Annotated in this window: 41 protein-coding genes and 1 other RNA gene; 16 read left to right on the top strand and 26 right to left on the bottom strand. The window is 59.9% G+C overall.

The features are described from left to right. The coding region (locus tag VGG64_11515) for a bifunctional ornithine acetyltransferase/N-acetylglutamate synthase (GenBank protein ID HEY1600225.1) at positions 1-154 on the top strand (154 nt) is incomplete at its 5' end. Between the two features lie 22 nt (positions 155-176). Here VGG64_11515 and VGG64_11510 read toward each other — a convergent pair. Continuing rightward, positions 177-1052, bottom strand: coding sequence for a hypothetical protein (locus VGG64_11510; GenBank protein ID HEY1600224.1), 876 nt, complete (start codon positions 1050-1052; stop codon positions 177-179). 519 nt (positions 1053-1571) lie between these two features. Here VGG64_11510 and VGG64_11505 point away from each other — a divergent pair. Further along, positions 1572-1856: a hypothetical protein gene (locus tag VGG64_11505; GenBank protein HEY1600223.1), complete on the top strand. Its 285-nt coding sequence runs from the start codon at positions 1572-1574 to the stop codon at positions 1854-1856. Beyond that, positions 1813-2187 carry a hypothetical protein gene (locus tag VGG64_11500; protein HEY1600222.1) on the top strand — a complete coding sequence of 125 codons (375 nt, stop codon included), beginning with the start codon at positions 1813-1815 and terminating at the stop codon, positions 2185-2187. The genes VGG64_11505 and VGG64_11500 overlap by 44 nt, the downstream gene beginning before the upstream one ends. Before the next feature lie 225 nt (positions 2188-2412). Here the strand turns inward: VGG64_11500 and VGG64_11495 are convergent, their stop codons facing one another. The 6 genes from VGG64_11495 to VGG64_11470 all read right to left on the bottom strand — a co-directional run bounded on the left by VGG64_11495 (position 2413) and on the right by VGG64_11470 (position 7892). After that, positions 2413-4479, bottom strand: coding sequence for a tetratricopeptide repeat protein (locus VGG64_11495; protein HEY1600221.1), 2067 nt, complete (start codon positions 4477-4479; stop codon positions 2413-2415). 489 nt (positions 4480-4968) lie between these two features. Continuing rightward, entirely contained in the window at positions 4969-5304 is a 336-nt protein-coding gene (locus tag VGG64_11490; protein ID HEY1600220.1) for a hypothetical protein, read from the bottom strand. Between the two features lie 89 nt (positions 5305-5393). Beyond that, a complete protein-coding gene (locus tag VGG64_11485) occupies positions 5394-5657 on the bottom strand; it encodes a hypothetical protein (GenBank protein HEY1600219.1) in 264 nt (87 codons plus the stop codon). Between the two features lie 10 nt (positions 5658-5667). After that, the gene (locus tag VGG64_11480; GenBank protein HEY1600218.1) at positions 5668-6462 is read right to left on the bottom strand and encodes a Bax inhibitor-1/YccA family protein; all 795 of its coding nucleotides are present in this window, start codon (positions 6460-6462) and stop codon (positions 5668-5670) included. 266 nt (positions 6463-6728) lie between these two features. Continuing rightward, positions 6729-6995: a hypothetical protein gene (locus tag VGG64_11475; GenBank protein HEY1600217.1), complete on the bottom strand. Its 267-nt coding sequence runs from the start codon at positions 6993-6995 to the stop codon at positions 6729-6731. Beyond that, positions 6996-7892, bottom strand: coding sequence for a DUF1559 domain-containing protein (locus VGG64_11470; GenBank protein ID HEY1600216.1), 897 nt, complete (start codon positions 7890-7892; stop codon positions 6996-6998). A gap of 201 nt (positions 7893-8093) precedes the next feature. Between VGG64_11470 and VGG64_11465 the strand changes: the two genes are divergently transcribed. The 3 genes from VGG64_11465 (at position 8094) to VGG64_11455 (ending at position 11241) form a co-directional block, all read left to right on the top strand. Next, positions 8094-8384 carry a hypothetical protein gene (locus VGG64_11465; GenBank protein ID HEY1600215.1) on the top strand — a complete coding sequence of 97 codons (291 nt, stop codon included), beginning with the start codon at positions 8094-8096 and terminating at the stop codon, positions 8382-8384. 1076 nt (positions 8385-9460) lie between these two features. Beyond that, complete coding sequence (locus tag VGG64_11460) at positions 9461-9862, top strand: cupin domain-containing protein (protein HEY1600214.1); 402 nt, start codon at positions 9461-9463, stop codon at positions 9860-9862. A 209-nt stretch (positions 9863-10071) separates the two neighbouring features. Then, positions 10072-11241, top strand: coding sequence for a TIM barrel protein (locus tag VGG64_11455; protein ID HEY1600213.1), 1170 nt, complete (start codon positions 10072-10074; stop codon positions 11239-11241). A 99-nt stretch (positions 11242-11340) separates the two neighbouring features. Here VGG64_11455 and VGG64_11450 read toward each other — a convergent pair whose 3' ends face one another. Continuing rightward, on the bottom strand, positions 11341-12621 hold the full coding sequence (locus VGG64_11450) for a hypothetical protein (protein HEY1600212.1): 1281 nt from the start codon (positions 12619-12621) through the stop codon (positions 11341-11343). Between the two features lie 504 nt (positions 12622-13125). Between VGG64_11450 and VGG64_11445 the strand changes: the two genes are divergently transcribed. Continuing rightward, positions 13126-13350, top strand: a complete 225-nt coding sequence (locus VGG64_11445; protein ID HEY1600211.1) for a hypothetical protein — start codon at positions 13126-13128, stop codon at positions 13348-13350. Between the two features lie 347 nt (positions 13351-13697). Beyond that, positions 13698-15047 (top strand): aspartate aminotransferase family protein, encoded by a 1350-nt coding sequence (locus VGG64_11440; GenBank protein HEY1600210.1) that lies wholly within the window; start codon positions 13698-13700, stop codon positions 15045-15047. A gap of 12 nt (positions 15048-15059) precedes the next feature. Here the strand turns inward: VGG64_11440 and VGG64_11435 are convergent, their stop codons facing one another. Both VGG64_11435 and VGG64_11430 read right to left on the bottom strand, forming a co-directional pair. Next, positions 15060-17282, bottom strand: a complete 2223-nt coding sequence (locus VGG64_11435) for a DUF2092 domain-containing protein (protein HEY1600209.1) — start codon at positions 17280-17282, stop codon at positions 15060-15062. Positions 17283-17440: 158 nt separating this feature from the next. Continuing rightward, entirely contained in the window at positions 17441-17674 is a 234-nt protein-coding gene (locus tag VGG64_11430) for a hypothetical protein (protein HEY1600208.1), read from the bottom strand. Between the two features lie 275 nt (positions 17675-17949). Between VGG64_11430 and VGG64_11425 the strand changes: the two genes are divergently transcribed. From VGG64_11425 to VGG64_11415, 3 genes are all read left to right on the top strand, one after another. Further along, positions 17950-20085: a redoxin family protein gene (locus VGG64_11425; protein ID HEY1600207.1), complete on the top strand. Its 2136-nt coding sequence runs from the start codon at positions 17950-17952 to the stop codon at positions 20083-20085. A gap of 623 nt (positions 20086-20708) precedes the next feature. Next, the gene (locus VGG64_11420) at positions 20709-20996 is read left to right on the top strand and encodes an acylphosphatase (protein ID HEY1600206.1); all 288 of its coding nucleotides are present in this window, start codon (positions 20709-20711) and stop codon (positions 20994-20996) included. Positions 20997-21146: 150 nt separating this feature from the next. Further along, positions 21147-22082, top strand: coding sequence for a hypothetical protein (locus VGG64_11415; GenBank protein ID HEY1600205.1), 936 nt, complete (start codon positions 21147-21149; stop codon positions 22080-22082). Between the two features lie 89 nt (positions 22083-22171). Here the strand turns inward: VGG64_11415 and VGG64_11410 are convergent, their stop codons facing one another. From VGG64_11410 to VGG64_11370, 9 genes are all read right to left on the bottom strand, one after another. Then, entirely contained in the window at positions 22172-23290 is a 1119-nt protein-coding gene (locus VGG64_11410) for a Gfo/Idh/MocA family oxidoreductase (protein ID HEY1600204.1), read from the bottom strand. After that, entirely contained in the window at positions 23287-24093 is an 807-nt protein-coding gene (gene lpxA / locus VGG64_11405) for an acyl-ACP--UDP-N-acetylglucosamine O-acyltransferase (protein HEY1600203.1), read from the bottom strand. The genes VGG64_11410 and lpxA overlap by 4 nt, the downstream gene beginning before the upstream one ends. Before the next feature lie 121 nt (positions 24094-24214). Then, positions 24215-25090 carry a UDP-3-O-acyl-N-acetylglucosamine deacetylase gene (gene lpxC / locus VGG64_11400; GenBank protein ID HEY1600202.1) on the bottom strand — a complete coding sequence of 292 codons (876 nt, stop codon included), beginning with the start codon at positions 25088-25090 and terminating at the stop codon, positions 24215-24217. Positions 25091-25170: 80 nt separating this feature from the next. Beyond that, a complete protein-coding gene (locus VGG64_11395) occupies positions 25171-25932 on the bottom strand; it encodes an OmpH family outer membrane protein (protein ID HEY1600201.1) in 762 nt (253 codons plus the stop codon). Between the two features lie 317 nt (positions 25933-26249). Then, positions 26250-27743, bottom strand: a complete 1494-nt coding sequence (locus VGG64_11390) for a hypothetical protein (GenBank protein ID HEY1600200.1) — start codon at positions 27741-27743, stop codon at positions 26250-26252. A 61-nt stretch (positions 27744-27804) separates the two neighbouring features. Continuing rightward, entirely contained in the window at positions 27805-28371 is a 567-nt protein-coding gene (locus VGG64_11385; GenBank protein ID HEY1600199.1) for a hypothetical protein, read from the bottom strand. 288 nt (positions 28372-28659) lie between these two features. Continuing rightward, complete coding sequence (locus VGG64_11380; protein HEY1600198.1) at positions 28660-29418, bottom strand: DUF4339 domain-containing protein; 759 nt, start codon at positions 29416-29418, stop codon at positions 28660-28662. 136 nt (positions 29419-29554) lie between these two features. Then, the gene (gene mtaB, locus VGG64_11375) at positions 29555-30859 is read right to left on the bottom strand and encodes a tRNA (N(6)-L-threonylcarbamoyladenosine(37)-C(2))-methylthiotransferase MtaB (protein HEY1600197.1); all 1305 of its coding nucleotides are present in this window, start codon (positions 30857-30859) and stop codon (positions 29555-29557) included. Positions 30860-31050: 191 nt separating this feature from the next. Beyond that, the gene (locus VGG64_11370) at positions 31051-31407 is read right to left on the bottom strand and encodes an ATP-dependent Clp protease adaptor ClpS (GenBank protein HEY1600196.1); all 357 of its coding nucleotides are present in this window, start codon (positions 31405-31407) and stop codon (positions 31051-31053) included. A gap of 364 nt (positions 31408-31771) precedes the next feature. Between VGG64_11370 and VGG64_11365 the strand changes: the two genes are divergently transcribed. Continuing rightward, entirely contained in the window at positions 31772-33142 is a 1371-nt protein-coding gene (locus VGG64_11365; GenBank protein ID HEY1600195.1) for a dipeptidase, read from the top strand. A gap of 102 nt (positions 33143-33244) precedes the next feature. Then, positions 33245-34531, top strand: a complete 1287-nt coding sequence (serS, locus tag VGG64_11360; GenBank protein ID HEY1600194.1) for a serine--tRNA ligase — start codon at positions 33245-33247, stop codon at positions 34529-34531. 51 nt (positions 34532-34582) lie between these two features. Here the strand turns inward: serS and VGG64_11355 are convergent, their stop codons facing one another. Further along, on the bottom strand, positions 34583-36406 hold the full coding sequence (locus VGG64_11355; protein HEY1600193.1) for a phospho-sugar mutase: 1824 nt from the start codon (positions 36404-36406) through the stop codon (positions 34583-34585). A 198-nt stretch (positions 36407-36604) separates the two neighbouring features. Between VGG64_11355 and glmM the strand changes: the two genes are divergently transcribed. Continuing rightward, a complete protein-coding gene (glmM, locus tag VGG64_11350; GenBank protein HEY1600192.1) occupies positions 36605-37957 on the top strand; it encodes a phosphoglucosamine mutase in 1353 nt (450 codons plus the stop codon). A 27-nt stretch (positions 37958-37984) separates the two neighbouring features. On the opposite strand, the gene VGG64_11345 is transcribed toward glmM, so the two are convergent. The 5 genes from VGG64_11345 to VGG64_11325 all read right to left on the bottom strand — a co-directional run bounded on the left by VGG64_11345 (position 37985) and on the right by VGG64_11325 (position 43938). Beyond that, positions 37985-39436 carry a Gfo/Idh/MocA family oxidoreductase gene (locus tag VGG64_11345; GenBank protein ID HEY1600191.1) on the bottom strand — a complete coding sequence of 484 codons (1452 nt, stop codon included), beginning with the start codon at positions 39434-39436 and terminating at the stop codon, positions 37985-37987. A gap of 201 nt (positions 39437-39637) precedes the next feature. Further along, positions 39638-40423 carry an SDR family NAD(P)-dependent oxidoreductase gene (locus VGG64_11340; GenBank protein ID HEY1600190.1) on the bottom strand — a complete coding sequence of 262 codons (786 nt, stop codon included), beginning with the start codon at positions 40421-40423 and terminating at the stop codon, positions 39638-39640. A gap of 119 nt (positions 40424-40542) precedes the next feature. Continuing rightward, a complete protein-coding gene (gene hflX, locus VGG64_11335; GenBank protein HEY1600189.1) occupies positions 40543-41877 on the bottom strand; it encodes a GTPase HflX in 1335 nt (444 codons plus the stop codon). 288 nt (positions 41878-42165) lie between these two features. Further along, the gene (gene rsgA / locus VGG64_11330; protein ID HEY1600188.1) at positions 42166-43302 is read right to left on the bottom strand and encodes a ribosome small subunit-dependent GTPase A; all 1137 of its coding nucleotides are present in this window, start codon (positions 43300-43302) and stop codon (positions 42166-42168) included. Between the two features lie 174 nt (positions 43303-43476). After that, positions 43477-43938 (bottom strand): FHA domain-containing protein, encoded by a 462-nt coding sequence (locus VGG64_11325; protein ID HEY1600187.1) that lies wholly within the window; start codon positions 43936-43938, stop codon positions 43477-43479. 98 nt (positions 43939-44036) lie between these two features. On the opposite strand from VGG64_11325, the gene VGG64_11320 reads away from it, so the two are divergent. Next, positions 44037-45053, top strand: a complete 1017-nt coding sequence (locus VGG64_11320) for a TIGR01212 family radical SAM protein (GenBank protein HEY1600186.1) — start codon at positions 44037-44039, stop codon at positions 45051-45053. Positions 45054-45064: 11 nt separating this feature from the next. Further along, an RNA gene (gene rnpB, locus VGG64_11315) (RNase P RNA component class A) lies at positions 45065-45521 on the top strand. An 88-nt stretch (positions 45522-45609) separates the two neighbouring features. Here rnpB and VGG64_11310 read toward each other — a convergent pair. Continuing rightward, the gene (locus tag VGG64_11310; GenBank protein HEY1600185.1) at positions 45610-45990 is read right to left on the bottom strand and encodes a toxin-antitoxin system HicB family antitoxin; all 381 of its coding nucleotides are present in this window, start codon (positions 45988-45990) and stop codon (positions 45610-45612) included. Positions 45991-46119: the final 129 nt, after the last annotated feature.

The raw sequence follows: 46119 nt of genomic DNA, 5'->3' as shown, positions 1-46119 counted from the left end.
CGAGTTCGATCGCGCGGCCGTGTCGCGTTCGATTCGCGAAAACCGCGACACACTTGTGCAATTGACCTTTGGCGAAGGGACGGCCCAGACCCGATTTTGGACGACCGACCTGACCGCCGAATATGTCAGACTCAATGCCGACTACACCACCTGACGCATAGAACCGCCACGCCAATCTATCGCCCACCGGAGGTGGTGGGCTTCATGACGGTCTTGCGTTGACTATTCGGCGTCGCCATGGCCCGCTCTGTGTCGCCGTTGCGTTCCACGGCCGTGAGTGTCAATTGGTTGGCGATGTCAGCGAATTCGTCGCGATCCTCGTCCGAGATCTTGGTCAATTGCGCCGTAAGCTGCTGCAGCGCCCGCGGCCTGCTTTCGGCACTGCGAGATACCATGGCCATGAACGAGGCGGTCTCGCGGAAGTTGTGATCCGCGGTTTTGCCTACCAGCGGCTGGAATGTCCGGGCAACGATTTCCAGCCCCACGTTCTTCAATTGTATAAACGTGTCGAGCCGGCAGGTGATGTAATACCTGTTATTCGGTTCGCGGACGTAGCCGGTTTTCAATATCAACAGGCATTTGCCGTGTACCGGGTTCACGAACATCGGCCCTGTGTAGGCCCCCTCGGCATACATAATGTGCGTGTCGAAGCTGCGATATAGATACTCGACATGCCCCTCTGTGCCGACGCCATCGTTGGCGCGATACGTGTCGGGGCCAGTCTTTTCCAGTCGCATATCGCTGACGTCCATCACCTCCCACATATTGACGACCAAATCCGGATGCTCGACCAGAAACAAATACATGTTCGGGTCGCATTCGATGACCTGAGTAGGCAGCCGGCGAAAAATCGACACCTGCTGCAGTACAGAGGCAACTTTTTGTTGCCCATCGGGTGTCAGCTTGTCTTGCGGAATGATCCGCGTCGCGTCGTCGCGTGCCGAGCGTGACGTGCTGGCGCCATTGTCCGGCTTGGCAGCCTGCGCAACCGTCCCGATGCCCATCACCACGCAAAAAAAAGCCAGCCGAGCTGTCAGTGTCGGCACATGCATGTGCCACCAACCATGCCACCGTCGCGTGAGCCGGTGAATATCTCGTGCAATGTCTACGGCCCAGAGCCACTCGCTACGAGCCGTCCGTCTGCCCACGGCGCGAGGTTTGCGCGGCCTGCGGATCCGTGCATGCGCGCGGTCCTGCATCGCCATCATCCGATGTTCGTCCACAGAGTCCCCCCCTTCAGGAACTGCACGGAGCCCGAGCCAGCGCCGCAAGCGTGATGAGCGCCGTGGCCGCTGAACCGGAATCATCCGAGCCAGGACTTGCCCGGCCTTGATGATTATTCGGCTTTTGACTGTCGCGGAGGCCAGAGAATTTGGCGGTGCTGTGCGGGGGGCCGCTGGCAGCCGGTGCTGGCGGCAATGAAACAGCCACAACTTTGGCTACACGGCCCCGAGCGGCAGCCCATGCGCAGCCGCGAATTAGTGGCCCGTGCCACTGGTCGAAGTACCATAGCCGCCATGCTAGCACGGGCTATGGCATTTCATGTTGTTCATTGGATCAGAGGCGCGATGATGAAGTGGGGCAATCAACACGTGGTCGTCATCGCCGCACGTCTCGCATCGTTCATGTTGCTGGCCGTCGTCGATCGTTCCGCTGCGCAGGAGTCGGCGAAGTTACCGATTCCCTCGGCCAGCGCCCAGCAAAAGGCGCGGCACACGGTACTCGAAATCCACGATGGCGAGTATCGGCAGGCGAAAAGCGCGACGCAAAAGGCGGACCTTGCCAAGAAGAGACGACCCCGCATGACGATTCATGCTTTTTTCCATCGCCAGAGATATCGCCGTCGGCCTGGGTGACACCGCGTTGGCCATTACCGCGATTGACGAAATCGACGGCTTCTATAGGGCGGACATCCCAGTGATAAAGGCCGACATATTCGCGGCCATTGCGAAGTCGGCCTCGTCGACAACTCAGAATCTCGGATTAGCCGAAGCTGCGTTGAACGCCGTCGAAGGCGCCGTTGCCGCCGGCGACTTCGACAATGCCCGGCAAATGGTCCAGACAGGGCAAGCCGCTGCCCGCAAAGCAAAGAATTCGGATCTCGCCAAACGTTTAGATATGAGAAGCAATGATAAAAAACGACTCTCTTCACGCAGAGGCACGGACAACACCACGCACCGAAACTAGGGAGGCGGTGCTGCCCCGTACAATCGGCGACGGACCGGCCAGCGTTGCCGCGACTGATCGCAAGCTCGGCCACGCCGAAAGCGCCACGGTGCGTGCTACGAACGGGCCGCAATGAGGACGAAACATTGACAAGAAAACAAATTACAAGCCTTACAAAACTGCAAGGTGTCGCGGTCAGCCTAGTACGCGCAGCCGAGGCGAGCGAATGAGGGCGGATGAGCGCAGTCAGTTCCGCTGGCGGTATTCCGTTAACCACCGTTCGATCTGCTGCACCTGCGCCGTGAGTCCTGCGGACCGGGCCAGGGCCAAAGCCCGTTCGGCCATGGCAATGGCATCCGAGGATCGGCCGGTTTCGGCGTAGAGCATGGTCAGCTTCGTGCGCGCCTCGAGATAATCGGGTCTCAGCCGGACGGCCTGCTCGAACTCGGTGATGGCCTCCGACAGCCGGCCGGTGCTGGTTAGCGCACTCGCCAGATTGTTGCGAAGCAGCGCCGAATCAGTCCCCAAGTTGAGCGCAAGCAGGAAATGTTCGATGGCCTCTTGTGCCCGTCCCGCGCCCTGCAGCGCCCTTGCCAGATTGTTTTGCACGTCGCCGGAGTTTGGTTTTCCTTTCGCGACCAGAGCCAAGTGCTCGACCGCTTCCGGCGACCGGCCCACGTTGATGAGGGCAATGCCCAGGGCGTAGTGAGTCTCGATCGCGTCTGGCCCGTGCAGCGCTTTTTCCAAATGCTCGATGGCATCTTGCGAGCGATTGAGATTGACGAGCGCGACGGCAAGCCCGTAATGGGCCTCGGCCGAGTCGGGGTCAAGCCGCAGCAATTGCGCCATGCATTCGACGGCCTCTCCGTAACGTCCGGCAGCGTTCAGCGCGCCACCCAAATTGATGTAAGCGATGGCATCATTGGGGCTGTGTCGCACCGTATCCTCCCACAGCGTGACGGGATCGCCATAGGCCTCGAGCCGGTGCGCGCTCGCTACACTCAGGACGATGGCCCACACGACGGTGGCTGCGATCGTAACTGTGACAGGTCCGCGGTCGAGTGCAGGATCATACGATGCGGGAGCGAACGCCCGTAGCGTTTTCTGCAGCAGCGCATATCCTCCGATGATTACGAGTGCGAGAATCGCGGCCAGCGGAAGGTACATGCGACGTTCCGCGGCGACTTCCGTAATGATCGGAACCACGATCGTCGGCGACAGGATCAAAAATACGCAACCGCACACGAAGCCCGCTGCCGTGCGGCGCGCGAGAAGCACGAGCGTCCCTATGCCCGATAGCCCCACGAACACGAGCCAGGGCCAAGCCGTAGCGAGCGTACCCAGATAAGGGACATCGTAATGGATCACCAGGGGCCAGGGCCAGACGACCAGCTGCAAATACATCGCCAGCACTTTGGCTTGCGTGAACCACCAAACATAGGCCGGGATCTCCAGATCGAATCCGGCCGATGCGGAGCGAGGCCCGCCGTGGTTCAGAATCAGCAACGCCGACCAGCCGAGTGCCAGGAGCATGTAGAGCGGCCACGATTGTCGCAAGGCGCGCTGAAACGATCCGGTAACGAACGTGCGTTCGAAGAGCAGTACCACCAGCGGCGCCGAGACCATTACTTCCTTGCAGGCCATTCCCAGCAAACAGGCGACGCCCGCGACCGTCGGCCAGACCATGCGCCCACGGGACGATGTGGCGCCGAAGTACCGCAGGCTAGCGTAGAGTGTGGACAGGTAGAAAAACCCCATCATCAGCTCGGTGCGCTGGGTGATGTATTCGACGGCTTCGGTCTGTAACGGGTGAACAAGCCAAACGATCGCGACCAGCAGGGCCAGGAGCCCTGCCATACGGTCGAATCGCCCACCGAAGTAGGGCAATCGCGACGTGCGACGAACGATCGCACATAACAGCGTCGCGGACAGCACGTGCATCACCAAATTGAAGACGTGATAACCAAACGGGTCGACCTGACCGAAGTGGTAGTTGATCGCCAGCGATAGGTTTACCAGCGGTCTACCCGCGGTGGACGACCCCCAGGGCGCGACCAGTGGGCCACTGTCTCCAGAGGCACCAACGAGAGGCCAAAGCCTGGTGATCGAACGATTTTTGAGAACCGACAAGAAGTCGTCGAAGATGAACGAGCAGTGTAGGGCTCGGCCATAGACGGCGAATGCCACGGCACTCAGAACGGCTAGTGCTGCCAATCCTTGCCTAAAGCCCTCGGGCAGCCGCGGGCGCGTCAGCGATGTGCCAGTGTCCTGCCGGGCCGCGGCCTCTCGCCGGCGCTTCTTACGAGTGGACATGTAAGGATGGTCCGAGAGATTCGATGCGGCGCGCCTTCATCAGCGAGCTTGGCTCATTAAAGTGCAATGCTTCGCAATTCGGCGATTGCGTTATTTAATCCGGAACCCGTACAGATCCGCGTCCAGCAACTCGATGAAGAGCGCCACGCTGCGGCCCCGCAGATCATTGAGGCTCGACCCGTACTTTCTCGGACCGGCGATCATTGCCGCTATCAGTACAGTCGCTGACGCCTCTCAAGTGTTGCAAACTTTTTTTCAAAGTTGCTAAAGCAACAAATGGTGTGGCAGCATTGTAGCCGATTGACGGCCAAGCGGCGAGCAGCGCTGCTGGTACCGAGTAGCCTTGAAAACCAATCGAATTGAAGACGAGCAATGCTATTCGTGATTGAGCAATAACCCCTGAAGGGCACACCCAGGCAATGTGTAGAAGTCCTCGTTCCTGGGGTTAATTCGCTACGAACGAAACCGCGTGTCCTGACAAGAAAGCGGTCAAACGATCGCGGGATAGTGGGTTTTGAACCAGTCCTCGACATCGGGGGCAAATTGCCTCACTGCCTTGAGCAATGCAGCGGCGTTGGTCTCGGTTATACCGCCAGCGAAGTTGTATTCCGTCGTATTGCGCGACCAGCACCCGTCGAAATACACCGCCTGGTTTTTGAAGGCTGGCTCCGCCGTCTCCAGGGCCATGAAGGTGTTGTAGTGGTGACCGCCGGTGGATTTAGGCCGGTAGCCCCTCGCACGCACGACGATCAGCGACAAGGTGCGGGCAGCATCATTGGTGAGTACGAAGCGGGGCATCGGCCGACGAGCCGGTCGATGCGACATCGTTGAGGCTGCGGGTGACGATCGAGCACAGGTTACCCAACAGGTTACCCAGCTCCGCCTTGCTCGGCGGTTCCTTGTCCACGCGGTTGTCAGCCAGCAGCTTTGCCCAGGTCATCGCTGCGCCGAGGCTTGTCCAACTCGCGCGTCAGGAAATGATCCTTGGCCTTGCGCTTCTTGTTGAACTCCTGCGCCTCGACGCGACCCTGCAACCGCTCGTAAAGACGGCAATGCCGGTCCACGCCGCCGGAACCGCACGTCACTTTGTCGCACACGCGATCGCGGTGCAACAAAAAGCCCACGCCGCGCTCGAGCGACGTGGGCCTGAATTCTTTGCCACACAGAGTAACAGCCAATGCCGGCAACTCAGTCGCGTCCGCGGAGCTTGACGAGCAAACGCAGGATCTCCATATACAGCCAGACCAGCGTCACCAGCAGGCCGAAGCCGCCGTACCATTCCATGTACTTGGGCGCGCCCTGCGCACAGCCGGTCTCGATGAAATCGAAATCGAGCACCAGATTCAGCGCCGCGATGACGACCACGAATGCCGAGAAGCCAATGCCGACCCAGCCCGCTTGATAGATCGCGGGAATGCCGACGCCGAAAAAGCCCAGCACCATCGTGGCCAGATAGAACAAGCAAATGCCCCCGGTGGCCGCCACGATTCCCAACTTGAATTTCTCGGTCGGACGAATGATGCGCGTCGCATATGCGGTCAACAAAGCCGCGAACGTGCCAAAGGTCAGCGCCACCGCCTCGGGCACGATGCCGGGATAAATGTACTGAAACATCGCCGAGAAGCCACCAAGAAACACTCCCTCGGCCAGTGCATACACAGGCGCGGTATAGGGCGAGACAGCCGGCTTGAACACAGTGATCAAAGCCAGAATCATGCCGACGATCGCTCCGCCGGCGATATAGCCCATGATCCCTGGCGGAACTTGCGACAGCTGCACCGAACCGGGCCGGACGTTGGCGACATTTGCAACGTCGTATCCCTGCATCGCCTGATGCCACGTGAAGGCGGCCCCGACCATGAGGATGCCCAACAGGATGGCCGTCTTGGCGACCGTCCCTTGCAACGTCATCACGGTGGAACAGCTCGTGTCCCGAACGCTAAATACCGCTGCGTTCAACGCAGGATTACTTGTACGCATCATGGCTCACTCCGTGCATGGAGGGTGATCGGACTGCGGAGAATACGACGCCGGTCAATACGCCAATATAGGTTATTTCTGGCACACGGTGCAGGGCGAGACGCGAACGGCGAAGCCGATCGATCGCTATTCCACCGCGGCAGAGCGAAATATCACGGCCAGTAAGCGTATTACAAGCTTGTGCACATTAACCGCCAAGGTCCAAGACAGCGTGGTTTCGTTACAGCAGATGTGTGGAGTGATGGGACTGCGATGGGCGGTGTCTTAGCCTACTCGATTTCCGTGATGTCGCCGTCCGGCTTGACTTCCACGTCGTGGACCTTCCCGTTCTTGGTCCTGCCCGTGATTTCGTATACACCACTGCGTTTGATGGTAACCGTCTCGAACTTGATGTCGGGGAAATTCTTCTTGGCCGCCGCGTTGGCCGCTTTCATCACGACCTCAGGGACATCAGCGAGCGTTATCGGCTTGTCTTGCTTCACTGGCGTTTTGTTGCATCCAACGACCACGATCAACAGGCAGAGGAAAAAACGCATTTAGTAGGCTCCCGAAACGACTTCACCGGTACCACGTGTGGACATCGCGCAGTAGGTGTTGTAGTCGATGCTCATTGGTATGAAGCTACAATGTCCATCGGCGAATAGAAAATTAGCCCCGCTACCGTGAAAACTAAAAAACTGGTTCACGTCACTGTGCGGGTCACCCGGTGTAGCGTTCTCACCGGCATGGCCTAAGACCATCCCGGTACCATTCTCGGGATGAGCATTTCCTACGTCGTCTCCATCATCGTCGAATAGAATCGCACCTGTCACTGCCCCAGCCCAGGTTGCCACACCAAGGAAATGCGATCGCTCTCCTACCGCCAAGGTCTGCGCCGTGCCGTCGGTTATGTCTGCAATGCGCACTTGGCTGTTGCGGTAAAAAAGGCCGTCACCATCAACGCCGGGCTCTGTTGAGCCATACACTCCCACGTAGTTGGACGGGGCAACCTCGCATATCAAAGCAACCGGGTTACCGAGGGTATCGCGGCTCATGGCAGGCCACGACAGGCTGACGGTATCCGATGGGCAGAGGTACGAAGGCACGTTCGCCACGCGAACGCCGTTGAGTGGACTTTCGATAGCCAGATTGAAATGGATCACATTGTAAATCGGGGTCTGTTCCATGTGCGGCAGAATGGCCGCGGCCCATCCCCACCCCGGCCCTAAATCGTTTCCACTACTGTCAAATTTGGAAATATAGCCGGCTGGCAAGACACCGTTGGTGTCGTGATAGTTGATGAGGGCAATGCCAATTTGCTTTAGATTGTTCGTGCATTGAGTGCAACGAGCCGATTCCCGCGCCGCCTGAACGGCGGGCAGCAAGATAGCTATCAAAATGCCGATGATAGCAACGACAACCAAGACTTCGACTAGCGTGAAGGCACGACGCATGCATAGACTCCTTTGTTGCCGCGAGAATACCACACAGGCGGTCGAAGCCACAATGAGGTCCATGCTGCGTCCCACCCGCAGTCGGCTCCGGTACACTCTACGCACACTGTTCGTGGCGGTAACGGCGCGGCGTGCCTACTCGGTTGGGTGTCCTACAGCAGGCATTGGATTCGACAGCGGCATGCCTTTTTGAAACATCAAATGGCCATCGCCCTGGAGCATGACTTCACGCGGGAAAGCCTTGAATACATTGAACCCGTGAACGCGCCAAGGTTGCTGTGGCTTTTCGGCGAGAAAGGACAATACAGCATTCGGCTTGTAGTTTTGAATGAATTGACCATCGCCAACGAATATCACAGGGTTCAGCGACTATTTCCGGAGGCGATGATAAAACTCGTCTCCCCGCAGTTCTGGCCGGATGAATCACCTACTTCGCCAATGGGTGGCACGTCTTGGCGCACTTCCGGCACTCCTCTGCGCACTTCGCCATAATCTTGTCGTCTTTATGCTTTTCGCAGTCGGCGGCACATCGCTCGCAAGCCGCAGCACAGGCCGCCGCGATGATGGCAGTCGATGGCCCTTTACGCGCCGAGACTTTTGAACAGGCGGCACAGATGTCGGCGCAATCGAGGCAGGCCTTAAGGCAGTCTTTGACCGGCATGCTGTCGGCCAGAAGATCAATACAATGATTGACGCAGGCCGAACAAGCATCTGCGCACTCGTCACACGACTCGTCGCATTCTTCCGCCGGCGACTCGGCCAAAGCCATATTCGGTAGCGCCAGCATCCCTAGCGCGGATAGACTCGATAGCCATTTTCTACGATTCATACGAACCTCCGGGCGGCGCGCCGTTTGTCTGCCTCTTCCAAGAGACAAAGACCACGATCCAACAGGATTAATACGCATTGATCGACAATTCGATAGTAGATGCTGTTCCCCTCGCGGCGGCTCGCGACGATGCCCCGTAGCCGTTGACGCTGGTTCGATACGGCTTGTGGGGTCATTTCAAGTTCGCCCGCTAAGTCGCCAACACAAATCTCGCGATGTTTGGCGATAGCATGCAGCAATCGCAGGCGGGTATCGTTCGCTAAAACCTTGAACAAGTCTTCCAACGCGGAAGCCTGTGGGGCAGTTAAAGTCGGACGATCACGGAGCGAGGGTTTCGGCGTGCATCTCACAGTATTACACTATCTAGTGTAATAGTAAAAGTCAAGCCACAAACAAAGTGATTGCTGACAATAAAGAGTTGCCTTCGGTACTTTCATCGATCAGTGACGAACGTTTTCGATCACCCGCCGTCGAAATAGTACGCAACCCACAAATCGACGATGAGAAACAGAATCTAAAACGTGACTGCTCTCACAGATGTGTCGACGTGCTGACCCAAGAAACAATGGCCCACAGGGCTGGAGCTGTGCCGGCTGGTTCACAACATTGCACCCCTTTCCCTCGCGTAGGTGTAGAATGTCCGACACATGGCCCGCGAGTTGCGGTGCGAAGGGCCTGCATCGGCACCAGCGTCAAGTCGTCGTCGACCGTCGGCTAAATTAGAAAGGTACGAATTGATATGTCGTTCAATCACATCCAACCCGGCGAGTTAGTGTCATTGGTCCTCGGCGAGAACATCACGGGCGCGAAAACGTCCACATTGGTGAAGACCAATCAACTGGAAGTGATTCGATTGGTGCTGCCCGCCGGCAAGGAAATCCCTACACACAAGGTGACCGGCCCGATCACGGTGCAATGTTTGGAGGGGCGCATCGCATTCACCGGCACAAAGCGACAGGAGTTGGCCGCGGGCGATTTCTTGTACCTCGCAGAAAACGAGCCGCACGCGCTACGGGGCCTGACCGATGCGACGGTGCTGGTCACGATCTTGCTCACGCCCCAAATCACGGCCGAGCCTTTCGACGTGGTGCAAGAAGCCTCGGAAGAGTCGTTCCCGGCCAGCGACTCGCCGGCGTATTAAACGGCTGTAGAGTTTGCTCGATTTGCTGGGTTCACGACTCGACTCGACAGAGGCAGTTGCGCCCGCCACCCGACAACAGACTACTGCCCGACACGATCGGCTCCCCTGCCCTGCCCCTTTTGCAAACTCGCGCCGCGGACCGTAAGATGCTCCGCTTGGAGCGTGGGCGCCTCGCGCCGCATGTCGCAACGAACTCGGAGAAACGTGTCGTGGGCCATCATCAAACGAAAGAGCATCGCTGGGGACGTTCGTCATACCATCAAATCGGCCTGGTGCGTGGGCAGTTTGGCAACGTGCCCGAGCAGCGCTGGCTGGATTGGCTGGCCGAGACTGGCTTCGACGGTTGGGAGGAAGCCAGTTGGGAGCTGGCGCTCGATCGTTGCGGTGACGATGCCGGAGCGCAGAAGTACGCCGAAGAGCGGGTTGCGCTCGCGCGTAAGCGTGGGCTGGAGATCTTTTCGATCGCCGGCCACTTGCAAGGCCAGGCTCTGGGAGACGAGCCCACGGCGAAAACGTTGCAGTTCCTCGGCGGCGAAGCGGTCGAAGCTTATGGCCGCTGGCGCAGCGCTGGCAATAATCCACCACGCACCGATCCGTTCTTTGTGCCGGACGATGTCGGCCAGATCGCGCACAAACAGGCCACCCAATCGCTAGTCAATATGGTGCGTCTGGCGCACTTCATGGGCAAGCTGCAAGATCGCGTGGTGCCGGTCTCGGGTTTTGTCGGCTCGCCGGCCCATTGCTGGTCACACTGGTTCCTGTTCCCTCCGCTTCCTTCGTCGTTAGGGGGTCACCCGATTCCCGACGTTTATAAAATCAGCCTGGAACTGTTGGTGGAACGCTTCGCCCCAGTATTCCAAGCCTGTCTGAAGTACGGCACCACCTACGATCTGGAATGCCACCCCAGCGAACGTGCGATGGGAGATATTTCGAGCGCCGGGGACTATCTGCGCGCGGTCGACGCAGCCGGTTTTGCCAAGGCGGCCGGCTTCAACTTCGACTGTTCGCACATGGAATGGCAAGGCGTGTCGGGCGTACACTTCATCCGCGAGTATGGCGACCGTATCCATTGCGCCCACATCAAAGGGGTGCAAGTAATCGATGGCTACACCCGTAGCGGACGTTTGGGAGGGCATCACCCAATGGGTGACAAGGAGAATGGCTGGAACTTTGTCACAGCCGGCACCGTCCGCGACGCCACCAAGATCGAAGAGTTATTTGTCGAGCTGAACCGCGCCGGATTTAGCGGTGGGGTATCGATCGAGTGGGAGGACAACGACGTCGAGCAGCACGCCGGCGCGAAACAAGCCCTGGCCAACGTACATCGCGCCGATCAGCCGCCAAGCCTGATGCGTCATGACGAGCAACTGAAAGCCTGAGCGGAAATGTGCATACGGAATGAGAAATGGTGAACGGAAAAGATGCCGCCCGCTGCAGCAAACGTTCCGCCCGAGTTATCATTCATCATGTTGCGTTCATTATTCCGTACTCTCGCCGTCGGCCGCCGTGACGGCGGGCAGGTGGATCAGTTCGCGTCGCACCAGCGACATGATCGCGCCAGAGCCACTGAAATAATCCCAGCCGTGGCGGCGGTGTAGCTGCGGCTGCACGTTGATTTGCGTAATCTTGGCCCGTTCGGACCCGAGCCGACGCGGCGCAGCAAGCCCCGTGGCTCCCAAGGCCTCGGGTCCGTGGCCGCCCCACAGGCGTGGATAGAAGTGCAGGACGAAGTCCGTCGGATTGAACAAGATCACCATCCGTTCGACCTGCGACAGAGCATGCTGATGACGCATGCCGGGCAGAAGCCAGTTGTTGGCGATGGCAGCGCCCAGCAAGATCACGTTCGCAGGATCGCGATCCGGATGTTGCCGCTCTACCAGCTGGCGTCCGTCGAGCGTGCCGCCCCCCAGATAGTGCAACCCGCTGGTGACCACGCCGGCGCCGTAGCTGTAGCCCCCTAGGCTGACGGGAGTCTGCGGCCCAAGATGGTCGATAAACTGGGCTAGGTAATATCCTTCGACGGTCGTGCGGCAGGCTTTCAGCTGAGCGTCCTTGCGATAGCGCGGAATGACGCGCTCGCTTGGCCACGACCAAATCACGAGCCGCGTGGGGGGCATATCGCAGCGGCTGGTCAGCAACGAGCGATACAGCGATCGCCCGCGCGACTCGGCCTCGGAGGCGTCGGTGTCATTGCCATGAATAAAGATGGCCGTGGTCCGCGCGTTGTCGTCGGTGGATAAAAACTCGGCCAGCGACGATTTGATCCAGCCTCGGCCGCAGATGAATTGTTCGACCGTGGGATTGAAGTCGGCCACGCATTGGCCGCAACTTGCTCCGCGCAGTCCACGCGTGCTGACCACCCATAGCTCGTGTCCGTGTTGTTCGCCCGCGGCGAAACCCGCCAGATCAGCGTCCTCGCAAGCAGAATTGCCGGACGTGGATTCAACAACCGAAGCGTTATCAGCAGGCGAAGCATCGCTGCCCGCCACGATCGCTTCGACGGGCGACGAATTCTCTTTGCCGACGAACACGCTGAGGTTCGCCGCACTGTCAGCAAGTCCAATGAATCGAATCAGGCTGCCGCCAGAGAACGACGTCAGGGCAGCCGCCGCGACTTCGTCGTCGGCATGGCAATCGCGATCGACGGCAGCGAGATCTCCCGGTTCGACTTCCGAAACCGATGACGTCGCTAGCGTGGGGCCGGCATCGTCAGCGCGAACGGTCAAGACCAGCCAGCCGGCAAGCAGCGCGTGACACACGACAGCGCACGCCATTAGGCGGGCGGCCGTTCGTCGTGGGCCGAACGAGGTGAAGGTAAGCACGGTCTGGTGCATTTGATGCTGTCAGATTCGATCGATGCAGGTGGGACGCCTGCCGTGTGATTTCTACTGCCTTCAAGGACCGCTCGTGCAATCATCCCGTTTGCACTTGTTGTACTGCCTGTACCGCAAAACGCCAGCATCGAGTTGGCCGGACCTGTGCCGGCGAGGCACGGCCTGACGACTGTGGGGGTGATGCCAAGTGTTGCGGTCATCCACCGGCGGCACGTGCATGTGCCGATGGACCGCTTTCGCGCACGGTATGCGTTGGCAGCTATCTACAGTTCGTAATTCTGCGCGCGCCTTCTGCACATGCGTAGGAAATCTGCAACGTTTATCGCGCAAAAAATCATCGCGTTGCGTTTGCACATCACAGGGCGTGGGGTAGAGTTGTTCGACCCGCAGCCTCGCCGTGATCCGCAGTTTTTACCGGAGGTGCGATTCATGAAGTTGCTACTTGTTTTGACGGCCGCAGCGGCCGTGATGGCCAGTTCGACTGGTTGTTTCCACTGGTTCAACCGCGGCGGCTCCTGCCAAAGCGCCCCCACGTACAGTGCGCCCGCTTGCGGTGCGCCGGCAGCGACCTACTCTGCCGATCCGTACATGGGTGCTCCGGCCGCCGCCACGATTCCGCCAGGAGCAACCTACGTTCCAGGCCCCCAGGGCTAAGCAGCTCGCTCGCCGCGAGCGCGCCGTGGCCCGCTGTACGAACAGCATCGCGACGATCCGTCGTCGAGATGCCGACCAGAGCTCGGGCAATGCGGCGCAGCGCGGGCGACAATCTCGTCTGCGTCAAACGTGCCCTGTCACCGCATACAACCCGCGAGGCTGCCGCCGCAATCCTGAAAGCGGCGCCTCGCGGGTATGTGTCCGGTTTGTTAGCGAGTTTTGCCGTGCGGTGTGCAAGCGGTAGAATGGCGGCTTCGTCATTTCATCCCCTGCACGCCGCGCGCGACCTTGCGCCGCGTCGTGCCACTGGCTGCCCCAGTGACATCTCGAGACGTACGAGCGCACACATGCCAGACGACCTCTCGCGCGATCAAGCGCACCTGATCCATCCCCTGCACCGCCCCGCCGCGCAAAAGCACGCGCACGAGTGGGTGGCAGGACGCGGCCCCATCCTCATCGACCAGTCGGGCCGCGAGTTCTTCGATGGCCTGGCCGGGCTGTGGAATGTGGTCGTCGGGCACGGGCGCACCGAATTAGCCGAAGCCGCTGCGCATCAGATGCAAAAGCTGGCCTTTGCGACCGGCTATGCCGGCAGCACCAATCATCCGGCCATTGCGTTGGCCGAACGTCTGGCCACGCTCACCTATCCGTCGATCAATCGCTTCTTCTTCACATGTGGCGGCGCCGAGTCGAACGAATCTGCTTTCAAGACCGCGCGCTATTTTTGGTACATGAACGGCAAGCCCGGCAAAACGAAGATCATCGGCCGCCAATGGGGCTATCACGGCACGACTTTGGCGGCCATGTCGGCGACGGGCATCGCCTCTTACTGGCCGATGTTCGAACCGCGCGTGCCCGGCTTCTTGCATATCGCGAGTCCCTATCCCTATCGCTTCCAACCTGCTGCCGGCACCGCCGCCAACGACCCGCGTACACCCGGTGTAATGGCGGCCGACCTGTTGGAAGAAGCCATTCTGCGCGAAGGCCCAGACACCGTGGCGGCCTTTCTGGGCGAGCCCGTGCAAGGCGCCGGCGGCGTGATCGTACCCCCGGACGACTACTGGCCGCGCATCCGCGCCATTTGCGACCGGTACGATGTGCTTCTACTGGCCGACGAGGTGATCACCGGTTTCGGCCGCACCGGCGCTTGGTTTGGCCTGTCGCGTTACAAAATCGAGCCCGATATTGTGGCGTTCGCCAAAGCCATCACCAGCGGTTACTTTCCGCTAGGTGGAATCGGGATCAATGACCGCGTTGCGGCCACGATCGATAATGCACCCGATGATAAAACCTGGATGCACGCCTTTACGTACTCGGCGCACCCGGTTGGCTGCGCCGTGGCGCTGGCGAATCTGGACATCATCGAGCGCGAAGGACTCGTCCAGCGTGCCGGCGAGCTAGGCCAACGGCTGTTGGCGGGCCTCAAGACACTCGCATCGCATCCGCACGTAGGTGATGTACGTGGCCTGGGACTTATGGCAGCAGTGGAGTTCGTCGCCGACAAGAGCACCAAGGCCGAATTTCCCGCCACGGAGAAAGTCGGCCCGCGCGTCCATGCCGCCACGCAAGAGCGGGGCCTGTTCTCGCGCCTGCGCGGAGACGTCTACAACCTGGCCCCGCCGTTTATTACGACGGATGCCCAAATCGATCGCATGGTCGAAATCCTTGGCGAATCGATCCGGGCCGTGCTGGGCTAAAGGATGTGAGATTTATTTATCGGCGAGCTTGTACGCCCTCAGCGCACTTCCCGTCGCTACGATTAATAGCGGCGAGACGTCCCTAGCCGAGAGCCAGGCCACGTCGCTTCGTGCGCCTTGTCCTGGGGCCTGGCCGATCTGTTGGCCGTTGAGTACGTTAACGACGCGTACCGACCGATCGGCCAGCGCGATGGCCAGCCAGGGCTTCTCTAGCGCGGTCATCGCGCTCTCGACCCGCGCCGGGATGTCGAGCTTCCACTGCCTGTCCCCCTTTTCATTCAATCCCACGACCATTTCTTTGGGCTGCCCCGTTCCGGCCACGATGATTAGGTCCAGGGACTTTTTGTCCTTGGCGTTGTGCCACGTGCGGACCATGTGACCATAAAGTCCCGGATCCAAGTCGTAGCGATGCTTTCCGTCGGCGCCGAAAATATGCACCTTGCCAACGGCCGACGTGGTGAGAACCTCCGGCGCCCCGTCACCAACGACGTTGCCGGCTGTGACGTGCCAGACGTTTCCGATCGAGTTGTTCGACCAGAGTAGGTTTCCCGTATTGTCGAGCACGTGCAACCCGGTCGCGCCGTTGTAACCAATGACCACTTCGTCGAGCCCGTCACCATTGAGATCGACAGTCCAGACGTCGTCGACGCCTTGTCCCTTGGCGTATGACCAAAGCAGTTCGCCGGCGATCGTGTGCGCCTTGACCGCCGGTCCCCACGTTGTGAACGTCACCAACTCGCGGACTTTATCCCCTGCCAGATTCGCCGCGCGGATAAACGTTGGGTTGTCCAGGATTTTGTTGTTGGCGACTTCTTCTCCTTGCGCATTGAATGTGGCCACTTGCCCACCCGGGCCGACGGCGTACACCAGATCGTCGTTCGCCAGCGAGACGCCGGTCCATGCTCCATCGCGCGACCAGGCGAGCTCCATACCTTCGGCCGCCTGGCCAGACGCTTTTGCCGCGGCCGCTTCGCGCGTTTGTTGGGCGAGATCCTTGCCCGCCACCAGGTCGTCTAATTCTTTGCTCAAGCGCGTTTCCAAATCGGGCAGCAAACCCACGTGTACGACTTGCACAGTGCCGTCTTTGCCAACCAGGACGGTTTGCGGAATCCCCTCAGCACGATACAGCTTGCCGATCTCGCCGTCGCGATCGAGGATAACTGGTAGATCGAGCTTTTGATCGGCCAGGAATTTACGCACATCGTTGGGCTCTTCTTCGAGGTCCACGGCGTAGAAGACGACCCCCTTGTCGCGATATTTCTTGGCCACTTTTGCGATCGTCGGCAAAGCCTTGCGGCACGGTCCGCACCAGGTTGCCCAGAAATCGAGAATGACGACGTCCTTATCGCGATGCCGCGCGAGGTCGGTCTGGCCACCGGTCAGTCGCTCGAGCGTAAAGGCAGGCGCCACCATTCCCAGCAACGGATGAATGGTCTCTTCTCCCCCCTCGCCAAACAAATGGTCGACCTTTTCCCAGTCGACTGCTGGCGTGAACACAAATTCGTCATTGGTCCACTTGGGCTGCAGATTCCAATCGCGAAATGCAAAGCTGACAAAAACCTTGATGTCGGTTCCTGCGGCGTTGCCAGCGGCAAAAGTCTTGGCTGGATCGCAGGTCAGTTTGCGTACCAGCGGCCGATCCCCCGAGTCGATCCAAATCTCCCAATCGTATTCCTGCTGCTCGAAATGAAATCGAAGACAATCGTGTCCGTCGATCTTCTCGCTCTTCGCAGTACGGGCCAGGGTAACGCCCGCGAGCAATCCTTCGTAAGCGTCCTCGGAAAACAGTGCGTGAAAAAATGGCTCCGCCATTCCCAAGCCGATCATCGCCACGGCCGGGTCGGCGAAGACTTCGTCGATCTCGCCTGGCGCGGCGCCGATCGCGTACTTCTTCAGCGCGTCAACTCCGCGGGCGAATTGTTTGCCATCAGAAACGAGAGTGACGCCCGAATCGCCCTCGATCAGCCGTACCGCCACGCGCTGGGGGCGCGCGACCGATACGCCGTATTTGCTCGTCATGGATTCCTTGACCCCTTTGGATTCCACGCGGGCGTCGGCTTCGATCACCAGCCGGAACTTTTTCTGCTGTTGCAGAAACTCGGCGGATTTACGCAGCGCCTGCTCGATCTGGGCATCGAGTTGTAGAGGCTTGTCGTCGGCATCCAGCCGACCTGCAATAACCAGGGTCAACGCCACGCTCAAGGCAAATACCAAGGGGCGATCGAACCGGATCATGGTCGGCTCCTATTTCTGCTAAGTACTGGCCCGAGAGGACGCCCGTTAGCCTACTGCGGCGCCGAAACGGCCACAATTGCCGCAACCGATCGGTTGAATCGAGCGATCTTGCCAAAAAAGCGCGCGACACGCTGCCAGGATGGCGCGACAACGGACGTTCAACCGAACGCCACCACAACCACGAGCGCAAGTAGCGAAACGGAAAACGCCGCAATAGCGGGCCCATAGCGCCAGCGGCGTAACAAATATGCCGTCGTGCCCATGCCCCCCAGCAACAGGACGAACGCCAGCGGAAAGGTCTTGTTGGGCCCCTCGCGGCGCGCGTCGGGCAGCGCCGCGATCCGCGAGATTATAAAAACCCACACCGCGACCATCGCGGTCCAAAGCAACATGCGACGGGTCGTGAATTGATATCGCGCGGCTAGCATTCCGCGATCATACCGCGCCCAAAAACCAGACAAAAGCGTCTGCCGCGCGGCCGACTGCAATACCTCTTATCCACATGGCAAGGATGCCACCGGCGGCAATCCCATTTCAAATCGATAGAATGAAGGTACCGCCACGCTCTCTTGACTGCTGGCCGTGTTAGAATGGCAGGCGTCGGCCAAATCCTTCGCCGCGATTCTTGCAACGCACCTTGGAAAATGAGGGCACCACGATGCAATCGATGGCAGACGTTCGTCTCGCGGCCACCGTAGTCTTACTGTGTTTGTTCGGCTGCCATGATTGGACGACGCACGCTGCATTGGCTGCTCCCGCGGCAGAGTTGGGTCGAGTCGTGATTCACGCGCTCGACGAGCAAGGCCAGCCGCTCGCCGGTGTAACCGTGACCCAGTTCCGGTTTGACCAGAACGTACGAAGATGGAAAAGCAACAACCGCGCGGTCACCACGGATGAGCAGGGCGTCGCGCGGTTCGATGCGTTACGCCCGGGCCAGTCGTATGTTTTCCGGGTCGCGGGCAAGGACGGTCTACTGGGATTCAAGGATTGTGGAGTTCTCGACAAGAATGCCAACTTGGATCTTGATGCAATTCTATCACCGTCGCAAACAGCGACGATTCAGGTGCGCGACGCGCAAGGACGTCCGATTGCCGGCGCGACAACCTGGTCGATCAAACACAGTGGACAGAACGGTTCGATTACACTTACGGCGGCGACGCTGGACATGCTCGATGTCCCACTGCCAGTCAGCGTTGCCAATGGCCAGTTGCTGCTGCCTGGCTTGCCCGCCGGAAAGATCGACGTCCATTTAATCCATGCCGAATATGCTCCGGCCAAGATTGCGGCATTTACCGTAGGACCGCAGGCGGCGGTCGAGGCGGTCTTGGAACCCGGCGTCAAATTGACGCTGGAAATCGACGCCGACGCCGCGACGCCCACTCCCCATGCCATGTCGATTGACCTGCGCCACGAGCCCTTTGACAGTCCCTCGACGCTTATTGGAGACCTGCCTAGCTGGCGGGGCGAGAAGACGGCGCAACTCACCGTGGCAGTCGGCAAGTACAGCTGGCTACGGCTGACGCATCCAGACTTTTTGGTGCTTCCATCCTATTCGAGCATCTATGGTACTTCAGTCGCTGATAACGCCGAGCCGATGGAGTTCGCGGCTGGCAATGACCTATTCACGTTCAAAATCGTCCCCAAGGTCACGCTCAGCGGTCGCGTGGTCGACGAAACCACGGGTAAGCCCCTAGCCGATCAGAGCATTCGAGGCCAGGTTGCTGCGCAGGCCACGGGCCCTATGGCGCGCTTCGCCACTCGGTGGACGCACGCGGATTGGGCCGAAACCCACCCCAGCGGCCGGTATCACTTGAAGGTTGCTCCCGGCCCGGTGCAGATCTCTTTCAACGGGCAGGGCTTTATTTCCCAATCCGAGAAATACCTGGTGGACGTTGCCGCGGATGGATCAACCGAAGCTCCTGATATTTTGGTTCGGCCAGTGCCAAAAGTACACGGCACCGTGCTCGACGAAGCGGGCCAGCCCTTAGCTCGCGCAGTGGTGCGCTTTCGTGGTTCGATGTTGGCCTACTATGTCATGCCGGTGGCTACCGACGACGAAGGACATTTTGATTTGTCGCCTCCGTGGATCCCCGTCAACTTGAAAACGCATGATCGGGAACCTGCTCAAACCATTGTGGCGTTCGATCCCTATCGGCCGTTAGCGGCCGAGGCGCAAGTGCGGCTCGATGATGCCGCGTCAACCGCCAACGTTGTGTTGCGCATGCGATCGCAAGATTACGGCTCGACGATCACCGCATACCCGGCCGATCTCAACGAGTGGCAGCGCGGCATTATGCCGGCCGATCAGAAGGAGCACCTATCGGCCATTTCTCTCGGCGGCAAACCAGCGCCCGAACTGGACGGCATGTTGTGGTTGAACAGCGACAAGCCAAACACATCGCTGGCCGATTTTCGCGGCAAGTACGTGCTGCTGCAATTCTGGACAACCTGGTGCGGACCCTGCCACAGTGACCTTCCGTCAGTCAAACTCGCTTATGACTTATATAAGGACAAGGGGCTGGTCGTCGTTGGCTTTCATGACAACTCGATGCCAATCGATGCCATCAAGCAGGACGTACTGAAAGAGGGACTGAACTATCCCATCGTTGTCGATCACTCTGATGGGCGCATTCTGGCGCGATACAAAGAGCACGGCATTTCCGGCTACCCGAGCTACCTGCTGCTCGACCCCGACGGAAAAGTAATCTACGACGATACGACCATCGCGGCGCCTGCATTGCGCAGTTTCAAAATCGAGTTGATCCGCAATCTGGTAATGGGCGGACCCAGGCAGGGACACTAGCCACGCCGGGCTCACTCCGGCATGAGAACCGCACAGGCCCGGGCAGAGACTGGCGGATCTGCGACTCCTATTTCGTCGAAAGTCGCCGAGTTCCGCCGCTGGTTAATCGATCGCGTTGCAACCGCGCGCTTGCCGGATTAGGCTAGTTTATATGGTAAGAAAAGGCGGACTCGCATTCTCGATCGGACGTATCTTGCCTCGTGGCGCCAGAATGCCGCGAAGCACTCGGGGTGGCTTGGTGGCCTTCCTACTTGTGCTGTGTGCCGTGCTGTTCATCTTGGTACTGGCGAGCAGCGCGCTGCTAGGACCGTAGTGACCCTCGGGCGACGTCCAAGTTAGACGGTCAGGCGTACCGCGGCGTGCGCATGTACGGATCTTGGTGCAGTTCTGCCCGATGGTTGATCGCACGCATTCCGTCGACGGCCTGGCTCATCCAGAATTGATCCGTCGGTATCCAGTCCATGATACTGCCAGCCAGTTCGCCGCTGGCCAGGAGTCTGGCTCGACCTTATACTCGAAGTCTTGGGTTCCGTGCCCAGCCGGCTTCCGCTCGCAACGATCGGGACCGCGCACGCCGCAGTTTGGTGGGCCAGGAAAAGTAAGCCGCAAAAAGGTGTGCTGCGTTGGCTGATTCGGCTGAGCAAGTGCGGCGCGATGTGTTGTTTCAAGGTCGGGTGCAGGGGGTCGGCTTTCGCTACACGGCGCGGCAGATTGCCGGTCGTTTTCGCATAACTGGCTACGTGCAGAACTTGCCGGACGGCCGCGTGCGATTGGTCACCGAGGGGTCCCCGGGCGAGGTCGACCGGTTCTTGGCGGCCCTGGCTGCCGAGATGGCCGACAACATTCACGGTCAACAGGTCGACGGCGGGCCCGCCAGCGGAGAATTTTTGAACTTTGAAGTGAGAAGGTAAGTAGTAGTCGGTAGCCAATAGTTATTCGCTTGACCCGCAGCGACTAAACCATCGGCGGGTCGGGGGAGCCATGACGAACGTTCACGGCCTGCTCTTTCCCGCTGACCTGAATATTGAATACCGAAATCTGACGACAGGATTTCCATGCATATGCACCCACCCGTTCTGTTCGCCGCCATCATCAATTGGGTCGAACCGCTGTGGATCGTGGCCGTCGGGGTGGCCGCGCTAACGGCCTTATTCTTCGCCATCTATTTCCTGCTGGTGCTGGTCGCACCCAAAGTCGCGGCCATCGCCCACACTACAGCCAAGGAAGCTTGGGCACAGCCGTTGTTCTGGGTCGTGTTGGTGTTGGGCGCCGTGTTGCTGATGGTGTTCCCCTTTATCCCGTACTACACGCTCGGCGAAGACGTGAAGATGATCAAGGACTCTGGTTTAGCGCTGATCACTGTACTGTCTGTGATCTTGGCGGTCTGGACGGCTAGCGTCTCGGTGTCCGACGAAATTGAAGGGCGCACGGCCCTGACATTGTTGAGTAAGCCTGTCGGGCGGCGCCAGTTCATCCTTGGCAAGTTCCTGGGCGTGCTGGCCCCCACGGCTTCGGTCTTCCTGGTTCTGGGCGCCTTGTTCCTGGCGACGATTTCTTACAAGGTAAAGCACGAAGCCCGCGAAACCTCGAACCCCGAACCATCCGCCGCCGAGTGCCAGACCGAAATGCTGCAGATTGTGCCGGGCTTGGCCTTGAAATTCATGGAGGCCACGATGCTGGCCTCGATTAGTATCGCCTTGTCGACGCGATTGCCAATGCTGCCGAACCTGGTGATCTGCGTGACGATCTATGCGTTGGGGCACCTGGCGCCGGTGTTTGCCAATGCCTTCCGCGAATCGCGGTTGGTATCGTTCTTCGGACAGTTCATCGCCACGGTGCTGCCGAATCTGGATGATTTCGACATTCCGGCAGCCGTTTCCACAGGGCGAATCGTGCCAATGGCCTATCTGGCCTGGGCAGCTGTCTACTCGCTGCTGTACAGCACGGTGGCCATGGTGCTGGCCCTGCTGATGTTCGAGGACCGCGACCTGGCGTAAAGAGAATGCTGATCGAACGCGGCTAACGCTGATCAGCCACGCTTAGCCGCGAGCAGCAGAGACGGACGCCTGTCAGCAGGGCAATTGCCTCAGCCAGCTTCGCGACGTTCGACCGGCGACGTCGAGGGCTTTTTGCCCCAATGCGGTCCCGGAATGATCTGTCGAGAGGGGGCCACCTGTGGGCCGACCACGCCGTCGGGGGTGCCGTCCCAGGCATGACGAGCGATCTTGGCCAGCACGCGTTCTGCCACATCGACCGCATCGCGGCCCGCTTCTCCCGTTACTTGTGGTGCGCGCCCGGTCTGAATGCTCTCGGCAAAATCCTCGAGTTCAGCCGTGATCGCGTCGCGCGGCACCGACGTCAGTTGCTCGACGGGCAAGTGCTCGGTGAGCAACTTGTCTTTGAGAGCGTCCCGTTCGGCAGGCGCCAGCCGTTCGATATCGACCTCGCGCCGCAAGATGGCGGCGCTGGGACGGATTACCGAAGCAACCCGGGCGCTAAAATCGAGACTCGCCATCGTGCGCGCCGACCAGACGTCCATCGTGCGTGCCGGCGAGCGGCTGGCGCGCGAGGCACTTAATTCGGCTACGCAGCCATTTTCGAATGCCAGTCGAGCGTTTGCCACATCTTCGTGTCGGCCAAACAGTGCCAGGCCCAGTGCCTCGACCTGCCTTAGCGGCGAACGAACCAGCGACAACACCAGGTCGATGTCGTGGATCATCAGGTCCAGGACAACCCCGATGTCGGTCGATCGAAAAGAAAAACCCGAACGTCGCACGGCCGAGATGTACTTGGGCGCGCCGACATGCGGCAACGCGGAAGCATAAGCAGGGTTGAAACGCTCGACATGGCCTACTTGCAATACCGCACCGTGACGTTTGGCCAGATCCACGAGCGAGCATGCTTCGTCGTAGGTCGAAGCCAGCGGCTTTTCCACCAACAGATGAACGCCCTCGGCCAATAGCTCGCTGGCCACCTGATGATGAAAGCGGGTTGGCGTGGCGATCACGGCTGCATCGATCGTGCCGCGTAAGTCGCGAACGTTGCGGAAGCCCGGCGCTTGAAAATCGGCCGTGGCGCGATCAAGATTTTCCGCGATCGGATCGACCAGCCCGACCAGTGAGAATTGCGGCAGGCCGGCCAGGATCCTGGCATGAATCCTACCCAAATGCCCTACCCCGACCACGGCCACATTGACCGGCTTCAAGAGGCTCTCCTGCGCTCGCGAGCGCGGCCGTGTTTGCCCTCTTGCTGACGCTCGATGAATGCCAGCAAATCGGTCACCTCGGGCGTGATCTGGTCGTTGCCGCGAAGAATCTCGCGGGCGTGCGCCAAACCCACTTTGGCCCGGAACAATAGCCGATGCGCCTCGGCCAGGCTATCGATGGACTCGGGCGAGAAGTTGTTTCTTTTCAGCGCCACCACGTTAATGCAGCGCGGTCGCGTGGGATGCCCATCCACGAGCATAAACGGCGGAACATCGTGCAACACACGGCTCATGCCGGCGACAAACGCGTACGATCCAATGCTGGCGTAGTGATGAACACCCACGGCTCCAGAAATCGACGCGTGGTTGTCGACATGTACATGTCCACCCAGCAACGTTCCGTTGGCGATGATGATGTGGTCGCCCAGGCGGCAATCGTGCGCCACGTGGCTGCAAGCCATGAGGAAGTTGTGGTTTCCTACCGACGTGATGCCGTCTTCCTTCTCGGTCGCACGATTGATCGTGACACCCTCGCGGAAGCAATTCGAATCGCCGATCACGACCTGAGTGTCGCTACCCTGATAGCTGATGTCCTGCGGCTCGCCGCCGATCACCACGCCTGGGTAAAGATGATTGTTCTGACCGATTGTAACGTGCCCCATGATGGTCACGTTGTTTTCGAGTCGCGTTCCCTTGCCGATGCGAACGTGCGGGCCAATGACGCAGAACGGTCCAATTTCGACATCGACGTCGATTTCGGCGCGAGCGTCGATCGCCACGTGCTCAGAGACGTAGGTAGCCATGACCGATCAGCTCCGCGCCCCTGCGGTTTCGAGCGACGCCTTTGTCGCCAGCCGCAGTACAGTTTTCCGAAGTAAGGAATCGCATTGACTCTGCCATCGACGCAACGCAAGCCCGGCGTTATTACGCCGAGCGGCGGCGCGCCGTCACCATGTCTCCCTCCATCAGCAGCACGCGAACCAGTTCCGCATTCAGCCGATGGCCGCTGCGATGCGCCACGAAGTGCCCGACCAGGTCGCAGCCGGCCAGCGCCAAATCACCGACCAGATCGAGTGCCTTATGACGCACGCATTCGTCGCGAAATCTTAGCTCGTTGTCGATCGGCCCCTCGGCATCGAAAACCAACAGGTCCTTGGTCGACGCGCGGCTGCCCAACCCCTGGGCGACGAGCCAATCGGCCTCACTTTTCAGCATGAACGTCCGGCTCGGCGCCAGTTCACGGCGAAACGAGTCGGGCGTGATCGGCAGCGTCAGCGTCTGACGACCGATAGCGGTGCTCGACCCATAGTCGATGCGGAACTTGACCGACATTCCCGGACCAGCCGAAGGGCGGGCCTCGATCCAACTATCGATGTCGCCCAGCCTGGTGACCTCGCGGACCACCAAGGTCGTGCGATCCGCATTCTGATTCACTACGCCCGCGTCGGAGAGGGCTTCGACAAACGGCAAGCTCGATCCGTCGCAGCCGGGCATTTCCACCGCGTTGACCCATACTTCGCAATTGTCGATGCGCAGCCCGGCCAAGGCGGCCATGATGTGCTCGACCATTTCCACACTGGCGCCTCCGGCGCGTAAAGTGGTGCGCCGCGGTGTTTCCACGCGCTGCGCCACCGTAGCCGGAATCTTCAGCGGCTTTGGCAAATCATCTCGTACGAATACGACGCCCGTATCCGGCGCCGCGGGGCGAAACTCGACGCGTACGTCACGCCCACTCCAATACCCGAAGCCCGCGACGGTCGCCGACCTCTCGATGGTGCGTTGCTGTCTTGGAATGTACATCAGGCTGGTTTAGCGAACTGGAATCCGGAATGAGAACAGAGAACAGAGAACCACGAAGCCGCATGCCCGCCGGCCGGTAATTATTGCCGGCGCGGCTGAACGCCAGTCCGTTGCGCTGCGGGGTTATTACCACCGGGTCGCACGGGCTGTCCCTTCATTTTCTCAAGTATGATGGGCGTGATGTCCATGCTGTGGTTGTAATACAGCACCATCTTTTGCATCTCGCGCATAATCTCGTCGGGATTGTCCTTGTTGGCTTCGTCGCCGTTGAACTTCAGGACCAGGCCAATACGATTGACTTCGGCATAGTAGCGAACTTCGGCCAGAATCTGCTGATAGACCTCGTAGTAGATTCTGGCTTCCGCCTCTTGAAATTTCTTCTTGGCGATGTTGATGTCAACGCTCAGGCCTGCCTGGCGCTTGGTGATCTCTTCTTCGAGTTTCTTGTAGTCGGGGCTGCCGCGTTGCAGCTCTTCGAGCTGGACCATGATCTTCTGGATGGCATCGCGTTTGGACTTGAAATCGTTTTCCACTCCCTCGGCCTCGCGACGCAACTCCTCGAGCCGTTGATTGAATCCGCCGTGATTCTTCAGGATGTACGGCAGGTCGATAATCGCGACGCTGGCAGCGGCGCCCGTGTGGCCTTGCGGATGGTGCGCTGGTGCTGCTCCGGAGGGGGCGCCACCGTTCGGTACACCGCCACCCTGTGCGGGTCCGGCTGTACCTTGGGGCGGTCCTGCGGGACGCAGAGGTTGCTGCGGGGCCTGAGCGAGAGAAACGCTGGTCGCAGCCAGCGCTGACACGAGTGCCGCGATCGTACTTCGGCGAAGGGAGTGGATCACTTTCAGCGCTCCTTGCTGTTTCTGCTACTTCTGCGTCGGTCGCGCGTCTTCCTGACGTCTGCTCCGGCCGCAGGGCCAGCGACTGGCTAGATGGGGGTCACTGGCGAGGCGGTATTGTGCCGACAAGCGCCGGAGACGTAAAGGCCAGAAAATCGGCAGATTTACGACTCGAGAAATGTTTTGCGCGGCGCGGCGCGGCGAACCTTTGCGCCTTTCGGCGCAGCAGTTTACATCAATGCCGTGCCGGCGAGGACTGATCCCATCGGGCCTCACCAGTCGCCTCGGCTACGGTACTCATGCGCGTCGGCGGCGCGTATTTACCCCGCCGCCATGCCCCGGTCGAACGCCTCTTGATCGCGCTCGTACAGTGCCAGCACCGACTCGAACGTCGGTCCCGAAATCTGCCAGACTGGGTTTTCGTCCGTATGGGCGTTAGAGTGGGCGACGAAGACGCGATAGAGAAATTTGAACAAATGCCGCGGCACACGCAGCGTGCGCAGGGCCGCGATCAGTCGCCGATCGTCGACCGTGTCGTCGAACAGGTTTCGCAGCGACGGCGTCCGTCCGTCGATGGCGCAGGCCTTGAGTCTTGCGTTGGCGACGTCGTACAGGGCCTCCCCCGTCCAGTCCAACGAGGGGATCATGTTTTGTTTGTCGAGTCGCGCTCGCTGGTAGAAATCGCGATCCTCGCGCTCGATGAAGTAAGACAACTCGATGGGCAGCAACAGCTTGAACCCCAGGCCAGGATGCTTGAGAAATTTATTGTCCAGTAACGGCCACAATAGCCCGCGCATGCGGTCGGCCGCGCCATTGACGAAATGCGGCTCGTCGACGCGATCGACCAGGACCACCACGCCCGTAAAACCCAAGCCGGCCAGCACGCCTTGAAATTTCACGAGTAGCTCAAAGCGATCGTCCGTTCGATCGCGCTCGGGCAACGGCTGCCCGGCGAGCTGATCTGTGGTGAAGTTCATGAGCACCTGGCGCAACGGATTGACCTCGCGCTTGATCACGCGCAATTGCCGTGCCACGCGGCGTGCCCGCCACATCCAGCGTGTAGCGCGCACAACCCAGGGAATCCAAGCCGCCGCCATCACGATGTAGGGCCACGGCGTGCCCAACCACGACCAATCTTGCGCGGCGCCGATGGCCGTCAACACGGCGATCACGACGACAAAGCCCAACGCAGCAGGCCACCGCGCCCGCCACGTACGAAAGCGCAACTTGCGACGCAAGCGGTGCCATCGCCGCCGAGGCGCTTCGGCCATCGACCGATCGTAACACGCCGCCAGCAACAACAGATCACGTGCCTGGTGCCGATCGAGAAGGCCTGTCTCTAGCGGACCAATATCGGCCGGCGAAGGATTTTGTTGCTTTGGCCCATCCAAGATGCGATCCACCAGGCGCGTAACGCCCAGCGACAATATCGCATCCATATGATCCCACAACTTCCATTGCGACAAGACCTGGTCTTTGCGAATCGCCCGGGCGCTGACGCGCTCGACAAAGCGGTCAAGAAAGGGGTTGAAGTCGTCGTATTCGATGACGAACAACCGCTGATTGGGATTCTTGCGGTTGTACTCGGTCAGATGTCGCACGATTTGCAAACGCAAGGCCGTCTTGCCCGACCCCTTTTCGCCGAACACGATCGAGGTGGCCGGCTCGGCCGGATCGCCGTACACCTTGTCCCAACTGGGATGGTAGGTACTGTAGATGCAATGATCCTTGAAAACCGGATCAGTCTGGGCATCTTCTTCCGAGAACGGATTGACGCCGATCCCGTGATGGTCGAGAAACTGTTGAATTTTCATCGTTTAGCAGGCTGACCAGACGTGAGGGAATTCGGCCTCCATATGGCGCGGTGAGAAGCCGTTATTTTTGCTTCAAGCTGTCGAGCATCTTGCCAAACGCTTCGGAATTGTCGGTGACCGTCTTCTGCGGCCCGTAGAACTTGAAAAAATGGCTGCCGTTCTTCTTGGTCTCGACAATGGCGGCCAGCATGCGGTAGTTCGGACGCTCGACACCCGGCGCCATGGGCCCAGGACGATCCATATACGTGCCAGAGAGGTCCACGATAGTCACCTCCTGGCCGGCAATCGTTCGCTTCTCGATTTTAGCTCGGTCTTTGGTGCTCGCGCCGTCGGGCTGGGTGAATTGGTCGTACCACCGCTGAATATTGGCCTCAATCCCACCCCCGGCCCCCATGACCGTCATACGGCCATCCTGTTCATCCCCCTTGGCGGCCGGAATGGCGAACTCGTGCTCCACGATCCGCGTCCGCGGCTCGCGGCTGATCCAGGCCGCTGGCGCGGTCAATTGGTAGGCTCCCCCGACCACAAAAGTTTTTGCCGCCTGATCAGCGCTACGAGCGGTCGAAACAGTCGAGAACAGCGCCGAACAAAGCAGGATTAATGTGAGACTCTTGCTGAGATATTTCATGGCATTCAGCTCCTGGGTGCCGGAGAAGGCGACGTGAATCGCAGAAGAACAAGTTCGTCGAATTGTATCCTACGGGCGAGCCCCAGCCAACGAGCGATCACGGTGCAAACGGGATTCCAAAACAGCCTATCGGGCAACAATCGTCGCTGACATGTAGCCCGTGAATCTGTTGCACGTGGTGAAAGGGCCAGATGGTAAACAGGGTAAATCCATTAAGTCGCGCCCGCAGTCGCGACTTTGAATGCATGCGAGCTTGTAGTCCGGCAGCAAGAAACGTGTGCCCTCACGCTATTGATGCATCAATACATAAATCAGCACGGGCAGCAGCAGCGCGATCAATGTGCCGAGCAAAACGACGACCAAATTCCGTTGATCTCGAACACGACGCGCGCCGGGACGACGGGCGGCGCCTCGTTGCGCGACCGGCGCCGGCATGGAATCATCGACGGTCAAAACCACTGCCGGTATCTCGGCCACGGCATTCGATGTTGACATCGCTTGGGGCGCGGTATTTGGTGCTGGGACAGCCGTGGAGCCTGGGATGGCTAGTGATGACAGTTGGGGGAAAACACTGACCGCCGATCGCCATTGCTGCCAGCCCTCGCGCCATATCATCGAGTCGGCCGAGATACGCCCCTCGTTAATCCAGGCACGCATCATGTCACCCGGAGCCGGTCCGTACTTGGTGATTGATCCGGAGGGCAGAACATACCATTGTAAGTGCGGTCCCTCGGCGATCGGATCATACGACACGGACCGCGCCTCGCCAGGCGGCGGCGTCCGCACCGACGTGGCAATGTTCGCTGTTGCCGCGCCAGCGGTCGAGCTAGATTGCACAAGCGCAGTCGCAACGGACGGCGCATTGTCGACGAGGACGGGCACTTCCACCGCAATGGCAGTCCCGTCGTCCGCTTGCGCAGGACCACCGGGCGTGTTGGGAATCTCGATTCTTCCCTGGCAATGCGGACAAACCCCGCGCTTGCCAGCGAGGTAGTCCTTCACGTGCAGCACGTGGCCGCAATGGACACATTCGAATTTAATGCCCATGCTTTTCGCTCGAGGCTGCGACAACAGCTTCGCGCCCCCAAGGCGCACCGGTTTCTTACAAGATAAAGATTATAACAATCCAGGCAGTGGCGAAACCGCATCCTGCCGGCGTTCCCCTCGCTCCTGCGCCTCTACTCTAGGCCAATGCGCGAGCGCGGTGCGGTACGTCCTCGACCAGCGCCTGAATACAGCCGTCGGCCACATCTCCTGCCGTGATTGTGACGAACTCGCGAATGCGGGCACCCTCGGCCGGCACTTCTACCGGCGCGTAGCGACAAGATGTGCCCAACAGAAATTCAGGTCGTCGCGCCGCGCGCGGCTCCACGAGGACCTGCAACGTTCTTCCGCGTAAACTCTGGTAATAATCGTCGCGCAGTTGCTCGGCGAGCGTGGTAAGTCGCGCCACTCTCTCGTTTTTGACATGAGGTGGCACCTGATCGATCATCACAGCCGCCAGCGTTGTCCGCCGTGGGCTGAAAGGAAACACGTGAATCTTCGAGAAGCCGACTTCCTCAGCAACTCGACAGGTGTCGGAAAACTCTTCGTCCGTTTCGCCAGGAAATCCCACGATGATGTCGGTCGTGAGAGCCGGCTGCTCGAGCGATTCGTAAACCAACCGGCAACGATCGACAAAACGCTTTGCCCCCCATCGACGCCGCATCCGTCTAAGCACGCTATCGGAACCGCTTTGCATCGAAATGTGCAAATGAGGGCAGACTTTCCGTGGGTAGTCCGCCATTACCTGAATCAATTCGCGCGTCACTTCCGTGGCCTCGATGCTGGAAAGCCGTATGCGAAACTCGCCAGGCAGCTGCGCGATACGATTCAACAAATGAGACAAGCGTACCCACTCGATCTTCGGACGGCCGCGATTCCATTCGATGCCGTAATGACCGAGATGGATGCCGGTCAACACGATCTCTCGATAACCACGGGCTAGCAGCCTGCCGATTTCGGCCACGATCTGTTCGGGAGGTCGGCTAACCAGCGTGGGCCGGACCTTGGGGATGATGCAAAACGTGCAATTCAACAGGCAACCATCTTGCACTTTGACATAAGCCCGCTGTCGACCATCAAGCCCTTCGATTCCAGTCGGTATGTCCACGACGCCAAATCGGCCCAACAAGTCCGGCAACTCGCGTTTGTCCGTGACGACTTCGACGACCGAGGGGAGCGCGGCCACCTCGTCCGCGGCGCGCGTGGCATAGCAGCCCATCACCACGATGCGCGTGCCGGGGTTGCGGCGAGCAAGCTGGCGAATCACCTGACGGCTTTTGGCGTCTCCCTCGGCCGTTACGGTGCAAGTGTTTACGATGCACAGGTCGGCAGACTCGTCCCCGACTGCCTCGCGATATCCGATCGCCTGCAACCCCTCGCGCACGAATTGCGTCTCGTATTGATTCACCTTGCAGCCTAGCGTGGCAGTTCGTAGCGTTGGCATGGAGTGCTGGATGTCTAAAGGAACGGTGGTTCAACACACACAAAACAACGCGCTGCTGCGACAGCCGCACTTACGATCGACCAGGCCGCGGCAGTTTAAATTGGAATTCGACACTGTCCGGACACGGATCGATTGCCGGGTGACGGATCCCAGGAATACCGCGAATGGATTCACGTCCCTGACCGCCATTATCACTCTTCTTCGACCGGCTCAATTGTGGCGCTCATCGAGCCTTTGCAACCGGCGATTAAGTCGTCCTTGCCGTAGGCGTGTATCTGATCGCGCTTCAGTTCGGCATGCTCACGGGTCGTGGTCAGCACGACGGCCCGACCGCCCGTATCGACCTCGACAGCCAACTGGTACCCCTTTTCGAGCGTATGCCCGAACAGCTCTTGCAGCATTACCATGACGTAGGGATACGAATGGTCGTCATCATTCCAGAGAATGACGCTGTAACGTGGTTGCCGCTTGGGTTTTTTCGCCTGGCGCGTTTTTCGCTGCTCGACAGTTTCGACGACCGGCTCGGCAACAGCTGCTTGTTGGGACACCGCAAATCTCCATCTCTGCAAGCTCCCTGGCGTCGATCCTACGCACGGCCGACGTTACGGGAGACGACCCGCTACAATTTTGGCATAAACTCCCGCTGGTGCAATTGCCAGCGTTCACTTCCAGCTCGCGGCGTGGTGATTTGGCCGCAAACGATTATATTAGACGCGAAACTACCGTGGCCAATCCTGTGTCGGTGGCTTTTCACGGAACATTTCGCACCGCCAACGGAATTTCCTCGACCGTACCCAAGCCGGCGGATGTGCCAGACTTGCCGTGCAATCGCTTGCTTGGCCTACCCTCGGCCCGGCCAGCGTTAGCCATGCCAGCGTGAATCAATAGTCATTAGATTTCAGGGACTTGCCGATGCCGACCCTTGACCAATATCTCGATCAACATGGCCCGCGGTTCGAGCAAGAACTCTTCGAGTTGCTGCGGATCCCCAGCGTCAGCGCCATGAGCGCCCATAAGGGCGACATCCGCACCGCGGCCAACTGGGTGCTACGGCAATTCCAGTCGCTCGGATTTCAATCCGAGCTGATCGAGACCGCCGGGCACCCGATCGTATATGCCCAGTCGCCGGCCATGCCAGGGGCGCCCACGGTATTGGTCTATGGTCACTACGACGTGCAGCCGCCCGATCCGTTGAACGAGTGGATTTCGCCTCCTTTCGAGCCGACAGTGCGCGACGGCAACCTCTACGCCCGCGGCGCGACCGACGACAAGGGCCAGATGTTCACCCATATCAAAAGTGCCGAAGCCTGGATCAAGACCGCCGGGCGATTGCCACTGAATCTGAAGTATGTGATCGAGGGTGAAGAAGAGGTCGGCAGCGCCAATCTCGACGCCTTCGTCGATAAAAACCACGACCGTTTGGCCTGCGACATCATTGTCATTAGCGACACCAGCCAGTTCGCGCCCGGCCAGCCAGCCATTACCTACGGCTTGAAAGGCATCGCTTACTTCGAGCTGCGCTTGACCGGTCCTAGTCAGGACTTGCATTCGGGCGTCTTCGGCGGATCGGTGACCAACCCGGCCAACGCCCTGGCGCGTATGCTCACGGCATTGGTCAACGAACGTGGGCAGGTGCAAGTGCCCGGCTTCTACGACGATGTAATTCCGATCGCCGATTCCGAACGTGCGGCGATGCGCAAGCTGAATTTTGACGAGCGCGAGTTCATGCGCCAGCTGGGTGTCGAGGCGCTTTCTGGCGAAGATGGCTACACCACGCTCGAACGCCGCTGGGCACGCCCGACTTGCGATATCAATGGCCTCACCAGTGGCTACCAAGGCGAGGGGGCCAAAACCGTGCTGCCGGCCCGCGCCAGCGCGAAGTTCAGTTTTCGTCTGGTGCCCAACCAGGACCCGCACAAGGTGGCGACCTCGCTGCGCAAAATGCTCGCAGGGCTCGTCCCGCCGGGCATCAATATGGAATTGATCAGTTTCCACGGCGCACCGGGTGTGGTCGTACCGCTGGAAAGTCCCTATATGGCCGCCGCCTCGCGAGCGATCGAAGCGGGCTTTGGTCGCGCGCCCGTTTTCATTCGCGAGGGAGGATCGATTCCCGTCGTGTCGACCTTCCACGAAAAGCTAGGAGTCGATACCCTGCTCTTGGGTTGGGGGCAGAACGACGACAACACCCACAGTCCGAACGAGAAGTTCTGCCTGGCCGATTTTCACCGCGGCATCAAGGCCAGCGCCCACCTGTGGCAGGAAATCAGCATCCTGAAGAAATGACGATGAAGCCATTCCCTTTACAAATGTGATGGTCACCTGGCTTCGTAGCGTCTCCTGCGTTTCTCATTCCGCATTCATCATTCAACGGTTCTTCTCTCTATCATGCTTGATCGAAGATTCATCGTCGAGAATGCCGACCTCGTAAAAAAGAATTGCGTCTTGCGCGGCGCCAAAGCCGACATCGACCGCTTTCTGGCACTCGAAGCTCAGCGCCGTGACAAGCAAGCCGAGGTCGACCAGTTCAATCGACAGGCCAACGAAGTCTCGAAATCGATCGGTCAGGCCAAGGATCCCGCCGAACGTGAAGCGCGTAAGAACCAAGGGCGCGAGCTCCGCGAACAGACCACGGCCGCGCAGGCCGAACTCGAGCAGATCAGCGCCGACCTCGACGTGATCCACCGCTCGATCCCCAACATGACGCACCCCGATGCGCCGACCGGTGCTGACGACCAGGCAAACCTCGAGATTCGTAAAGGCAAAACGGCCCTCCCCACGTTCGATTTCAAACCGCTCGATCACGTCACCCTTGGCGAGCGATTGGGCTTGTTCGATTTCGAGGGGGGAGCCAAGGTCGCCGGGCACGGCTTTTACTTCCTGCTGAACGATGCCGTAATGCTGGAATTGGCCTTGCAACGGTACGCGATTGATCTGTTGGTGGGCGAAGGTTTCACGCCCACGATCACACCCGATCTCGCGCGCAACGAAATCCTGCAAGGCACCGGATACATTCCGCGCGGGCCCGAGACGCAGATCTATAGCGTTGCAGACAGCGACCTGAGCCTGGTGGCCACGGCCGAAATCACGCTTGGTGGATTGCTCGCGGATCAAATCATCGACGCAGATCGTCTGCCGCTCAAATACTGCGGCATCAGCCATTGCTACCGTACTGAGGCCGGAGCGCATGGCCGCCAAACGCGCGGTTTGTATCGCGTCCACCAATTCACCAAGATTGAGATGTTCGCCTTCACGCTGCCGGAACAGAGCGACGCCATGCTCGACTATTTCTGCGGATTAGAAGGGAGGTTGTTCGACGGACTGGGCATTCCCTATCGCGTTGTCGACACCGCCACCGGCGACTTGGGAGGACCAGCCTATCGAAAGTTTGACCTCGAAGCTTGGATGCCGGGCCGCGGCGAGGCCGGCGAATATGGCGAGGTAACCAGCACCTCGAACTGCACCGACTATCAATCTCGGCGGTTGGGCATTCGCTACCGCGTGAAAGGCGAAAAAGGCACGCAGTTCCTGCACACACTCAACGGCACAGCGATCGCCATCAGCCGCGCGTTGATCGCCATCCTGGAGAATTACCAGCAGGCCGACGGGACGATCGCTGTCCCACAGGTTCTGCGATTCTTGATGGGCAAGGATCGGATCGAGCCAATACGCTGAGCAACGACAGCGTGTGATTTCAACCGCCTTGAGTGGCTTGAAAATCCGCGCCTAAGTAGCTTCGGCCACGGCCGCCAGGTCGCGTTCGATCGCCGTCAAACGATCCTCAAGTTCGGCCTTTGTGTCTTCGAGATTCGCCAGCTGTTCGGCCGGCTCGTAGGCGAAGTTATAGAACTTCACCTTCGGCTCTGTGCCCGAGGGACGCACGGCGGCATAGTTACCGGCACGCTCCAGGTCAAAGATCACCAGGTCGTCGCATGGCCCGTCGAGCGGCTTTGTGCCGCTGCCAGGAATCATGGTCACCCGGTTGAGATAATCGCGGGCGGCCACCACCCGCATTCCGCCCAAGGATTCTGGCGGCTTGGTGCGCAAGCGCGTCATAACAGACTTCATTTGCGCCATACCTTCGCTACCTGGCATCGTTTTCGATACGGTGCGCTCGGCATGACAGCCATGCTGCCAGAACAACGCGTCGAGCTTCTCGCTGAGTGTCTGCCCTGCCGCTTTGCACTGCGCGGCCAACTCGGCCGCCAGCATGGCCGCCACTGCCGCATCCTTGTCGCGCACATGCGTGCCGGCCAAAAAACCGTGCGACTCTTCACAGGCGAAAACGAATCGTTCCGGCCCTTCGGCATCGATGGTTTGCGCAATCCATTTGAAGCCGACGAGCAAGTTCCCGTAAGTCTTTACCCCGTACGAATCCGCGATGCGGCGCACCATCTCGCTCGTGACCAGTGTCTTGACGACATAGTTGTCGCTCGACAGCGTGCCCGCCGCGCGCCGGCCACCCAGCACGTATTCGGCCAGTAGGGCGCCGATTTGATTGCCGGTGAAAATACGCCAGGGCGCGCCGAGGGCTGTGGTCGCAGGGGCGGCCAGGCCCAATCGGTCGGCGTCTGGGTCGCTCGACAGAATTACTTCGGCGCCGATTTGCTGCGCCCGTTCGATCGTCGCATCGAACGTGGCGGGATTCTCCGGATTCGCCACATGTCCTGGCACATTCGGAAAATCGCCATCCGGATCCGCCTGCGGGCGAAACACTTCCACGTCCGTGAAGCCCGCCGCGGCCAGCGCCGGGCAGACGCTCGAGGCACCCACGCCGTGCATCGGCGAGTACAGAATCTTCAGGGCGCGCGGCCCAGGAATGCTTTGCGCCACGACACCGCTGATGTAGACCTTGTCGGCCTCTTCCTGGCAGTACTTCACGTGACCCGCGGCCAAGGCGTCGGCAAACGGCACGCGGCTGATCATGGAGACGCTCATCACGCGATCGATCACTCCCTTGTCATGCGGCGGCAGCAGCTGCGCGCCCGTACTCCAATACGCCTTGATCGCATTGTCGCTGGGAGGGTTGTGGCTGGCCGTGATCATGATGCCGCACGAACAACGGAAGTGCCGCACGGTTGACGACAGCTCCGGCGTGCTGCGGACGCCGTCGAGAAAGTAAACTTCGAAACCGGCGGCAACCATGATTTCGGCGCACAACTCGGCGAAGTGTCGCGAGCGATGCCGCGTGTCGCACGCGATCGCGCAAGAAAACGAATCCCCCGTCGGCCGCTCGGTCTTGACGTAATCGGCCAGCCCCTGCGCGCTTTCCCCCATCGTGCGATCGTTGATGGCGTTCGAACCAATCGGGTACATGCGGCCACGCCGGCCGCCAGTGCCGAAGGGGATGACGGTCCAAAACACGTCGTCCAATTGCTGCCAGCGGCCGGCCGTGATGTGCTCGGCCACTTGCGGCGCGTATTCTGCGTAGCGTGGCTCGCTCAGCCAGGCAGTTATGTTTTTGGCGGCGGTAGCCGACATTTTTCCAGCCGCAGACGCTGCGGCGACTTCGGCTACGAGTTCATCCGTGGGTTGGGACTTGGTCGCCATAGGTGCTCCTGAAATACGCCACGCGCAGAGGGGAAAATTCTTGCGGCGTGGCGTTTATTGTGCCGAAAACCCGCACGCTCACAAGGGCCACGGCCGGGTCACGGCGGCGCCAATGCAACGCTGCTGCTATACTTGCTCGCATATATTCGCTCGCACGTGCCAGCAGCGTAACCGAATCATCACAATACCCGAGGAGCCATGTCCGTGAGTGAACCGATCATCAGCGTTTCGGGCTTGCGAGGCATCGTCGGCGACAGCCTGACACCGGAGGTGGCGATTCGCTACGTGAGCGCGTTCGCCCAGACCTTGCCGCCGGGGCGTCCGGTATTGATCTCGCGCGACGGCCGCGGCACCGGTCGGATGTTGGCCCAAGCGGTGGCCAGCGGGTTGGAGGCCGTGGGCCGCGACACGATCGACGCGGGAGTGGCGGCGACGCCCACTACGGGCGTACTCGTACGAACGCTACTGGCGGCCGGCGGCGTGCAAATTTCGGCCAGCCATAACCCGGCCGAGTACAACGGCCTGAAGCTATTCTCGGCCGCCGGGCGCGTGATTCCGGCCGCCGAAGGGGAACAAGTGCTCCGCAGTTACCGCGCGGGAAAGGTTGATTGGGCCCGTCATGACCAGATTGGCCACGCGATCTCGTGTGGCGACGCGATTTCGCCTCACTGCGCCTTGGTCTTGGCAACGGTCGATGTCGAGCGTATCAAGCGTCGCAAATTCCGCGTATTACTCGATTCGAATCATGGCGCCGGCAGCCTACTGGGGCGGCGGTTACTCGACGATCTCGGCTGTCAGCTGACGGTGCTGGGCGAACACCCAGACGGCCAGTTTGCTCATACTCCCGAGCCGACCGCAGAGAATCTCGCCAGCGTACTGACCCGCGTTTCAACCTTGGGCGCGGATATTGGCTTCTGTCAGGACCCCGATGCCGACCGCTTGGCGATCATCGACGAAACCGGACGCTATATCGGCGAGGAATACACGCTTGCGCTGTGCGCCGATCACGTATTGCGCAGCAGGCCGGGGCCGGTGGTCACCAATTGTTCGACCAGCCGCATGACCGAAGATCTGGCCGCCAAATACGATGTTCCTTTTTATCGCTCGGCGGTCGGCGAAGCCAACGTGGTGGACATGATCAATCGGCACAACGCAGTGCTAGGAGGCGAAGGCAACGGAGGTGTCATCGACCCACGCGTGGTGCTAGTGCGCGACAGTTTTGTCAGCATGGCGCTAGTGCTCGACGCGATGGCCGCGCGCGAGGAAAAGGTAAGCCGGCTAGCCGACGAATTGCCGCGCTACGAAATCGTAAAGACCAAGATCTCGCTATCGCCCGAGAAGATCGCCGCTGGGCTGGCCGCCCTCAAGAAGCATTTTGCCGACGCTACGTCCAACAGCATGGATGGCTTGCGTCTCGATTGGCCAGGCCGGTGGCTCTTGGTCCGGGCGAGCAATACCGAACCTATCGTTCGTGCGATCGCCGAGGCCCCCACAACGGCCGAAGCGAAACGACTGTGCGACGATGCCGCACACGTCTTACGCGGCATCTAATGGAGCCTTTGAATTACCGTTCGGAAGCTAAACGCGTCCGGCCGGGGGCACGATGAACGGCGCGCGGTACTCACGTGTCAGCATGGCATCGGCCTGCAAATCGTTGACAAACGTTTCGCCGCGCGGATCGATATGTAGCTCCTTGCCATAGGCGATCTCGGCCTTTTCCAGGTCGACACCGTTCGTCTTCAAATGGTCGCTAAACCGCTCAAAGGTGTCGACGGCGTCGTCATTGCCGGCTAGTCGCATCTCGACATCCTTGAAATGCGTCTTCGCGCCCAGGCGGTACGAAATATTTCCAAGATGACACAGCGCGCTCGACAGGTGCCCTTCGAGAATGTCGGCATTCAGATCCTCGACCTTTCGGCTGCGCACCGCCTTGAGGAAGTTGCCGTGATGATCACCGCCCCCTTGGAACTCGGCGACTTTGTTTCCTTTCAAGTCGAACGCGGCGCCGGACGTGTACTCGGTGAGAACCACGAATCCATCGGTTCCCTCGAAGATCACGCCGACCCGAGCGCCGCGCAAATCCTCGGTCGGCAAGCCGCGCACCTCGAACACCAGTTGCTGATTTCCATAATCGTGAATGATGACCTGGGTGTTCGCCGTTTCGCCGGCATCCTCGTAGCCCAAGCGGCCGCCGTAGCTGACGACTTCGGTGCTAAGCGTATTGGTGCCCAGGCCCCAGCGCGCCAGGTCCATTTGATGAATGCCCTGATTGCCCAAGTCGCCATTGCCGTAGTCCCACATCCAGTGCCAGTCGTAGTGCAGGCGCTCGCGCGTCAATGGCTTTACGGCGGCCGGTCCCGACCACAGGTCGTAGTTCACGCTTGGCGGAATCGGATAGTTTCCCTTCGGCCCAATCGAGCCGCGCTTCTTGTAGCAAAGGCCGCGGGCGATCTTCAATTCTCCGATCTTGCCCTGATGCACATGTGCAATCGCGTCGATCGACCCCTTCATCGAGCGGCACTGTGTGCCGGTCTGACAGATGCGGCCATATTTGCGTGCCGCCTCGACCATGCGGCGACCTTCGCTGACGTTATGACTGACGGGCTTCTCGACGTACACATCCTTGCCGGATTGCATCGCCCAGATGCCTACCAGCGAATGCCAATGATTGGGCGTTGCGGTCGTGACGATATCGACGGATTTGTCGTCGAGCAGTTGTCGCAAGTCGGCCACATACTTCGGTTCGCGCCCTTGGCGGGCGGCGACTTCCTTGACCCGTTCGCGGCCAACACTCTCGTCGACGTCACAGACGTACAGCACCTCGGTATCCGGTCGCCGCGAGTAAGCACCCAGGTGACTTTTGCCTTGACCATTCACGCCCACGCAAGCGACACCAAGCTTTTCGTTGGGACTCTTGCTGACCGGTGCCGCGTCATCGGCGCGGACCGTATGGAGGCTGCCGGCAGCAACGGCCGCGGCGGCGGCGAGCATCGAATCTTCCAAAAACTTGCGGCGTGATAATGACGACATGATCGAGGGCTCCGGGGCGTCGAAATGCGATTGAGGTTCGAAGTACGGCAGGCAGGCTGAATACCGGCAGAGCGGTACTCACTAAGTGTAACAGGGGACGCGCACGGTTTGCTAGCCTGAGCGGCTTAACGGGCTACCGACCTGGAGGATGGTGCAACACGAGCATCGAGGCACGCCAGGCACACGATTACGCACGATTGCTTACCCAAAACGCGCCACCAGGGCGTCCGCCAGTCGCGGAGAGAGCCGATTCAGCCACAACAGCAGCCGACCCCGATTATTGGGGATGATCAAGTGCCGGCTGCGCTCGATCGCGCGAACGGTGGCCAGGGCGACGTCCACAGGAGACACGCCCCCTTCGCCGCGGCTCCCCACGCCCGGCTGCTCGGCTACCAGCACGTCGAAGAATTCGGATTTCGTCGTGCCGGGGCTGACGACCAAGACCTCGACTCCCCGACCCACCAGTTCTGCACGCAAAGCCTCGCTGAAACCTACCAAGGCGAACTTGCTGGCACAGTATTCCGTGTAGTGCGGGATGCCGCGGTGCCCCAGGATCGAGGCGACGTTGACCACCATCGGCTGCCGTCCGGCACGTAACACAGGGAGCGCTGCGCGTGTCATCTCGACCGCTGCGAAAAAATTCACGTCCATGAGTTGCCGCAATCGATCGGCATCGGATTGGTCAAAATCGCGTATCATGCCAACGCCGGCATTGTTGACCAGCAGATCGATCCCACCCCAACGGTCTGTGGCGCACGCGACGAGTGCCTGGCGCGTTTCCTCGCGCGTGATGTCACCGACTACGGTCGTGATCTCGCCCGGATACGAGCCCGCCTCGACGGCCAGCGATTCCAAACGATCGGCCCGGCGCGCCGTGGCAACAACGCGGGCACCACGGCGTACCAGCTCCATCACCAGTTCACGGCCGATGCCGCTCGACGCGCCGGTGACAATGGCTCGGTATCCCTTGATGGCACGGCGCGTCATTGTCGTCTCTGTGCCCTGGTTGGCGACGCGTTAAACCATCTCCGGCATGCGGTCTGCGCATTGTCGCGCGCTCGCGGTTCGCGGGCGCCGTTTCACAAACCGCCGGGATGTCGCCAACATCATGCCACGTCCTCGATCTTGGCCGGAGGTACTTCCTTAGGATCGACCGCGAGCGATCCGTCCGATTGATGAGGACGGATGCATTTGGCCAGGTCTTGAATCGGTCCAAGATGCTGCTGCGCGATACGACAGTGAACCGTGACGCTGCTGTCGTGGTATTGCTGCGACAAAACTTCTCCATGCGCCGCGAGAAATGCCAACAGCCGGCCGTTCGAGGCATCGGTTTCGATGTCGACGTCGAGAAATCCACGACTCAACGCTTCGCTGACTTTGCCGGCCAGTTGCGCCAGTCCCTGGCCACGTCGGGCGCTGATCGGTACCGCGTTGGGATAACGTTCGAGCAGACCATCGAGTTGTATTCGGTCGGCCAGTGCGTCCACTTTGTTGAGTACGAGCAGCGTGTCTTTTTCCTCGATCCCCAATTCTTCGAGCACGCCATACACCGCGGCAATCTGTTGATAAACCGCCGGGCTGCTGGCGTCGGCCACGTGCAGCAAGAGATCGGCCTGCCGCGACTCTTCCAAGGTGGCCTTGAAGCTGGCAATCAGATGATGCGGCAGCTCGCGAATGAAACCGACCGTATCGCTCAACAGCACAGGCCCCCAGCCGGGCAACTGCCAACGACGCGTGCGCGTGTCGAGCGTGGCGAACAGCTTGTGTGCGGCCAGTACGTCGGCGCCGGTTAATACGTTCAACAACGTGCTCTTGCCGGCGTTGGTGTAGCCGACGAGCGAGACTGTCATGCGGTCGTGCCGCGCGGCAACTTGCCGCTCTTTGCGCCGCTCGATGACCGACAGTTCATCGCGCAGGTCGTGAATTCGCTTCTCGACTAGACGACGGTCGACTTCCAATTGCTTCTCGCCCGGGCCGCGCATGCCGATTCCCATCTTCATGCGCGACAAGTGGGTCCACATGCGCTTGAGCCGCGGGAGCGAGTACTGTAGCTGCGCCAATTCGACGGCCAGGCGCGCCTCGTGAGTTTGCGCGCGACTGGCAAAGATGTCGAGAATCAGCTCAGTTCGATCCAGCACCTTGGTATTGGTCGCCTTCTCGAGATTACGCGTCTGCGCCGGACTAAGATCGTTGTCGAAGACGACGACGTCCGCCTCTTGCGCTTCGGCCAAGAGCCGTAACTCTTCGACTTTGCCCTTACCCAGATATGTCGTCTTGTCTGGCGTTTCGCGCCGCTGTGTCAACTGACCGACGATGCGTGCTCCGGCCGATTGCACCAAACCTTCCAATTCGTCCAAAGGATCGCCGGGAAACCGGTGGCTCGGTAATACGACACCGACCAATACAGCGGATTCGCTGACGACCGTTTCGGAGCGGTACATTTCTTTTACGATGGCTGTGACCCTCGGTGATAGGTGACAATCTCGATCATCTCGCTGTGTCGCTTGCTTGATAGCATCAATGGCAAGCTGCCTGATCGAAGTATACGGCCCCACGCGTTTGCGGCCAGAAAATCCGGCCTCCAGATAGGACAGTCATACCGTTGCCACGGTTCACGACCGGCGACTTGATGACAAACCTGACCAACTGCGGAGTTCGCAAGCCTGGACCCGGTCATACACGCACTCGTTGCGGAATGGCCCAAACAAACGTGCAAGGTCGACGGCATATTAAACGGCCATGTCGCCGCTAAAGAGATGGCAGTAACTTTCGTAACGTCGCGCGTCTAGCCAGCCATCGGCCACAGCATCCTTGACGGCGCAGTCGGCCTCGTGCGTGTGGGTGCAATTGGGGAATCGGCACTTGTTGACGAATGGACGCAGATCGCGATAGCAGCCAGCGACCTCTTCCGGCACGATATCCCATAGTTGGAATTGTCGGATTCCCGGCGTATCGATGACGTACCCTCCGCAACCCAGCGTCAATAGACGAGCCGTGGTCGTCGTATGGCGACCCTTCTGAGTCTCTTCGCTGACCTCGGCGACGCGCAGGCTCCAATCGGTTTCCACGGCATTGAGAAGTGACGATTTGCCGACACCGCTCTGCCCAGCGACGGCCGTGGCACAATTGGCGAGCGCCCGTCGCACGCGATCCATGCCGAATCCCGTCCGCGCGCTGACCAGCAACACTCGATAGCCCATCTGGCTGAACACGCCCACCATCGGCGCGAGCGACCCGCGCTCGACCAGGTCGATCTTGTTAATGACAATCAAGGGCCGGATTCTGTTTTTCTCGGCACTGACAAGAAACCGATCGATAAGATTGGGTTTCAGATACGGTTCGGCGGCGCTGGCCACGATCAGCAACTGGTCGACGTTGGCGACAATGACGTGCTGCCGTCCGCGCACATTGCGGCTGAGCACGCCATGCCGCGGCTCGATGCGCTCGATGATTCCTTCGTTCCCCTGGGCAGGACGAAATTGCACGCGATCACCTGCGGCCACCACGTGACGTTGATCCGTGCTGAGGGTTTTCAGCAAGCGGCGCGTGGCACATTGGTGCAATTGCCCATCCGGCGTTTGAACGGTGCTTGTCAGACCTTGCACCGAAAGCACGCGACCGGCCAGGCACTCGGCCATGTCGACTCCCAACACCGCGTCCCCCGGTTCGGCACCGGCCGCGGAGTGATCGTCGACCATAATGGTTCGCTTGCGTGTCAGCTCGCCGCGTCCGCTAATGCGCTCGCCGCGCAACGACTCATCGTCACGCGTCTTATCGGCGGCGAAGCGCTGGGTCCAATCGGTCGTGCGAACCCGCGTCCCTCGGTTCTTGCGAAAGTTGGCTCGGATCTTTTTTTTCTTGGCCATGCGCAGCGCGAACTACCGCGAAGCATTGAGGTGTGAAGAAACACGTGATCCGGCCAAGCGAGCAGCAGACGCGCAGTGGGCGTATGCCTGCATTTTCCAATCCCGCGTGTCAGTCGCTCTCCAACGATCGAACAGTCTTCGCAGCGATGATGACTCGATCATGAAGTGCAAGAATCAAACAGGCTTGTTCGAATCCTTGATCTGTCCGGCTTCGTTGTTGAGCACGTCGAAGCGCCGGTTGTCCGTGGCCCCGTCGTTCTTTTTCAAGCCGGCTCGCTCTAACAGTGATTTCGAGAATATTTCCGACTGGGGAGTGCCCGGAGTGGGGGGCGGACCGACGGCCCCGAGGTCCATCGGCGAGTACTGCACGGTGTAACGATGCGTGGCAATGCTGAGGATGTCGCCTGGGTCGACCCGCTTCTCGGTAACGCGCGTGCCGTTGACCTTCACACCGTTGCGGCTCTGCTGGTCGTGGATGTACCAATAACCGGCATCGACCTGCAACTGACAGTGATGAGCGGACACATTGGGAAAGCGCAACACGATATCGCAACTTTCGCGTCGGCCCACCAACAGGGTCTTCTTCAGCAGAGGAATCGTGTCGCCTCCGCCGACTGGGACCAGTTCACCGTACATGTCGAATTTGCCTGACGGGAGAACATGATGCGATAACACTTACCGCGTCTTGGTTTGAGTCTAGGCAGCCCCTCCCAATGCGTCAATAATGGCTGCCTATGGATGATGTCGAAACGCCTGCCTGGCGTACCGCTGGGCTACGATACTTCGCCCTGAACCACTTCTTCCGCCATAAGTTCGGCCACCGCGTGCAAAAGGTGAGCCTGAACGCGGGCTTCACCTGTCCCAACGTGGACGGGACGGTGACCACCGGCGGCTGCGTCTTTTGCGACAATCGCAGCTTCAGCCCCAGCCGTCGCGTTCCGCGCGGCGCCATTCGGGCCCAACTCGACGACGGGATCCGCCGGTTGAAGTGGCGCTACGACGTGAACCACTTCCTGGCGTACTTTCAGCCCGCAACTAATACCTATGCCCCGGTCGACCGTCTGCGCGCCGTCTACGAAGAGGCTCTGGAACATCCACAGGTAGTTGGCCTGGCCATCGGCACGCGACCTGACTGCGTCCCCGAGGACGTACTGGAATTACTCAGCGAGATCGGCGGTCGGATGTACCTATCCGTCGAGCTGGGAATGCAAACGATGCACGATCGCTCGCTGGACTGGATGAATCGCGGCCATCATCACGGCGCCCTGGTAGATGCCATCGCGCGGTGCCACGGACGCGGTTTCGAGATCTGCGCCCATATCATGTTGGGACTCCCCGGCGAATCGCACGCCGACATGATGGCCAGCGCCAGGGAAGTGGGCCGGCTAGGGTTCAACGCCGTGAAAATCCACAACCTATATGCCGTCCGGAATACCCCGCTGGCCGACTGGGTTGCCAGCGGCGAAGTGCGACTACTGGAGCGAGAGGAATACGTCACGACGCTTGTCGACTTCTTGGAATTGCTCCCGCCGACGTGCATCGTCGAGCGCATCAGTGGCGAGGCTCCTCCCGAGTACCTGACCGCTCCGACCTGGTGTCTGGACAAACCGGCACTCAAACGTGCTATCGACGCCGAACTCGCGCGGCGCGATTCCTGGCAAGGTCGCCACTGGACGACGCCCGAAGCCAGTGCGGCAGACGGCCGATTTGCCGAGAGCCGTTCACGTGACCTTCCATGTCGACTATCGTAGCTGCTGGGTTCGGAGTGGACCCGATGGCCGCTGGTCGAACCATGCGCGCAGCGCCGCAAGGCCTCACGACTGGTTCGGCGAGAGGAAAGTCCGGGCACCGATCGGACACGATGATGGGTAACACCCACCGGCCGCGAGGCCAGGGAAAGTGCAACAGAAAGTAAACCGCCTCGCGAGGGCTCGTCCCGCACGAGGTAAGGGTGAAACGGTGAGGTAAGAGCTCACCAGCAGGTCGGGCGACCGGCCTGGCTAGGCAAACCCCATCGGGTGCAAGGCCAAACAGGGAGCAGGCGCTGCCGTCGGCGAAAGCCGGCGGGTAACGCCACGGACCGTCTGGGCCGTCATCGACTTCCGGGTAGGCTGCTTGAGGAGTCGAGCAATCGGCTCCCTAGAGAAATGACCATCTCCCGTCGTGCCCCTCACGGGACACGACGGGGACAGAACCCGGCTTACAAGTCCACTCCGAACCCATTTTTTCTGTTTGTGCTCGCCACCCAATGCGTATCCGCCGCGGGCGGGCACGTAGGCGCCACCCGCCTGCCGGTCTCCGCGCCTACTAGGCGTCTGCCGGAACCAATTCGCCGTCGACCATCTGCAACAGCTTCGAGATACAGAGCTTGTTCATGCTCGTATGACGCTCGTGAGCTTCCGCCCGCAATGACTCGTGCAGGCTCTTGGGGAGGCGCACGGTGATCACTCGCGTCGGCTCGCGCGAATTGGCAAAGAAGTCGCCGCGGGCCCGCAGCTTCGCCAGCCGCTGTTGGATTTCGGCATACTCCGGGGCTTGTTCGAAACGGCTCATTAATTCGGGTGCGGGGAACGCCCGGCGGCAAACCCCTTCCAGGCCCAGGATCTCGCGAAAGAATGTTACCCAGTCCGGGCTCTGTTGAAACATCTCGTCAGCGACCCGAAGAACTTCCTGCTCTTTAGTCATCATCTCCATAACTCTCCTTCCAATCTGAAAGCGTTAGACTCCGTTCATCCGGGGCCCCCTTGGCCTCCGGTCGCTTTCATATTCACAGCGAGTCAAGCAAAGCACGGATGTCATGTCATCGCTAGCAGTTAG

It is taken from the genome of Pirellulales bacterium (genome assembly GCA_036490175.1).
Classification (GTDB): domain Bacteria; phylum Planctomycetota; class Planctomycetia; order Pirellulales; family JACPPG01; genus JACPPG01.
Note: the sequence above shows the minus strand (reverse complement) of the source record. Positions and strands in the feature narration are given on the sequence as shown.

Bases quoted from the DNA above. Each gene is read 5' to 3' on its own strand.
- VGG64_11510 (HEY1600224.1), bottom strand. From the start codon at position 1,052: ATGCATGTGCCGACACTGACAGCTCGGCTGGCTTTTTTTTGCGTGGTG.
- VGG64_11505 (HEY1600223.1), top strand. From the start codon at position 1,572: ATGAAGTGGGGCAATCAACACGTGGTCGTCATCGCCGCACGTCTCGCA.
- VGG64_11500 (HEY1600222.1), top strand. From the start codon at position 1,813: ATGCTTTTTTCCATCGCCAGAGATATCGCCGTCGGCCTGGGTGACACC.
- VGG64_11495 (HEY1600221.1), bottom strand. From the start codon at position 4,479: ATGTCCACTCGTAAGAAGCGCCGGCGAGAGGCCGCGGCCCGGCAGGAC.
- VGG64_11490 (HEY1600220.1), bottom strand. From the start codon at position 5,304: ATGTCGCATCGACCGGCTCGTCGGCCGATGCCCCGCTTCGTACTCACC.
- VGG64_11480 (HEY1600218.1), bottom strand. From the start codon at position 6,462: ATGATGCGTACAAGTAATCCTGCGTTGAACGCAGCGGTATTTAGCGTT.
- VGG64_11475 (HEY1600217.1), bottom strand. From the start codon at position 6,995: ATGCGTTTTTTCCTCTGCCTGTTGATCGTGGTCGTTGGATGCAACAAA.
- VGG64_11470 (HEY1600216.1), bottom strand. From the start codon at position 7,892: ATGCGTCGTGCCTTCACGCTAGTCGAAGTCTTGGTTGTCGTTGCTATC.
- VGG64_11465 (HEY1600215.1), top strand. From the start codon at position 8,094: ATGGCCATCGCCCTGGAGCATGACTTCACGCGGGAAAGCCTTGAATAC.
- VGG64_11460 (HEY1600214.1), top strand. From the start codon at position 9,461: ATGTCGTTCAATCACATCCAACCCGGCGAGTTAGTGTCATTGGTCCTC.
- VGG64_11445 (HEY1600211.1), top strand. From the start codon at position 13,126: ATGAAGTTGCTACTTGTTTTGACGGCCGCAGCGGCCGTGATGGCCAGT.
- VGG64_11440 (HEY1600210.1), top strand. From the start codon at position 13,698: ATGCCAGACGACCTCTCGCGCGATCAAGCGCACCTGATCCATCCCCTG.
- VGG64_11435 (HEY1600209.1), bottom strand. From the start codon at position 17,282: ATGATCCGGTTCGATCGCCCCTTGGTATTTGCCTTGAGCGTGGCGTTG.
- VGG64_11430 (HEY1600208.1), bottom strand. From the start codon at position 17,674: ATGTTGCTTTGGACCGCGATGGTCGCGGTGTGGGTTTTTATAATCTCG.
- VGG64_11425 (HEY1600207.1), top strand. From the start codon at position 17,950: ATGGCAGACGTTCGTCTCGCGGCCACCGTAGTCTTACTGTGTTTGTTC.
- VGG64_11415 (HEY1600205.1), top strand. From the start codon at position 21,147: ATGCACCCACCCGTTCTGTTCGCCGCCATCATCAATTGGGTCGAACCG.
- lpxA (HEY1600203.1), bottom strand. From the start codon at position 24,093: ATGGCTACCTACGTCTCTGAGCACGTGGCGATCGACGCTCGCGCCGAA.
- lpxC (HEY1600202.1), bottom strand. From the start codon at position 25,090: ATGTACATTCCAAGACAGCAACGCACCATCGAGAGGTCGGCGACCGTC.
- VGG64_11390 (HEY1600200.1), bottom strand. From the start codon at position 27,743: ATGAAAATTCAACAGTTTCTCGACCATCACGGGATCGGCGTCAATCCG.
- VGG64_11385 (HEY1600199.1), bottom strand. From the start codon at position 28,371: ATGAAATATCTCAGCAAGAGTCTCACATTAATCCTGCTTTGTTCGGCG.
- VGG64_11380 (HEY1600198.1), bottom strand. From the start codon at position 29,418: ATGGGCATTAAATTCGAATGTGTCCATTGCGGCCACGTGCTGCACGTG.
- mtaB (HEY1600197.1), bottom strand. From the start codon at position 30,859: ATGCCAACGCTACGAACTGCCACGCTAGGCTGCAAGGTGAATCAATAC.
- VGG64_11365 (HEY1600195.1), top strand. From the start codon at position 31,772: ATGCCGACCCTTGACCAATATCTCGATCAACATGGCCCGCGGTTCGAG.
- serS (HEY1600194.1), top strand. From the start codon at position 33,245: ATGCTTGATCGAAGATTCATCGTCGAGAATGCCGACCTCGTAAAAAAG.
- VGG64_11355 (HEY1600193.1), bottom strand. From the start codon at position 36,406: ATGGCGACCAAGTCCCAACCCACGGATGAACTCGTAGCCGAAGTCGCC.
- glmM (HEY1600192.1), top strand. From the start codon at position 36,605: ATGTCCGTGAGTGAACCGATCATCAGCGTTTCGGGCTTGCGAGGCATC.
- VGG64_11345 (HEY1600191.1), bottom strand. From the start codon at position 39,436: ATGTCGTCATTATCACGCCGCAAGTTTTTGGAAGATTCGATGCTCGCC.
- VGG64_11340 (HEY1600190.1), bottom strand. From the start codon at position 40,423: ATGACGCGCCGTGCCATCAAGGGATACCGAGCCATTGTCACCGGCGCG.
- hflX (HEY1600189.1), bottom strand. From the start codon at position 41,877: ATGTACCGCTCCGAAACGGTCGTCAGCGAATCCGCTGTATTGGTCGGT.
- rsgA (HEY1600188.1), bottom strand. From the start codon at position 43,302: ATGGCCAAGAAAAAAAAGATCCGAGCCAACTTTCGCAAGAACCGAGGG.
- VGG64_11325 (HEY1600187.1), bottom strand. From the start codon at position 43,938: ATGTACGGTGAACTGGTCCCAGTCGGCGGAGGCGACACGATTCCTCTG.
- VGG64_11320 (HEY1600186.1), top strand. From the start codon at position 44,037: ATGGATGATGTCGAAACGCCTGCCTGGCGTACCGCTGGGCTACGATAC.
- VGG64_11310 (HEY1600185.1), bottom strand. From the start codon at position 45,990: ATGATGACTAAAGAGCAGGAAGTTCTTCGGGTCGCTGACGAGATGTTT.